At 39.0% G+C, this 45,717-nt stretch carries 33 protein-coding genes, 3 pseudogenes and 1 riboswitch (1 of these 37 only partly in view); of the genes and pseudogenes, 28 read left to right on the top strand and 8 right to left on the bottom strand.

Annotated features, from left to right (window positions below; translation table 11 throughout):
• The 3 genes in view from ACI48O_RS09670 to ACI48O_RS09680 are tightly spaced (at most 42 nt apart) and all read left to right on the top strand, a layout consistent with a single transcriptional unit that may run on beyond the window.
• On the top strand, positions 1-881 hold the 3' portion of the coding sequence (locus tag ACI48O_RS09670; protein ID WP_435561590.1) for a capsular polysaccharide biosynthesis protein CapF. The gene continues 229 nt to the left of window position 1, outside the view; the window shows 881 of its 1,110 coding nt (coding positions 230-1,110); its start codon lies beyond the left edge, outside the window; it ends in the stop codon at positions 879-881.
• A gap of 4 nt (positions 882-885) precedes the next feature.
• Positions 886-2,010, top strand: a complete 1,125-nt coding sequence (gene wecB / locus ACI48O_RS09675) for a non-hydrolyzing UDP-N-acetylglucosamine 2-epimerase (protein WP_435561591.1) — start codon at positions 886-888, stop codon at positions 2,008-2,010.
• Positions 2,011-2,052: 42 nt separating this feature from the next.
• The gene (locus ACI48O_RS09680; protein ID WP_435561592.1) at positions 2,053-3,219 is read left to right on the top strand and encodes a nucleotide sugar dehydrogenase; all 1,167 of its coding nucleotides are present in this window, start codon (positions 2,053-2,055) and stop codon (positions 3,217-3,219) included.
• A 169-nt stretch (positions 3,220-3,388) separates the two neighbouring features.
• Here the strand turns inward: ACI48O_RS09680 and ACI48O_RS09685 are convergent, their stop codons facing one another.
• From ACI48O_RS09685 to ACI48O_RS09695, 3 genes are all read right to left on the bottom strand, one after another.
• The gene (locus tag ACI48O_RS09685; protein ID WP_435561593.1) at positions 3,389-3,643 is read right to left on the bottom strand and encodes an AAA family ATPase; all 255 of its coding nucleotides are present in this window, start codon (positions 3,641-3,643) and stop codon (positions 3,389-3,391) included.
• Between the two features lie 677 nt (positions 3,644-4,320).
• Positions 4,321-4,521: a hypothetical protein gene (locus ACI48O_RS09690; protein WP_435561594.1), complete on the bottom strand. Its 201-nt coding sequence runs from the start codon at positions 4,519-4,521 to the stop codon at positions 4,321-4,323.
• A 358-nt stretch (positions 4,522-4,879) separates the two neighbouring features.
• The gene (locus ACI48O_RS09695; protein WP_435561595.1) at positions 4,880-5,101 is read right to left on the bottom strand and encodes a helix-turn-helix domain-containing protein; all 222 of its coding nucleotides are present in this window, start codon (positions 5,099-5,101) and stop codon (positions 4,880-4,882) included.
• 427 nt (positions 5,102-5,528) lie between these two features.
• Between ACI48O_RS09695 and rfbC the strand changes: the two genes are divergently transcribed.
• From rfbC to ACI48O_RS09735, 8 genes and pseudogenes are all read left to right on the top strand, one after another.
• Positions 5,529-6,089 carry a dTDP-4-dehydrorhamnose 3,5-epimerase gene (gene rfbC / locus ACI48O_RS09700; protein WP_435561596.1) on the top strand — a complete coding sequence of 187 codons (561 nt, stop codon included), beginning with the start codon at positions 5,529-5,531 and terminating at the stop codon, positions 6,087-6,089.
• A 3-nt stretch (positions 6,090-6,092) separates the two neighbouring features.
• Positions 6,093-6,950 (top strand): dTDP-4-dehydrorhamnose reductase, encoded by an 858-nt coding sequence (gene rfbD, locus ACI48O_RS09705; protein WP_435561629.1) that lies wholly within the window; start codon positions 6,093-6,095, stop codon positions 6,948-6,950.
• Between the two features lie 6 nt (positions 6,951-6,956).
• Positions 6,957-8,204: a hypothetical protein gene (locus ACI48O_RS09710; RefSeq protein WP_435561597.1), complete on the top strand. Its 1,248-nt coding sequence runs from the start codon at positions 6,957-6,959 to the stop codon at positions 8,202-8,204.
• Positions 8,205-8,217: 13 nt separating this feature from the next.
• Complete coding sequence (locus ACI48O_RS09715; protein WP_435561598.1) at positions 8,218-8,712, top strand: NUDIX hydrolase; 495 nt, start codon at positions 8,218-8,220, stop codon at positions 8,710-8,712.
• A 161-nt stretch (positions 8,713-8,873) separates the two neighbouring features.
• Positions 8,874-12,053: an Ig-like domain-containing protein gene (locus ACI48O_RS09720; protein WP_435561599.1), complete on the top strand. Its 3,180-nt coding sequence runs from the start codon at positions 8,874-8,876 to the stop codon at positions 12,051-12,053.
• A 282-nt stretch (positions 12,054-12,335) separates the two neighbouring features.
• Positions 12,336-12,644: pseudogene (locus ACI48O_RS09725) on the top strand (hypothetical protein); the annotation flags it as partial.
• A 153-nt stretch (positions 12,645-12,797) separates the two neighbouring features.
• Positions 12,798-13,601, top strand: a pseudogene (locus tag ACI48O_RS09730) (RCC1 domain-containing protein); the annotation flags it as partial.
• 114 nt (positions 13,602-13,715) lie between these two features.
• On the top strand, positions 13,716-16,661 hold the full coding sequence (locus ACI48O_RS09735; protein WP_435561630.1) for a fibronectin type III domain-containing protein: 2,946 nt from the start codon (positions 13,716-13,718) through the stop codon (positions 16,659-16,661).
• Between the two features lie 411 nt (positions 16,662-17,072).
• Here ACI48O_RS09735 and ACI48O_RS09740 read toward each other — a convergent pair whose 3' ends face one another.
• Positions 17,073-18,956, bottom strand: a complete 1,884-nt coding sequence (locus ACI48O_RS09740) for an Ig-like domain-containing protein (protein WP_435561631.1) — start codon at positions 18,954-18,956, stop codon at positions 17,073-17,075.
• Positions 18,957-19,495: 539 nt separating this feature from the next.
• Between ACI48O_RS09740 and ACI48O_RS09745 the strand changes: the two genes are divergently transcribed.
• From ACI48O_RS09745 to ACI48O_RS09765, 5 genes are all read left to right on the top strand, one after another.
• Positions 19,496-20,755, top strand: a complete 1,260-nt coding sequence (locus ACI48O_RS09745) for a class-III pyridoxal-phosphate-dependent aminotransferase (RefSeq protein ID WP_435561600.1) — start codon at positions 19,496-19,498, stop codon at positions 20,753-20,755.
• A gap of 29 nt (positions 20,756-20,784) precedes the next feature.
• Positions 20,785-21,804, top strand: coding sequence for a phosphotransferase enzyme family protein (locus ACI48O_RS09750; protein ID WP_435561601.1), 1,020 nt, complete (start codon positions 20,785-20,787; stop codon positions 21,802-21,804).
• 51 nt (positions 21,805-21,855) lie between these two features.
• The gene (locus tag ACI48O_RS09755) at positions 21,856-23,292 is read left to right on the top strand and encodes an APC family permease (protein WP_435561602.1); all 1,437 of its coding nucleotides are present in this window, start codon (positions 21,856-21,858) and stop codon (positions 23,290-23,292) included.
• 37 nt (positions 23,293-23,329) lie between these two features.
• Positions 23,330-24,103, top strand: coding sequence for a 3-oxoacyl-ACP reductase FabG (gene fabG, locus ACI48O_RS09760; RefSeq protein WP_435561603.1), 774 nt, complete (start codon positions 23,330-23,332; stop codon positions 24,101-24,103).
• Positions 24,104-24,185: 82 nt separating this feature from the next.
• Positions 24,186-24,962: a DeoR/GlpR family DNA-binding transcription regulator gene (locus ACI48O_RS09765; RefSeq protein ID WP_435561604.1), complete on the top strand. Its 777-nt coding sequence runs from the start codon at positions 24,186-24,188 to the stop codon at positions 24,960-24,962.
• A 79-nt stretch (positions 24,963-25,041) separates the two neighbouring features.
• Here the strand turns inward: ACI48O_RS09765 and ACI48O_RS09770 are convergent, their stop codons facing one another.
• Positions 25,042-27,258 carry a glycerophosphodiester phosphodiesterase family protein gene (locus tag ACI48O_RS09770; RefSeq protein WP_435561605.1) on the bottom strand — a complete coding sequence of 739 codons (2,217 nt, stop codon included), beginning with the start codon at positions 27,256-27,258 and terminating at the stop codon, positions 25,042-25,044.
• A gap of 890 nt (positions 27,259-28,148) precedes the next feature.
• Here ACI48O_RS09770 and ACI48O_RS09775 point away from each other — a divergent pair.
• The 10 genes and pseudogenes from ACI48O_RS09775 to ACI48O_RS09820 form a co-directional block, all read left to right on the top strand.
• Positions 28,149-28,952: pseudogene (locus ACI48O_RS09775) on the top strand (RCC1 domain-containing protein); the annotation flags it as partial.
• Between the two features lie 114 nt (positions 28,953-29,066).
• Positions 29,067-32,012, top strand: a complete 2,946-nt coding sequence (locus ACI48O_RS09780; protein ID WP_435561632.1) for a fibronectin type III domain-containing protein — start codon at positions 29,067-29,069, stop codon at positions 32,010-32,012.
• Between the two features lie 259 nt (positions 32,013-32,271).
• Positions 32,272-32,856, top strand: a complete 585-nt coding sequence (locus ACI48O_RS09785) for a YpiB family protein (RefSeq protein WP_435561606.1) — start codon at positions 32,272-32,274, stop codon at positions 32,854-32,856.
• A gap of 220 nt (positions 32,857-33,076) precedes the next feature.
• Positions 33,077-33,547, top strand: coding sequence for an inner membrane protein YiaA (gene yiaA / locus ACI48O_RS09790; protein WP_435561607.1), 471 nt, complete (start codon positions 33,077-33,079; stop codon positions 33,545-33,547).
• A gap of 148 nt (positions 33,548-33,695) precedes the next feature.
• Positions 33,696-33,877: riboswitch (Lysine riboswitch) on the top strand.
• 175 nt (positions 33,878-34,052) lie between these two features.
• Positions 34,053-34,892, top strand: coding sequence for a transporter substrate-binding domain-containing protein (locus ACI48O_RS09795; RefSeq protein WP_435561608.1), 840 nt, complete (start codon positions 34,053-34,055; stop codon positions 34,890-34,892).
• Between the two features lie 60 nt (positions 34,893-34,952).
• Positions 34,953-35,735, top strand: coding sequence for an amino acid ABC transporter permease (locus ACI48O_RS09800; RefSeq protein WP_435561609.1), 783 nt, complete (start codon positions 34,953-34,955; stop codon positions 35,733-35,735).
• Positions 35,736-35,753: 18 nt separating this feature from the next.
• Positions 35,754-36,488, top strand: coding sequence for an amino acid ABC transporter ATP-binding protein (locus tag ACI48O_RS09805; protein ID WP_435561610.1), 735 nt, complete (start codon positions 35,754-35,756; stop codon positions 36,486-36,488).
• 200 nt (positions 36,489-36,688) lie between these two features.
• Complete coding sequence (locus ACI48O_RS09810) at positions 36,689-36,883, top strand: hypothetical protein (protein WP_435561611.1); 195 nt, start codon at positions 36,689-36,691, stop codon at positions 36,881-36,883.
• Between the two features lie 525 nt (positions 36,884-37,408).
• Complete coding sequence (locus ACI48O_RS09815; RefSeq protein ID WP_435561612.1) at positions 37,409-38,380, top strand: hypothetical protein; 972 nt, start codon at positions 37,409-37,411, stop codon at positions 38,378-38,380.
• Positions 38,381-38,602: 222 nt separating this feature from the next.
• Positions 38,603-39,151: a hypothetical protein gene (locus ACI48O_RS09820; RefSeq protein WP_435561613.1), complete on the top strand. Its 549-nt coding sequence runs from the start codon at positions 38,603-38,605 to the stop codon at positions 39,149-39,151.
• Positions 39,152-39,435: 284 nt separating this feature from the next.
• On the opposite strand, the gene ACI48O_RS09825 is transcribed toward ACI48O_RS09820, so the two are convergent.
• The 3 genes from ACI48O_RS09825 to ACI48O_RS09835 all read right to left on the bottom strand — a co-directional run bounded on the left by ACI48O_RS09825 (position 39,436) and on the right by ACI48O_RS09835 (position 42,492).
• Entirely contained in the window at positions 39,436-40,338 is a 903-nt protein-coding gene (locus ACI48O_RS09825) for a DMT family transporter (protein WP_435561614.1), read from the bottom strand.
• A gap of 163 nt (positions 40,339-40,501) precedes the next feature.
• Positions 40,502-41,257, bottom strand: a complete 756-nt coding sequence (locus ACI48O_RS09830; protein WP_435561615.1) for a 2OG-Fe dioxygenase family protein — start codon at positions 41,255-41,257, stop codon at positions 40,502-40,504.
• 44 nt (positions 41,258-41,301) lie between these two features.
• Positions 41,302-42,492, bottom strand: a complete 1,191-nt coding sequence (locus ACI48O_RS09835) for an argininosuccinate synthase-related protein (RefSeq protein WP_435561616.1) — start codon at positions 42,490-42,492, stop codon at positions 41,302-41,304.
• Between the two features lie 595 nt (positions 42,493-43,087).
• On the opposite strand from ACI48O_RS09835, the gene ACI48O_RS09840 reads away from it, so the two are divergent.
• Complete coding sequence (locus ACI48O_RS09840) at positions 43,088-44,398, top strand: S8 family peptidase (RefSeq protein ID WP_435561617.1); 1,311 nt, start codon at positions 43,088-43,090, stop codon at positions 44,396-44,398.
• A 347-nt stretch (positions 44,399-44,745) separates the two neighbouring features.
• A complete protein-coding gene (locus ACI48O_RS09845) occupies positions 44,746-45,564 on the top strand; it encodes an REP-associated tyrosine transposase (RefSeq protein ID WP_435561618.1) in 819 nt (272 codons plus the stop codon).
• Positions 45,565-45,717 lie beyond the last annotated feature (153 nt).

Below are 45,717 nucleotides of genomic sequence, written 5' to 3' on the forward strand. Positions count from 1 at the left end.
TAGAGTTGCTAAAAAAACATGGTAATAGAGCACCTATATTAATTACATCATCTATTCAGGCAGAAAAGGATAACCTTTATGGAAGAAGTAAAAAGGCTGCTGAAGAGTTACTTGTTAATTATTATAAAGAAACAGACACACAATTTTATATATATCGTTTACCTAATGTTTTTGGAAAGTGGAGCAAACCAAATTATAATACAGTGATAGCCACATTTTGCCATAATATAGCTAGAGATTTGGATATTCAAGTAAACGATCCATATGTAGACCTCACTCTTTGTTATATAGATGATGTATTGGAAGAGTTTTTTAGGGCTCTTGAAGGAAAGCCAACAATACAAGGTGGTTTCTGTGTTGTTCCTGTAACACATAATATTAAACTTGGAGAATTGGCTGAAATTATAAAGGCTTTTAAAGAAAGTAGGATAAATTTAAGCATTCCCAATATGAATAATACCCTAATTAAAAAATTATATAGCACTTACTTAAGCTTTTTACCAGAAGATAAGTTCTCTTATGACCTTAAAATGAATATTGATCACCGAGGATCATTTTCTGAATTCATTAGAACATCTGAGAGAGGCCAAGTTTCTGTAAATGTATCAAAACCTGGTATAACAAAAGGAAATCACTGGCACCACACTAAAAATGAAAAATTCTTAGTTGTTAGTGGAGAAGGTTTAGTCCGCTTTAGAAAGATAGATTCAGATGAAATTATTGAGTATAAAGTAAATGGAGAGAAGTTACAGGTTGTTGATATTCCTACTGGATATACACACTCAATTGTAAATATAGGAGAAAGTGACCTAGTAACAGTAATGTGGGCAAATGAATGCTTTGACTCAGAAAAGCCAGACACATACTTCTTGGAGGTATAATTTAATGAAAAAATTAAAAGTTATGACAGTTGTTGGTACCAGACCGGAGATTATAAGACTGTCAGCTGTTATTAATAAACTGGAAGAATCAAATTCTATTGAACATACTCTTGTTCATACAGGCCAAAATTATGATTATGAATTAAATGAAGTGTTTTTTAAAGATTTTAATTTGAAGAAACCTGATTATTTTCTAAATGCAGCTACTGGTACAGCTGTAGAAACGATTGGAAATATACTGGTTAAAATTGATCCTCTTCTGGAAGAAGTAAATCCCGATGCGTTTTTAGTTCTTGGTGATACAAATAGTTGTTTAACTGCAATTGCTGCGAAGAGAAGACATATTCCGATTTTCCATATGGAAGCTGGTAATCGGTGCTTTGATCAAAGAGTACCAGAAGAAACAAATAGAAAAATTGTAGATCATACAGCAGATATTAATTTAACATATAGTGATATTGCTAGAGAATATCTTCTCAGAGAAGGTTTCCCTTCTGATCGTATTATAAAGACTGGAAGTCCGATGTTTGAGGTTTTAAATTCTAGAAAAGATGACATTGAAGCATCCGATATCCTAGAAAGATTAGGATTAGAAGAAGGTAAATACTTTGTTGTATCTGCTCATAGGGAAGAAAATATTAATTCAGAAACTAATTTTATGGAGTTAGTTGCTAGCTTAAATGCTATTGCAGAAAAGTATAAAATGTCCATTGTTGTAAGTACACATCCTAGAACCAGAAAAATGATTGAGGCGAAGGGGATAGAGTTTAATTCTTTGGTGAATACTATGAAACCTTTAGGGTTTAATGATTATGTCAAACTTCAAGTCAATGCAAGAGCTGTTCTTAGTGATAGTGGAACCATTAGTGAGGAATCTTCAATTCTTGGGTTTAGAGCACTTAATATTAGACAAGCACATGAGAGGCCAGAAGCTATGGAAGAAGCATCAGTTATGATGGTTGGGCTTAAGAAGGACCGTATTTTACAAGGGTTAGAAATATTGGAAACACAGGATAAAGGTATGTTAAGGATTGTAGGAGATTATAGTATGCCTAATGTTTCGGAGAAAGTTTTAAGAATATTATTATCGTATACCGATTATGTTAATAGAGTTGTTTGGGGAAAATAATAATATTCTAATCATTAAAAAGAGGAGGTAGAGGATAATTAAATGAAAATTACAATTGCAGGGACAGGCTATGTAGGGTTATCAAATGCAGTACTATTGGCCCAACATAATGATGTTATTGCTCTTGATATTATTCAAGAAAAAGTGGATATGATTAACAATAAAAGGTCTCCTATTATTGATAATGAGATAGAAGAGTTTTTAGTAACAAAAGACTTAAACCTAACTGCTACAACTGATTGTTATAAAGCTTATAAAGATGCAGATTTTGTAATCATTTCTACACCAACAAATTATGATCCGGAGAAAAATTATTTTAATACTAGAACTGTTGAAGCTGTTATTGCTAATGTTTTATCTATTAATCCAGATGCGGTAATGGTAGTTAAATCTACAGTCCCAGTTGGTTATACAGAAAAAATAAAAGAGAAATTTGAAACGGATAATATTATGTTCTCGCCTGAATTTTTACGTGAAGGAAAGGCGTTGTATGACAACTTATATCCTTCACGAATAATCGTTGGTGAACAATCTAATAGGGCTCAAATATTTGCTAACTTGTTAGTTCAAGGCGCTATTAAAAAAGATATTGATGTTTTATTTACAAATTCAACAGAAGCGGAAGCTATTAAACTATTTGCTAACACATACCTTGCGATGAGAGTCGCATTTTTTAATGAGCTCGATTCTTATGCAGAGGTACGAGGATTAGACAGTAAGCAAATAATTGATGGAGTAGGTCTAGATCCGCGAATTGGTAATCATTATAATAACCCATCGTTTGGATATGGTGGTTACTGCCTACCTAAAGACACAAAGCAATTATTAGCCAATTATTCTGATGTTCCTAATAATATAATGACGGCAATTGTAGATGCGAATAGAACAAGAAAAGATCATATTGCAGAAATGATTATTAAGAAAAATCCAAGAGTAGTAGGAATCTATAGGCTTACCATGAAAATGGACTCAGATAATTTTAGACAGTCAGCTATCCAAGGTGTCATGAAGCGTATTAAATCTAAGGGTATTGAAGTTGTTGTATACGAACCAGCACTTCATGAGGAGACTTTCTTTAATTCTAGGGTGATTAATGACTTTGAAGACTTTAAAAGAGTTACAGATGTAATCGTAGCCAATCGATTATCTGATGATTTACAAGAAGTTGAGGATAAAGTTTATACAAGGGATTTGTTTAGTAGAGATTAGTAGAAATATTTAACGATAAATTTCTACCCTTATTAGGAAGTGAGAATAGATATAACAATTATGATAACTGGCTGAGCTGGATACATTGGTTCCCATACAGTTTGATATTTTTTAGGTCACCAGCGAAGATATTATTGTTGTTGATAATTTGTAGAGTGGTCATAGAGTTTCAGTTTAGCTGCCGTTTCGCATCCCCACGGTAAAACTTTGATTCAGACCCCAGTTGTTCCAACAGCCCTTTAAAAAAGTGGCGCGGTGTTAATTTAGAATCGGACAGATAAAGGATGTGAAATTTTCCTTTGTCCAATCCGTCCACAAACTTACGGATTGTCGTCGTCTTTCCTGCACCACTATCTCCACAAAGGACGGCAAAAAGATGTCTTTCGGCTGCATATTTTAGCCTTCCGAGAATTTCTTGCATCATGGAGGAATCATAAAGTTGGTCGGTTGGCAGATCTCTAGTGAAAGTGTGATGTCCATTTCATAGAAAGCTTCAAACACGAGAATCATCCTCCTTCCAGACGGAACGGAAGGATGCGGGAGGTTTCTCTCCAGGTTTTCGTTTGATTCTAAGTGCAGATATTTTTGTATGTGCATATTTTTGGTATTGATAACAAAATTGGGTGAACATATAGGGGTTTTCACTGTTCAGATAACACATTTTGCATTATTTATCCTAAATAGAGTAAGAGTCACACCTTTCTTCGCAAGTTCTTTATGGACATACTCGTAATCAGGCATACTTGTGGTTCTTAACTTTCGATTGTTCAGGAAAGAGGTAACCTTGAAGCTCTCCATCTGTGACATCAAATGATAACCGCCGAGAATATCACGTTTTTTAGCTCGTTCTAAGACAGAGGTAATAGTATTCTGGAACATCAACAACTAGAAGCGATGCGTCTCTAAGTCATACCTTAACCGTGTAGCCTTAACATTTCCCGGTACCTAATCAAAAAAACAACCTCCTATAACGATAGAATCACTGAATATACAGTGTCATCTTCATTTTAGAAGGTTGTTCTTTTTCCGTGAAACTGATTCAATTTTTCCGAGGTAGTGGTTCAAATTCTCCGTGAAGCAGGTTCATTTCTAGTGAAATATTCAGTTATTAAGATCCTTTAATTGGATAATGGCGTTTTTAAGAGTTTTTGGCTTATCAAAACCATGTGCAATAGTTGTTCTAAATGTACCCAGATAACTGGCGGTAACCATACCATAGTCCCCTTTGTTTTCGAAACCAACAAACTTAAATATGATGTTTTCATTTTCGGAGTGGAGAATCAACTGTTTGATTTTTGGCATTTCACCACCACCAAATCATAATTTATATGGATAAAAATATGTATTTGAATATTGCCATCGAAAAGGGACAGCTATGCCATGTTTCAGGGACACTAGTGACAGAATTGGGAGCCATTTATGCCATAATAGAACCACTACTACTGGTGATAGACCAGAGCTACAGCAAAGCTGCTGGCCATTGACTTTAGGATTAGTCGGTGGGGAATACATAAATGATATTTACAAAAATTATTCTTGATGTGGGTATTAACTCTAAACAAAGAACCAGATAAGTCTCGGTTCTTGTTAAAGTTTTGGTCAATGTGGGATATATCTTAATAGGTAAATGTAGTAAATTATTAGTAGGTCATAGAGGATACTAGTCATCCGTTTCTTCTAGATCAATAATTTCACGAATATCGTTAATGTTAAGTGATTCTGCGATACGTTCAATATGTCCCATGTGAATGTTTTGCCTCTTTTGATTGGCTAATTCACTTAATGCTGCATGGCGGATGTCTGTTTTACGAGATAATTCTCTTAGAGACATATTTTTATTTTTAATTAGATGATGAATTTTCACAACGACTTTTTTTCCCATAGTTCTCCCTACATCCAATTAAATAGACTATATAGAGAACCTAACATATTAAAAATCCCGAAGTGGTACGCCTTTGCGTATTGCTTCGGGATTTAAATTTATCCCCAAATTTCAAGTACAGCCTAATTGGGATGTTAAAATGGTTTCACTTTCTTTCTCCAGACACAACTTTTCCTTTAAGTTATCAAATAAATTCTACTGGATATCTGCTTTGCTTTTATCCAAATTAATAGTTAACAAAAGGAACATATCATGCAATTGATTTTCCAATATAGTATTTGGTATCTTTGAGGAATAGGAATGGATTTACGGTTTTGTAAATTAATGATGGATTAGTAGGGTTATTTTTTCATTTACAGCACATTAGTATTCTATAGATTAAAAAAATAATACTTGTTTTCGTAATGAATAGGATTGAGGGGTAAAAATGAAAAAGGTCGAAACTTTATTACCGGGGGTAGTGGTGATTGAACCAAAAGTGTTTGGTGATCATCGGGGCTGGTTTATGGAGACATTTAATGATGTGAAGATGAAGGAATTGGGATTAGATTTTTTCCCTGTTCAAGATAATCATTCTTATACTGCTGCAAAGGGCACGATAAGGGGATTGCATTATCAAATGAATCCTAATGCACAGGCGAAACTTGTCAGATGTACGAAGGGTGCCATTTTTGATGTTGCCGTGGATATTAGAAAGGGTAGTCCGACCTTTGGGAAATACGTTGGGATTATTCTAGATGAGGAGAATAAAAACCAATTGTTTATTCCAAAAGGCTTTGCACATGGTTTTATGACTTTAACCGATCATGTGGAGGTTCAATATAAAGTGGATGAGCTGTATGCACCTGAATCTGACCGTGGGATTATTTGGAATGATCCCGAGATTGGTATTGAGTGGCCAATCGATCTTGTTCCTGTGTTATCCCAGAAAGATGAACATGCTCCACTGCTGGAATATGCAGATAATAATTTTATCTATGGAGAGTAAATGATGAAAATTTTAGTGACGGGTTATACAGGCCAAGTTGGGTATGATGTTGTTCAAAAAGGAATACAGCACGGCTTTGACATGATTGGTGTCGGTTCAAAAGAATTGGACATAACAGACGAACAATCGGTTTATCAATTTGTAAACGAAGTAAATCCTGATGCTATCATTCATTGTGCAGCTTATACAGCAGTTGATCAAGCGGAAAACGAAAAGGAAATCTGCTGGAATGTGAATGTGAACGGTACTAAATATTTGGCAGCTGCTGCAAAGAAAGCGAAAGCAAAGTTCGTCTATATTAGCACAGATTATGTCTTTGACGGGGAAGGCTTAGACCCTTACACGGAAAGGGATTTGCCAAAACCAGTGGGATATTATGGTGTAACGAAATATGAGGGTGAAAAACGGGTTCAGTCTCTGTTAACGGAATGGTTCATTGTTCGAATCTCATGGGTATTTGGTATGAATGGGAAAAACTTTGTGAAGACGATGCTCCGTTTGGCAGAAACTCAGGGTGAGTTAAATGTTGTCGGGGATCAAGTTGGTTCTCCTACATACACGGGTGATTTAGCGGGATTATTATTGGACATGATTCAAACGGAACATTACGGAATTTATCATGCAACAAATGAAGGCTTTTGTAGCTGGGCAGAATTTGCAAAGGAAATTTTCCTCCTATCAGGGAAAGAAGTGAACGTTCATACTATCACGACTAAGGAATACCCTACAAAAGCAATTCGTCCTAAAAACTCTCGACTATCAAAACAAAAATTACTTGAAAATGGTTTTGAGTTATTACCAAGCTGGCAGGACTCATTAAAGACATACATAGCGGAATTAGAAACTATAAAACGTGGGTGAATACGCATGAATCAAGATTGCAATCTAGCAGATTTATATTTTATTTTTGCAGATAATAAATATGAGGGTTATGTCACCTATGATAAATTCAAAGCACTGATTAATTTTTATGCTTTGTTATACGATAAAGTGATGATTCCCGACACTTATTTTATTAATAATCATCACCTTATTCGGCTCATGATAGAGGATGATGGACTCGAATATATTAATAGGAAGATTATCGTTCCAACGGTAAGAGCCAATACGACTAGTTTAGTTGATGTGTATCAATCGTTTTCAGCTTCCGGAACTCTTATAAACAGAGAGTATGATTCTACAGCCTTCTTAAGTAAATTAGAGCAGATCGATTTACAGAAGGCGATTACTTGGAAGATTGATGATATTTCCAATCATTTTACCTGGAACGTATTAGAACATAGCGATTCGCTGCCGTTAGAACCAAAGGAAAGGCAGCCTTTCTTTGATCACTTTCAGGTGCTTGCAAATGAAAGGGCTTTGACTCGTCAGGAAATGTATCATTATATTTTTAACATCATGAAATTGCCACGCGAAAGTCAACAAACCCTGCAGCGTTATGTAGATATTCATTATAACTTTAACATTCCTAAATTCTTAGGTACATCAGCAGCATATCCAGAAAAAATGACGTTGGAGAAAACAGACGTTTCCCCGGAAAGCGTATATTTTAACCAAAATCCAACTGCTTTACATCAGAATCTACTAATGAAAGAGGAATTTGTTGAAACCAGTCTTTTTAATCAGGGCATTCTTTCAGCACTAACGGCAGAACAAATTAGCCATATTCGTACGTTAAAGGAATACCGAGGTTTTCTTAAAGCATTAAGGAAAGCGGCCCTGCCATCTTCACAAGGTAAGTTGGAGGACCGATTATTCGAGTATGTCTATATTTTTGAAAAAGAGTTGCCTACGATTATCTCAAACGATATTCGTGATTCTTTTAAAAAAGAAAAACGAAAATTAACAATCCAAACTCTTGGGAGAGATACAGTTTCTACGGATGGGGTGGGCCAGTTGCTTAGCCTTGCCGTAGAGGGAGTTACTGAATTTGTAGGAGGAAAATTAATAGGGAACTTGGTAAATATTTTACTAAAGCCTTTATCGTCCAAAACAGAGTTAGAAATCAAAAAACTAGAGCTTCAAGGTCAAAGACAAATTGCTAAGTTAAAAACCAATGAGGGGATACTTGATACAATGAAGTCCTTTTCAATCAATACACTTGGATCAAATTGAGGAGACAACCACTATGACATCCATCTATCAGAATCCTTATTTTAATGTAAAAGTCGACCGTGATATCCTGTCGCTAGAAAATAAGCTCGGGGGCTCAGCCATTTTGCCGGTAACTCCTGAGGTGAAAATTATGTTGCTCCATATCTACCGTCCTGCCATTCAATCCTATTCCCTGGAGATCCCTCGTGGTTTCGGCGAGATAGGAGAAGCACCGGAAGAAACAGCCAAAAGAGAAATCATGGAAGAAATCTCTTGCGGCTGTAAACGGATTGAATCGTTAGGAACAATGTATGTTGACTCTGGATTGATGAATACGAAAGTAAATCTGTTTATTGGGCTTGGTACTACTAGAGTCAAAGATGAAGTTCAAAAAGCAGAAGGAATTAAGGAAGTGCAGCTTTTTAGTTATGATGAAGTACGCGCTATGGCATTAAACGGCCAAATCAACGACTCCTTTACCCTGGCCGCCATCCTCCGGTCGTGGAACCACCCGGTTTTTGGTTCATAAGTGGTTCATAGGTTTGGTGCATAGGGATGGTTCTTGTGTTTCATTTTGATTAGGGGGGACGGTTCTCGTGTTTCATTTTTAATAGAATCAGTTAGAGGGATTGGGAACGGAAGAACCGTCCCTAAGTAACAGACCTAAGTAACAGAAAAGGGGAAAGTAATGTGAGAAATAGTAAAAGGCGGACCATTTTATTAATTGTGATAATGTTATTTTTCCAATGTTTTAATTTAAATCTATTATTTGATTCAAATGCTGACATTGTTAGTGCCGAAGAAAGTGGTCAACATCTTGTGGAGGTGCCTGATGGATTTGTTGGTATATATTCCATCTCTGATTTAAATAGGGTTCGAGACAATCTTAGCGGGAAATATATTTTAATGAATGATCTGGATTTATCTGTCGCCACATCAGAAGGTGGAGATTTTTATAACGTCGGGGCCGGGTGGAATCCAATTGGTTCAGAGGCTACCCCGTTTACTGGGGTTTTCGATGGAAATGGCTTTAAAATTATTGGGATGAAAGTGCATTTAATAACGGATCAAAAAGCTTATGCAGGTTTGTTTGGATATGTAAAAGGCGCAGCAATTTCCAATTTAGGAATGGATAGTAGTTTGATAACAGTAGATAATCAATCACTGGATTCAGCAACTTCGATTGCATATGCCGGTGGAATTGTTGGATATGCAAAAGACTTAACTATCACTAATTCTTATAATACTGGAGATATTCAGACTACATCATTATTCAACGAGACCTATGCCGGAGGCTTAATCGGATATCTGGACTCCAGTTACAATAAAACTTCAACAGTAACTAATTCCTATAACACTGGTGATATTAATTCCAAAGCTTACTCCGGTGGGATAGCGGGGAAAATCTACCGTACTAATTTAACAAATATCGATAATTCAGGTGATATTAATCTAGCAAGTAACATTAGTAGATATGTAGGTGGAATTGTTGGATATGGGAGCTATGCGAATATAACCGGAAGCAGTAATAGCGGGAGCATCGAATATGTCGATAACGGTGGGGGAATTGCGGGTTATCTTTCAAACTCAAAAATAGACTCTTCCTATAATAACGGGGATTTAACCGGAGCTGTCAGCTTTTCTACAGCGGGTGGAATTGTCGGGAGCATCTCAACGTCCTCTTCGATTAGCAACTCTTATAATAAAGGAAAGATTAGCAGTAATGCGGATTACTCTGATGGGGGCGGGATCGCAGGGACATTATCGAGTAATTCTTCGATAATGAAGTCATATAATCAGGGAGATATAACAGTAGATTCCTCTGCGGGAGGAATTGTAGGTGAATTGTTTAGTTCCATCATTGTCCAAGCGTATAATTCAGGAAAAATATATGGATTTTGGTCAGGAGGAATTAACGGATATGCCTCTGGGGGGACAGTTAAAAACGCTTTTAATATCGGAGGTATAGGGGCAGACTATTGTTCCGGTGGGATTGCCGGTAAAGCTTCAAACCTAACCATTCAAAATAGTTATAACATTAGTATGGTAAGCCACTCTTACTGGAATGGTTCTAGTGGAGCAATAGCTGGGGAATTTGCTGGAACGCTTATTAATAATTATTATCTTGATAATATGTATAAAGGTGTTGGAGCGGGCATTGAAGAGGGGACAATGAAAAAGTCTTTTCCAGAAATGACCTCTCCGGAGACGTTTACTGGATTTGATTTTGCAACAATCTGGACAACAGGGCAAAACTATCAATTTCATTTCCCAGAGCTTACTGGCATGGAGCTTGGTGGTCAGGAAAAAGCAGTGAAAATTACGATGAAATCGTTACCCGAAAAAACAGTCTATATTCAAGGTGAAGAATTGGATGTAACCGGAGCAAGTATAACTGTTCTGACCAATTACGGTAATGTAATGGATAAAACGGTGACTCGGGAAATGGTAGGTTCCTATTATAAAGATGATGTGGGGACACAATCATTGATCGTAACGTATGAAGGAGTTAAGACGTCTTTTACCGTCACGGTTGAAAAAGATGTAACTCCGCCGGAAAAGCCTATTGTTAATGAAGTGACGGACTTTTCAACAAATGTACAAGGTAAGGCGGAGCCGGGGTCGACGATATGGATTAAAAGAAGTTCAACTGGAACTACGATCGGCAAAGGTACAGCATCCGCAGATGGGACATTCGATATACCGATATCCGTTCAGCCATCAGGAAGATTATTATTGATCCAAGCGGTGGACAAGTATTATAACTGGAGTGAAGCAGCCGAGGTATGGGTAAAGGATACCATTCCTCCGGCAAAACCGATTGTCAATAAAGTGACCGACCAATCGATAACGATTACAGGATCTGCAGAAGGAAGTTCCTTCGTTTATGCCAAAGTGGGAGATCAAGAATGGATTACTGTGTCTGATCAATACGGCAACTTTAAGATTGACATTCCCAAGCTAAAGGGCGGAACTGTTATAGAAGTTTGGGTATGCGATTCCTCGTGGAACGAAAGCGAAAAGGTAAACGTGACGGTCGTGCCTGTTTCGGCGCCAACAAATTTTAAGGCCGTTTCAAGCACTTACAATAGTGCAAAATTAACCTGGACGGCAGTCAGCGGCGCTTCGGGGTATGAAATTTATCGAGCTACATCAAGTACAGGTACCTATACAAAAATAGCAACAACTACAAGTACTTCTTATCTAAATACAGGTTTGGACACAGGTAAAACCTATTACTATAAAGTAAGAGCTTATTCGACGGGAACATCAACCAATTATACGAGTTTTAGTTCTGTCGTCTCTGTAAAGCCGGTGCTGTTAACACCAATTTCAGTAAAGGCGACTTCATTGTCTTACAATAGTATTAAAACGAGCTGGGCAGCTGTAAGTGGAGCGAATGGGTATGAGGTATTTCGAGCAACTTCAAGTACAGGAACGTATTCTCTTATTGGAACAACAACGTCAACTAGTTTTAATAATGGTGGATTGACAACGAATAAGTTATATTTTTATAAAGTTAGGGCTTATCGTACAGTTGGAAGTACGAAGGTTTATAGTAATTATTCTAGTATAGTTTCAGTTAAACCCATCCCTTCGGTGCCAACGAATTTCAAGGCAACGAGAGTAAGTTCAACCAGCCTTAAGCTAACATGGAGTTCAGTTACTTGCGCGAGCGGCTACGAAATTTACAGAGCTACATCAAGTACAGGAACCTACAGCCTCCTAAAAAGCACAACGTCCTTATACTATAATAATAGTAGTTTAACAACTGGAAGGACATATTATTACAAATTAAGAGCTTATAGAACTGTTGGCACAACTAAGGTATATAGCGGTTGGACAACTGTAATTAGTGCGAAACCTTGATAGGTGAATAGAGTTTAGTAATAAGAAAGAGCCTACCATCAAAATGATCAAATAAGATGGTGGGTTTTTTCTTTTAAATTTGTACTCTATTTTTCTTTTTGTTTTTGCAATATAATGAAGTGGAAAATGTTAATCTACCATTTTATAGGAGTTCTAGTAATTGATAGTATATCAAGAGATTGGGAACAGAAGAACCGTCCCTATGTATCACAAGGGGAACGGGAGAACCGTCCCTAAGGAGGAGAAAATCTATTGAAGCTGTTTTATAAGATAGGAACGTATATGATCATTTTTGCTCTACTGTTAAGTTATGTTCCTGCCAACATAATAGTGGGCGAGTTCAACCCGATTAAAGAAACGAAGGCTTCTGTTTTATTATCTAGAGAAGCTGCAAAAAAGTTTGAGGGGAATATTGCTGCAGGTTATCGAAATACTTCTTACATCCGAGCAGATGGGACAGTAGCTTCAACGGGGTATAACGGCTCAGGCCAAATAAACACCGGTGATTGGAATGATATTGTTAAAGTGGCTCCAGGCTTTTATCACACTGTCGGTTTAAAAAGCAACGGAACTGTCGTTGCAACAGGTCATAATCCTGATGGGCGAACGGAATTGACAGGATGGACGAATATCGTGGACATTGCAGCAGGGGATGGTTTTTCAGTGGGATTAACAAGGGATGGATCCATTGTTGCTGCTGGAGAAGAATCATCTTTTCGTGCAAATTTTAGTGATGCTAATGGGATTACTGCCATTGCAGCCGGGATGGAACATACGGTTGGCTTGAAAAACGATGGAACTGTAGTGGCTGCTGGCGATTATTCCTTTGGACAAGCAAATGTCACGGATTGGAAGGATATTGCTTCAGTCGTTGCCGGTGGCTATCATACTGTCGGTTTAAAAAAGGATGGCACAGTGGTTGCCGCAGGAGATAACAGATTTGGTCAGTTAGATGTTAATGAATGGACAGACATTGTCTCTATTTCTACTAGCAGTACGGTAACACTGGGATTGAAAAGTGATGGCACCGTGGTTGCGGCTGGGTTTGATGGGTATTCTCAAAAGGCTGTATCTGATTGGAACAATATTGTTGCCATATCAGCAGGATATGAACATGTAATTGGTTTGAAAAGTGACGGTACCATTTTAACAGCTGGATACAGTGATTTTGGGCAAAGGGCTGTGAATGATTGGAATGATATAAAGTCTATATCTGCCGCCGGTTTTCAAACAGTTGGATTGAAAACGGATGGAACTGTAGTTGGAACAGGGAATAATGATTATGGTCAGCTTAATATAAGCGGCTGGAGTGGGATTAAAGCAGTTGCAGCTGGGTTTCATCACACTGTGGGCTTGAAAGAAGACGGAACTGTAGTAGCAACTGGGATGAATTCTTCCGGTCAGCTAAACGTCGGTGAATGGAAGGACATCGTAGCGGTCGTAGCAGGGATACAGTATACTGCTGGTTTAAAGAGTGATGGAACTGTGGTAGCGACTGGCTATGATTTTCAAGGACTAATCTCAGATGTTGGATACTGGAGTGATATCGTTGCTCTTTACGGCGGTGAATCCCATATTTTTGGAATAAAAAGTGATGGGACTGTTATTGGTTCAGGGACGAACCAAGAGGGCGGACAAAAAAATGTAGGAAATTGGACTAATATAGTCGCTGTTGCAACAGGGAATTCCCATACTGTTGGACTGAAAGACGACGGGACGTTGGTATTTGTCGGCTATGACAGCTATGGACTAATCTCGGATGCAAGAGAATGGACGAATATTATAGCGATTTCTGCCTGTCGGGATCATCAAGTTGGTTTGAAAAACGATGGTACAGTCGTTGCAAATGGTGATTTTACAGATGGGGCAAAAAATATTAGTCAGTGGAAAGATATTGTTGCCATCAGTAGTGGATACAATCATGTTGTCGGGTTAAAAAGAGATGGAACCGTTGTAGCAACCAGGAATATTCCGGACGATCAAATTCTAAGTACTGAGAATATTTCAGTGAATAAGAAGGTTGTAAAACCTAATGATTTAGTAAATATTGATCTGAGAAATAATGGGTTATACACCATTCAGGATAATCAATTCCAACTTATGAATGGGGACACCGTTTTATTTGATGGACAAATGACTATCGATGGTGAAACGGACCGTGCTATTTCATATACAGTAAAACCAAGTGATATTGGAAATATTACGCTAAAGTTTCCTGGTGTTTACGATTTATTCGGAAATCCGGTAACAAAACAAAATGCATTTCAAGTCATTCCCTTACAATCATTAGTCTCCTCAAAAATACAGACAAAATCGGGAGATAAAATTACCTTAACAGCTACTTTTTATCAAAGTGTCAAACCTGATTTTACAGTGGAATTGAGCGGGGGAGCAGATTTACAGGCAACACAAATGAATGAAGTGGTGGGAAGTAATGGCACAAAATTTACTCTCGACTACACAGTGCCAAGTAATTATGTAGAAGGTCAAGTTGATGCTGCTGTACAAAATGTAACAACGGCAGATGGTACTGTATATGGCAGTTATACAGAAAATGCTGTTTTCGCAAAAACGAATAATCCACTCCCTATCCAATCGCTTACCGCATCAAAGACGCTTGGTAAAATAGGGGACAAAATAACGATTACTGCAGATTTCTCAGAAAGTGTTAAACCAGGTGTTCAGATCACGCTTGTTGGGGAAAATTTCACGCTACCGTCAGCGACAATGACGGAAGTAACCGGTAGTAATGGTAAAAAGTATATCTATACCTACCCGGTTGTGGTAAATGTCAACGGCCCAATCTCTGCCCATATTACCAATGCTTATGACCAAAATGGAAGCTTGTATGGAGAATATCAACATTCTAATTTATTTGTATCAGACGGCATGCCTCCATATGTTAAAGGAATGTCGGCCTCGGCAACCACTGGTAAACTTGGTGATAAAGTAGTTATTACTGCAACGTTCTCTGAGCCGATAAAACCGATTGTAAAACTATCATTCTATTATGGTGCTGTTTTATCGCCTACTGTAATGAAAGAAGTTCCCGGTACAAATCAAACCCAATATAGTTACGAATATACAATTGACCAATATGCTACAGGTCCGGTTTATGCAGACATTCGAGATGTTGAGGACTTAGCGGGCAATAAATACCCTGGTATTAATCGGGATGGCAGGTACTTTACCTTTAATTTATTTAATCCAGATGGTGTGAAACCAACTGTTCAAACCTTTTCTTCCGATAAAAACATATACGAAGCAGGGGATGTTGCATCCTTCACGGCCACATTAAGTGAACCGGTAAAATCGGGAGTGAAGATCAAGTTATCCGGGGCCATTAATGAAGAGTATGAAATGACTCAGGTGGATGGCAAAACGTATGAGTTTTATTATGTCATTCCGAATGATCTATTTGGAAATGTGAATGTGGAGTTGCTTAATATTGAGGATTTAGTAGGGAATACCAATCAGTATTCAAAATCTAACGCCTTTTTTATCAGTGATCCAACAAATGCAAAACTATCAGCCATTTCAATAAAATCGGGAACGGTAACCTATCCATTATCACCAAGCTTTTCACCGGAAGTCTATGAATATCGTACGACCGTTCCAAGTATTGTTTCCAGCATTAATGTTGGAGCAATTACCGAAGACCTAAACGCATCTGTAACAGGGCTTGGAACTGTAAATGTCAAACTGGGTGATAATGTCATTTTGTTAACATCAACTTCAAAAGATGGTACGAAAAAGACGTATAAGCTCATCGTAACAGTAAAAGATATTGCACCAACAAACGTTAAGGCAAGCTCTAATTCTTATAATAGCGTTAAACTCACTTGGTCTGCAGTAAGCGGGGCATCGGGATATGAGATTTATAGATCTACATCCAGCACAGGAACTTTTTCTAAAATAGCATCTACTGCGAGTACCGCCTATATCAATACATCAGTGAACACGGGAACTACTTATTACTATAAAGTTCGAGCCTACAAGACTGGAACAACAACGAAATATAGTAAATTTAGTTCAGTCGTTTCTGCTAAACCGATTCCGGCAACGCCGAGTTCAGTTAAAGCAGCTTCATCGTCTTACAATAGTATAAAAACAAGCTGGGCTGCAGTAGCTGGTGCAAGCGGGTATGAGGTTTACCGGGCCACATCCAGCACAGGAACTTACTCACGGATCGGAACGACGACCGCAACTAGCTATAATAATACCGGTCTGACAACAAATAAATCTTATTTTTATAAAGTTCGGGCTTATCGAACCGTTGGGACTACGAAGGTTTATAGTAATTATTCAAGTGTGGTTTCAGCCAAACCGATCCCTTCGGTACCAACGAATTTCAAGGCAACTAGAGTAAGCTCAACCAGCCTTAAGCTAACATGGAGTTCAGTTTCCGGGGCAAGCGGTTATGAAATATACAGAGCTACATCCAGCACGGGAACTTACAGCCTCCTAAAAAGTACGGCATCTTTATACTATACGAACAGTAGCTTAACAACAGGAAAGACTTATTTTTATAAAGCTAGGGCTTATAGAATGGTTGGAACAACAAAGGTATATAGTGGGTGGACAACAGTGATTAGTGCAAGACCTTGATACAGGGGGACGGTTCTCTTGTTGCTTTTTTTAATTTATTAGGTAATGCCTTTATGTGTACGTAATAGACTGCTATATTCAAAAAATGGTTTATTAAAAATAAAAAAAGAAGTAAGTGGCTGACACAAAAAGACGTTAATTTACGGCACTTTTGTGTCAGTTTTTTGTGTCAGGATTTTCGGTGAGCAACTTGGTATACTAAGATCCGGTCTGGTACGCCCGAGTTTCTTGTTTCACAGCTTTGTATAAAATGGTGCAAAACACGCTTCGAAGATAAAGCTTCCCCCTGTCTTTCAAAATATTTTCCTTGCCTATAATAAGGTTAATATTAAAAGACTTAGCCTAATAAATAACTCGGCTAAGTCTTTATGTAAGAAAATTAATCTTGTTAGAGATGTAATAGCTGAAACCTTAATGCCTATACGCTATGACAGTAGAATAATTACCATAAACATACTTTCCATCAACTACTCGATAAGCCACCACTTTATAGTAATATGTTCCTGCTTTCATGCTTTTATTAGTAAAACTAGTAGTACTACCGCTCGTTACAGTGCCTACTAAACTATATGTTCCAGTTTTTGAGGTTGAACGGTAAACCTTATAGCCAGTAGCACCATCAATTTTTGACCAAGATAAGGTCATACTATAAGTGTTGATTTTTTTTGCGGATATAATAACTGGTGTTCCGGGTATTGCTTTACCGCTTATATACTTAGTGTACGGGCTATATACCTTGGTTCCATTAATGGTACGATAAGCTCTTACTTTATAGTAATACGTTTTTCCTGTTATGACTCCACTATTTGTAAAGCTTAGAGTACCCCCACTAGTCACAGTTCCTACTTTACTATAGGTTGTGGAGCTAGATGTACTTCGATAAATTTCATACCCAGAGGCTTCAGGAACACTGAACCAACTTACTTTAATTTTATTGTAACCGGATGACGCTGCTTTAATAGCTGAATTAACCACGGTTGTATATTTAGTAGAACTGGTATTGCCTGCATTATCTATAGTATAAACACCGATTTTTGTGCCGGCTATTTGTGATTTTATGGTGATACTATATTTCCCGTCTTTTGCTGTTGTTTCACCCAGCTTGGTTGATCCTGCCACAGCATAGACCTTTGTATTAGATGGGGCTTTTCCTGTAAGGACAACGCCTGTATCATAAATTGGGTCAACGCTTGGTGTTTTATCAATAAAGCTTGCCTTTATGCGATAGGTTGCGCTTGATATTCCACTCCAATAATCTGGATCAACATAAACGTAGTATGTTCCTTTTGCTAACTGTGCTTGTACTATTGTACCATCCCCCGAAACCGAATGAGCATGATCTTTAGAATTACCATAGCTATCAACAAGGTTAATATAGTAATCAGCAGTATTGTTATCAAGTGTGATAGTAGCAGTTCCATCAGCATTCGTTGTGAATTGATATACATCTCGATCAATCTCTGTATCACTACTTGACGAATACAGTTTGTTTGAGGTCATCTTCATGCTGGTTTCGGCCGTGTCATTTGTTTCATATGTTGTTGTATTTCTTGTAAATGAAGAAGAGTAGGTTGCCTTTAATCGATAGGTAGCGCTTGTGACTCCACTCCAATAATTAGATTCGACAGACAGATAATACGTTCCTTTTACGACATTGGCATATAAATAAGAGCTATCCCCAGATTTTACAAAATCGTAAGCAACAGAATGGCCATTGCTATCTGTAAGATTTATATAAAATTCAGCTGTGTTACTATCAAATGTAATGTATACTTCGCCATCTGTATTAGTGGTGAAATTATAGACATCTCGATCAATATCCGTTTCAGCTTTTGAACTATAATACTGTCCATTAGCGATAGTCATACTGGTATACGCCGTGTCATTCGGTTCAAAAGTGGTCACATTTCTTGTAAATGTTGATGCGTAGGTAGCTTTTATTCGATAGGAGGCACTTGTAATTCCATCCCAATAATATGGACTTAGTTCAAGATAATATGTTCCTTTCTCGAGGTTGTCAGATAAAACAGTATTATCTCCTGGAGACACGTAATCGTAGTCTAAAGTATTGCCATAAATATCTACTAATTTAAAATAAAAGTCACCTGTTATTTGATCAAGTGTTATGTAAGCTGGCCCATCTTCTTCTGTTGTGAATTGATATGTATGATTCTCAGATTTGGTTATTTGCCCTGTAATCGGAGTACCATTTGAAATAGTGGTTTCTTCAGCAAAAGCAAAACTACCAAACAACATGGTCAAGAAGAAAGCTAAGAAACTAGCACGGATAATCATTTTCACATTTATAATCTCCTTTACAATAATTTCAAATATTTTATTATTTTACCATAATGGTAGGACATTTTGCTCATACCTTATTTATGTTCAAAAACATGACTAATTTGTTTTTTAATTTAATCAATTTCACACCCCTGAAAATTCTTCTAAAAAAAGACAAGCCACTTAAACCCAACCAATTCACTCTTCGAAAAATCCTGGCTTATACTTCGCAACCCACCGTTCTAAGTGAAGCTGAAACTCATCCATAGACTCAAACCTAGAAAAAAATCAAAATCTGGCGCCTGACCCCCAGCGCGTTAACGCATTAACGTGCCGGGGGTCAGGCGCTATTTTATTTAAACCAAAAAACTATGTAAGATTATATTACACAAGCTTTGACCACTTCTATTCTCCAGACTAAACTGATTAATAAATCCACAAAAAACAACAAGAAAGCAACATAACATGCAAGGAATTCCGGAAAAACCAAATGAATTTTACTATCCTCTAAATTCAATGGGATAAAATGTTACAAATGATCAGGAGGGCAAAAGATGATATCTAAAAACGTATTAGAAAAGCAATCCGTACTTGATAAGTCCATCAAATGGTGGAATCCCGGAAAAACAACGCAGTGGCAAAGAGATGGCGTCGATTTAGTGATCGGGAAACGGGAGGGATACTACTTTTACGATTTAAACGGGAAACAACTGATGGATGTCCATCTAAATGGGGGGACCTATAACCTCGGTCACCGCAATCCCGAAATTATTGCAGCTTTACAGGATGGAATGAAGGAATTTGATATCGGGAATCATCATTTCCCGTCCGTTGTTAGAGCCCAACTGGCAGAACAGCTTTACAACGTTACTCCCGAAAACCTTAAGTATTCCATTTTTTCAAGTGGTGGCAGTGAAGCCATCGATGTGGCTTTGAAATGTGCACGATATACCACGAAACGAAAGAAAATTATCTCTATCCAAAATGGCTATCACGGACACAGCGGATTAGCCGTTTCAATCGGCAATGAACGATATTCCCGTCCGTTTTTAAGTGAAGGAAGTCCTGAAGAATTCGTAAAAGTACCATTTAATGACATAGAAGCAATGGAACAAGCCCTCGCTAAAGAGGATGCGGCCTGTGTCATTATCGAAACGATCCCGGCTACTTATGGCTTCCCACTCCCCGAAGACGGCTATTTAGCCAAAGTGAAAAGCTTATGCGAAAAATACGGTTCCCTTTATATTGCGGACGAAGTGCAAACAGGGCTTATGCGTACTGGTGAAATGTGGGGCATTGAACATTATCGTGTCAAGCCGGACATTTTGGTTACCTCGAAGGGTTTTAGCGGCGGAATATATCCAATCGCAGCAACCGTTGTCAATGAGAAAGCCGGTCAGTGGATGAATGAAGACGGATTTGCTCATATTTCCACATTTGGCGGTTCCGAGTTAGGCTGCATCGTCGCGATGAAGGTGCTTGAAATTACCCAAAGAAACGAAGTAAAGCAAAATGTCCAGTTTGTTTCCCGTTACCTCCGTGAAGGACTTGAAACCATCAAAGCCACTTACCCCGAGTTTTTTGTAGACATCCGCCAACTAGGAACGGTAATGGGACTTGAGTTTAACCATCCTGAAGGAGCGAAACATGTAATGCGCTCGCTTTATGAAAATGGTGTTTGGGCTATTTACTCCATGCTTGACCCAAGAATTCTTCAGTTTAAGCCGGGCCTATTAATCGACAAAGACTATTGTGATGAGCTGCTGGCACGGGTTGAGAAGAGTATCAAGCAGGCTTCGATTCATATAAAATAACAAATTTAAAAAGAAAGGAGATTGTCCCGATGACTGCAATGGAAAATCCTGCTCCCTACGATCCATTACAATTCTTTCATAAGCTTGCAGAACAGGCGCTGACAAAATATCAATATACAAAAAACGCAACAGTAAGACTATTAAATTATTCCGAGAACATTACTTATCTTGTAGAAAGCAACGAAGCACCGTACAGATCGGTATTAAGGGTCAATCGCCCGGGATACCATTCTAAAGAAGAGCTTGAGGCCGAGCTTATCTGGATCGAAGCGATTCTGAGTAACTCCAGCATTGTCGTTCCGGAACCTATTGCCGGGACAAATGGCGAATATGTCCAAGTCATCACCAGAGACCAGCAAGGTAATCCGTACCACTGCGTCATGTTCACCTTTTTAGATGGAAGAGCACCTGATGAGGAAAATGAACAAGGGTTGGTAGCAGAATTCGAAAAATTGGGAGAAATAACAGCACGATTACATAATCAATCACAGACCTGGACAACCATAAATCCAATTAACCGACCAACTTGGGACTTCGAAACGATGCTTGGCTCCACACCAAAATGGGGCAGATGGCAGGATGGAATCGAAGTCACTCCAGAGCGGAGGCTGCTGTTCCAAAGGGTTGCAGAAACCATCAAACAAAGACTCTCGAAATTCGGAAAAACCTCAGAACGATACGGGCTCATTCATGCCGATCTTCGCTTGGCAAACCTATTAGTTGAAGACGGTACGATTAAAGTCATCGATTTTGATGACTGTGGCTATAGCTGGTATTTATACGATTTAGCAACTGCACTGAGCTTCATTGAGCATAAGGAAAATGTTCCCGAGTTAATTCAGGCTTGGCTCACCGGCTATAAAAAGCTCCGTTCTATTTCAGAAGAGGAAGAACTGGAAATTCCAACGTTTATCATGCTTCGCAGATTACTCCTCGTTGCCTGGATCGGTTCCCATATTGATAATGATACCGCCAAAAGCATGGGAGCAGCATTTACCGATCAAACGGTAAACTTGGCAGAGAAATATTTATACCAGTTTGGATACTGATTCAATCTTTATTTTTTATAAAAATAAATCAGTTTAGAGGAGGAAAAAGTGATGGCGACAGAAGAAAGAGAACTAGCTGCAGCAGGTCTTACGACAGATATCTCAAAATACGGATATAAGCAAGAGCTTGATCGGACAATGAATGTTTGGCAATTGACAGCGTTTGGACTGAATTATATGGTTCCGATCGCTCCGGCCATTATTTTTGGTATGCTTCTCCAAACATCAGGAGGAACAGTCTCCCTTCCTTACCTACTGGCGGGTTTCGCGATGCTGCTTACAGCCTTCAGCTATTCCGTAATGGTTCGAAACTTTCCGCTTGCTGGTTCCGTTTATAGCTATGTCGGCCGGGGCTGGAATACTCATTTAGGCTTCATTGCCGGCTGGGTCCTCACCTTAGATTACATCCTAATCCCAACGGTAACCGCATCAAGTTCCGCCTACTTTGCACAACAATATTTCCCTGATATTCCTTACTGGGTTCTACTGGCGATTTTTTCTGTTGGAACCGGATTGTTGAACTTATTTGGTGTTGAGTTAATTTCAAAAATGGGCTTGGGGCTTCTGATTCTTGGTGAATTTGTTGTTTGGGTTTCGATTTTAGTTTGGGCCAACGCTGTTCACTCAGACGGTGTCGGTACAGGAACTTTACTAAGTACCCAGCCGTTCGAATTTGCCAGTATTTCGAGCTTAGCGGCCGCAACTTCACTAGCCATCTTCAGCTTCCTAGGTTTTGATGCGATTACCACCTTAGCAGAAGAAACGAAGCGGCCAAAACGCGATATTCCAAGAGCCATCTATTGGTGCATTGGAATTGGTACGATAACAATGGTTGCCTGCGGCTACTTTGGGATGTTGGTTGTTCCGGATTGGCAATCGCACATCAATGATGAAACTTGGGTCAACACGGTCTTGTTCCAGGTCTCCAAAATGACGGGTGGAGAAGGCTTTGGCATCTTTTTTACAGCTGGTTATTTAACCGAATTGGCGGTATTTAATCTAGTTGCCACCGCAGCAGGGGCACGCCTTCTATATGGAATGGGCCGTGACACACTACTGCCAAAGGCTATCTTTGCAAAAGTAAACAAGAAATGGAAAACCCCACACTGGAGCATTCTTATCATCGTTTCAATTGAATTTATTTTAGGTCTTAGCTCAAATATGACAACATTATCAAATCTAGTAAACTATGGTGCATTGTTTGGATTTGCCACACTGAATCTAGCTGTTATTTGGCTCTACTATGTGAAGAAAAAAGGGGAGGCGCCACTAAGTCTTGGTAGCACATCCAATTGGAAGCCAACTGGACTCAGCCATTTCCGATATTTTGCATTGCCTTTGCTAGCGTTTGCCGTGATCGTCTATGTAGCGATTAACATGGATAAATTAGCGTTATTAATTGGATCAGTTTGGTTGGGAGCCGGAATTGTATATTTGTTTGTAAAAACAAAAGGGTTCCGTAAGCTTCCGCCTCACTTAGATGTATAACCGTAACGACTAGAACACAATGAAAGGGGAGAGGTATATGCTAACACCTTTGAATGGAAAAACAGTCATCGTAACTGGATCAAGTAAAGGAATCGGGAAAGGGATTGCAAAGGTTTTTGCTAAACATGGAGCGAATGTCGCCGTCGTTTCTCGTAAGTTAAAAGATACACTTAGCTGCGTGGGGGAAATCCAGGACAATGATGGCATCGCGAAGGGCTTTGAAGCAGATGTTGCCAGTTATGAATCAATGAAAATTTTGGCTGAAGCCGTTACAGAGACTTTCGGAGGCATTGATATTCTTTGTTCCAACGCTGGAATTTTTCCAAACTCATCGATAGAAAATATGACCGCAGCTGAATGGGATACTGTGATGAATACAAATGCAAGGGGTGCTTTGTTTGGGATTCAAGCCTGCCTTCCTTTTTTGAAAAAAGCAGAAACTGGGCGGATCATTCTTACTTCATCGATTACCGGTCCGGTTACCGGCTATAAGGGCTGGTCACATTACGGAGCCAGCAAAGCGGCCCAGCTTGGTTTTATGCGCAGCGCAGCTTTAGAACTAGCACCCTATAATATTACGATAAATGCTGTAATGCCCGGAAATATCATGACTGAGGGTCTTGAGGAAATGGGTGAGGAATATCTGAAAAGCATGGCAGCGACGATCCCGATTAAGCGAATTGGAACGGTGGAGGATATCGCCTATGCTGCATTGTTCCTCGCCTCAAAGGAAGCGAGTTATATTACGGCGCAAACAATTGTTATTGATGGCGGTCAGGTGGTTCCTGAGAGTTTAGAGGCAATGGCTTAAGTATGATTATTTACAACATTTTAATATTAATGTAGAAACCCTCATTTCATGGAGGGTTTTCTTCACCAGAGAGGAGAAAACGATGTCTTTAGCCTATGAAGATCGAAAACGAACAATCTTAAAGAAATTGGTAATAGAAGAAAAAATCTATGTTCCCGACTTAGCTGAGTCCCTCAATGTTTCTTCAGAGACCATTCGCCGTGATTTGGAGCGCCTTGAAAAAGAAGGAAAGCTTCGGAAGGTATATGGGGGAGCAGTTTTAGCTAATGTTGAAACGACAGAACCACCCTTTGAGCAAAAAGCAACCATTAATCAGGCAGAAAAACGTGCCATCGCGAAAGCAGCAGCTGCTTTTATTGAAGATGGCGACATAATCATGATTGGAAATGGCACGACACTATTAGAAATGGTTCGTTTTTTACAGGATAAAAAAAATATAACGTTAGTCACTCATTCAGCTCCGGTATTGAAATCAGCTATTGAGATTTTTAAAGGGAAATTGATCTTTATTGGCGGAGAAGTCGATATTCATCAGCAATCGACACATGGTCCGCTTGCTGAAATGACCTTTAAGCAGCTAAAGGCAAATAAAGCCTTCATTTCTGCAGGTGGTGTTTCAATTGAAGACGGAATCACTGATTATGACTTAAATGAAGCGCATATGTCTCGGCTATTATTGGAAAGATCAGATGAATTATTTGTTCTTGCTGACCATACCAAAATGGGAGAGACAACCTTCGCCCATATTTGCGAACTAAACAAAGTCTCGGCCATCGTTTCAGATTGGAATTGTCCAAATGAATGGAAAGAGCGACTAAAAGAACAAAACATCCCCCTACTACAAGGAAAAAAGGAATAATTGGTGCCTGACCCCCGACGCGTTAAAACGTTAACGCACTGGGGGTCAGGCACCCGGAAAGAACTCTTTAGCTGTTTGGTTAATCCTCCAACTGGAAAGTATGGCTGAAATGAACTTTGCCGTTTTCATCCTTGATTTCTACGGTAGCTTGTTGCGTTGCAGGGTCGACACGGAACACGCCAAAGTTGAAGAAATTCCCTTCAGCATATAATTTTTCAGGGCCGAAGGTTGGGTCCAATGTCCCCGGATTAATCTTTATCGCTCCAATCGGACCGCTCACCAGCTCGTTATAATCTGTTTTTCCATCTTGATTGGCATCGTATTTGATTATCTCGGCAAAATGAACATCTGTTGTCACAAAGAAAACGTTTTTGATTTCATTTTCAATGATAAAATCAGAGATTTTTTTGAACTCGTTCTCAAATCCAGTTGGATCATTAGGATTTACTTGGTTGCCATTCGCCCATCCGTCTCTGGCCATTGCTTTTCCGGTTGGGATCGAAATTGGCACAGAAGAAGCGATTAATTTTACCTTGGCATCTGACTGAAGGAGCTCTTGCTTCAGCCATTGTAGCTGTTCCTCACCAATCATCGTTTTATCCGGTCCATCAGCCTGGGTGTTAGGCGCGCGGTAGCCCCGGTTGTTAAGGATGATCATATCCATTGTATCGCCCCAGGAATATTTCTGATAGAGCTTGTCCGCTTCACTGCGATCATTGGAAATTGGCCAGTAGTCTTTAAATGCGCGTAATCCGGTTGGAGTAAGTGGCTGGGAAGGACCTGAAAAGTCATTAATTACTTCATGGTCATCCCAATAGGAAAATGTTGGTGTTTTTTGCAATAGGCTACGGAACCCTGCATCAGTGCGAATTTCTTTGTATTTTGCCCAGAAATCCTGAACGGTCTTGGAAGGCGGGTTCGGCACAGCCGGTGTAGGGCTATCGGCATAAATGGTGTCTCCGGCGTATAAGAAGAAGTCCGGATTTAATGCAGCCATTGCATTAAAAGACTTATATGGTGGAATCTCCCCGTGGCCGCCCGTATCTCCACCCCAAACCATCGTTACCGGATTCAAGCTGTCTTCTGCAGGTGCTGTTTTGAATGTACCATTTACGGTATAGTTGCTGGAAGCTGCATGTGCCCGGTAATAATAAGTGGTATTCGGGGTTAATCCGTTAACCTCTACATTTACTGTAAAATCATTCACTTCATCCGCAGGGCTTGTTTTAACGATTGTATCGTGTTTAAAGCTGCTGTCAGTTGAAATTTCAAATTGGACTTTTGCGTTTTTATTAGTTCGTGCCCATAAAATCGCTGAAGAATCTGTTACATCGCCGCTCGCTACTCCATGTGAAATGAAAGGCTTGTCCAGTAATTCCTCAAATCGATCAGGGTAGTTTGTGAACTGGCCGTCAACCCCGAGGGAGAGCAGTGATACCATGTCATCCTGAGAATTGACCGTCCAAGGGTGAACCAATAGCTTGTTCTGATGAGCAGCTTGCATTAGCTTCGGAACAACAAGGTCTTTGCTTGGACCAACCCCTGCTGCATATTCAGTGATTCGCTTCATTTCCTGGTAAACATCCTTGCCTGCTAGCATACTTCCTGTATAAAGCTGAATCAGCTTTACATTCGGCACAAGATTATGCAACTTTCGAAGGCTTTCCTCACTGAATGATTCAAGGAAAAGCATTTCATCATCCAAGGCATTGGTCTTTTTCAAGACTTCGATTAATTTTTCTTCCATCCCCGGATAAACATTTGGTGCTTTCGTTTCCATGTAAAGACCGACTTTTTCGTTTCCGTGCTGTTTCACAAATTCAATTGCTTCCTCAAGTGTAGGGACTTGCTCCCCAACGTATTCTGTTTTTGCCTGATTCGGATAGGATTTATTAAACCATGAGCCAGCATCAAGACGCTTGATTTCTTCGAGAGTAAAATCTTTTACCCGCCATGGTGCCCGGTCCGGATAAAGTTCCTTTGCGTTGGTTGTCCGAGCGAGAGTTTCATCATGCAGGGCGATTAAATGACCATCCTTCGTCATTTGTAAATCGAATTCCACATAATCTGCTCCCATGGTCATGGCCTGCTTATAGGCGGCAAGTGTGTGTTCCGGACCGTATGCAGAAGCACCGCGGTGGGCAATAACCGCTACATCAGAGGTAAGTGGCTTTAATGTCGATTGCCCATTATCAGTAGCACTCATTTCAATCGGTTTAGCTAAAACCGCATAAGGAGTTGCTATGGCGGTAGTTAAGGACAAACAAGCAAGCCCAGCTATTAAACTCTTTTTCATATTTTTTTCATCTCCTATAAATTTAATGATTTGATTTTAAAATTATAGGAGGATTATTTAGGGGCTATTAATAGGGTGTGAATATTCTGTAAACTAAGAGGAAACAGTTCTTTCCTCACATCATAATGGATGGGGGTAGGGATAAATGACCTAGTTGAGGGGAGTTCCTGGGGACGGTTCTACTGTATCTCTTTTAATTCGGGGAACATAGTATTTCTACCTCTTGTCCTTTTTACGGTTTGATTATATGTGAACCTCTCTTTCTTCTATTCTTCTTTTTGTTTTTGCAATATAATAAAGTGGTAAATATTAATCTACCATTTTATAGGAGTTCTAGAATTGATAGTATATCAAGAGATTGGGAACAGAAGAACCGTCCCTAAGGAGGAGAAATTCTATTGAAGTTGTTTTATAAGGTAGGAACGTACATGATCATTTTTGCTCTACTGTTAAGTTATGTTCCCGCAAACACAATAATGGGTCATTTCAACACGATTAAAGAAACGAAGGCTTCTGTTTTGTTAACTAGAGAAGCTGCAAAAAAGTTCGAGGGGAAAATTGCTGCGGGTTATCGAAATACCTCTTACATCCGAGCAGATGGGACTGTAGGTTCAACAGGGTATAACGGCTCCGGCCAAATAAACACGGGTGAGTGGAATGATATTGTTAAAGTGGCTCCAGGCTTTTATCACACTGTGGGTTTAAAAAGCAACGGGACTGTCGTTGCAACAGGTCATGATCCTGATGGACGATCGGAAGTGGCTGGATGGACGAATATCGTGGACATTGCAGCAGGGGATGGCTTTTCAGTCGGATTAACAAGGGATGGAGCCATTATTGCAGTTGGAGAAAATGCATCTTTTCGTTCGAATTTCAGTAATGCTAACGGGATTATTGCCATTGCAGCTGGAGTGGAACATACCGTTGGTTTGAAAAACGATGGAACGGTTGTTGCTGCTGGGGTTAATTCTTTTGGACAAGCAAATGTCACGGATTGGAAGGATATTGCTTCAGTCGTTGCCGGTGGCTATCATACAGTCGGTTTAAAAACGGATGGCACAGTAGTTGCGGTAGGAGATAACCAATTTGGTCAGTTAGATGTTAATGAATGGGAAGATATAGTTTCCATTTCCACTAGCTTTACGGTAACACTGGGATTGAAAAGTGATGGAACCGTGGTTGCGGCTGGGTTTGATGGATATTCTCAAAAGGCTGTATCTGATTGGAACAATATTGTTGCCATATCAGCAGGATATGAACATGTAATTGGTTTGAAAAGTGACGGTACCATTTTAACAGCTGGATACAGTGATTTTGGGCAAAGGGCTGTGAATGATTGGAGTGATATAAAGTCTATATCTGCCGGCGGTTTTCAAACAGTTGGCTTGAAAACGGATGGAACAGTAGTTGGAGCAGGAAATAATGATTATGGTCAGCTCAATGTAAGTGGATGGAGCGGGATTAAAGCAGTTGCAGCTGGATTTCATCACACTGTAGGCTTGAAAGAAGACGGAACCGTGGTGGCAACCGGATATAATTCCTCTGGTCAGCTAAACGTCGGTGATTGGAAGGACATCGTAGCGATCGTGGCTGGGATGCAATATACTGCTGGTTTAAAAAGTGATGGGACCGTGGTAGCGACTGGCTATGATTTTCAAGGACTAATCTCAGATGTTGGAAGTTGGAGTGATATTGTCGCACTTTACGGTGGTGAATCCCATATTTTTGGCATAAAAAGTGATGGAACCGTTATTGGTTCCGGGACGAACCAAGAGGGCGGACAAAAAAATGTAGGAAATTGGACGGATATTGTCGCTGTTGCCACAGGGAATTCCCATACTGTTGGGCTGAAGGCTGATGGGACGTTGGTATTTGTCGGCTATAACAGCTATGGGTTAATCTCAGATGCAAGAGAATGGACGAATATTATATCGATTTCTGCCTGTCGGGATCATCAAGTTGGTTTGAAAAACGATGGTACAGTCGTTGCAAATGGTGATTTTACAGATGGGGCAAAAAATATTAGTCAGTGGAAAGATATTATCGCCATCAGTAGTGGTTACAATCATGTTGTGGGGTTAAAAAGAGATGGAACCGTTGTAGCAACCAGGAATATTCCGGACGATCAAATTCTAAGTACTGAGAATATTTCAGTGAATAAGAAGGTTGTAAAACCGACTGATGTAGTAAATATTAAACTCCGAAATAATGGGTTGTATACCATTCAGGATAATCAATTGCAACTTATGAAAGGGGACACTGTTTTATTTGATGGACAAATGAATGTCGAGGATGAAACGGACCGTGCTATTTCATATACAGTAAAACCAAGCGATATTGGAAATATTACGTTAAAGTTTCCTGGTGTTTACGATTTATTCGGAAATCCGGTAACAAGACAAAATGCCTTTCAAGTCATTCCGTTACAATCATTAGTTTCCTCCAAAACACAGACAAAATCGGGAGATAAAATTACTTTAACAGCTACTTTTTATCAAAGTGTAAAGCCTGATTTTACATTGGAGTTGAGGGGGGGAGCAGATTTACAGGCAACACAAATGAATGAAGTGGTCGGAAGCAATGGCACAAAATTTACTCTGGACTACACAGTGCCAAGTAATTATGTGGAAGGTCAAGTTGATGCTGCTGTACAAAATGTAACAACGGTAGATGGTACTGTATATGGCAGTTATACAGAAAATGCTGTTTTCGCAAAAACGAATAATCCACTCCCTATCCAATCACTTACCGCATCAAAGACGCTTGGGAAAATAGGGGACAAAATAACGATTACTGCAGATTTCTCAGAAAGTGTTAAACCAGGTGTTCAGATCACGCTTGTTGGGGAAAATTTCACGCTACCGTCAGCGACAATGACGGAAGTAACCGGCAGTAACGGGAAAAAGTATATCTATACTTATCCGGTTGAGGTGAATGTCAACGGTGCAATCGCTGCTCAAATTAGCAACGCTTATGATCAAAACGGCAGTTTGTATGGAGAATATCAACATTCTAATTTATTTGTATCGGACGGCATGCCTCCATATGTTAAAGGAATGTCGGCCTCGGCAACCACTGGTAAACTGGGTGATAAAGTTGTTATTACTGCAACGTTCTCTGAACCGATAAAACCGATTGTCAAACTTTCATTCTATCATGGTGCTGTTTTATCGCCTACAGTCATGAAAGAAGTTCCCGGTACAAATAAAACTCAATATAGTTACGAATATACAATTGATCAATATGCTACAGGTCCGGTTTATGCAGACATTCGAGATGTTGAGGACTTAGCGGGAAATAAATACCCGGGTATTAACCGGGATGGAAGATATTTTACCTTCAATTTATTTAATCCGGATGGTGTGAAACCAACTGTTCAAACCTTTTCTTCCGATAAAAACATATACGAAGCAGGAGATGTCGCCTCCTTCACCGCCACTTTAAGTGAACCGGTAAAATCGGGTGTGAAGATCAAGTTATCTGGGGCCATTAATGAAGAGTATGAAATGACTCAGGTCGATGGCAAAACTTATGAGTTTTATTATGTCATTCCGAATGATCTATTTGGAAATGTTAATGTGGAGTTGCTTAATATTGAGGATTTAGTAGGGAATACCAATCAGTATTCAAAATCTAACGCCTTTTTTATCAGTGATCCAACAAATGCAAAACTATCTGCCATTTCGATAAAATCGGGAACGGTAACCTATCCGTTATCACCAAGCTTTTCACCGGGGGTGTATGAATACCGTACGACTGTTCCGAGTATACTTTCTAGCATTAATGTTGGAGCCATTACCGAAGATCTAAACACATCAGTAACTGGGCTTGGAACTGTAAATGTCAAACTGGGCGATAATGTCATTTTGTTAACATCAACTTCAAAGGATGGTACGAAAAAGACGTATAAGATCATCGTAACAGTAAAAGATATCGCACCAACAAACGTAAAGGCAAGCTCCAATTCCTATAATAGCGTAAAAATAACTTGGTCTGCAGTAAGTGGGGCTTCAGGATATGAGATTTATAGATCTACATCCAGCACCGGGACTTTTTCTAAAATAGCATCTACTGCCAGTACCTCATATATCAATACATCACTGAACACGGGAACCACTTATTACTATAAAGTTCGAGCCTACAAGACTGGAACAACAACAAAATATAGTAAATTTAGTTCAGTGGTTTCTTCTAAAGCTATTCCGGCAACGCCAAGTTCAGTTAAGGCAGCTTCATCATCTTACAATAGTATTAAAACAAGTTGGGCTGCAGTAACTGGTGCAAGTGGATATGAGGTGTATCGAGCCACATCCAGCACAGGAACTTACTCACGGATCGGAACGACGACCGCGACAAGTTTTAACAATACAGGCCTGACAACAAATAAGTCCTATTATTATAAAGTTAGGGCTTATCGATTAGTTGGAAGTACTAAGGTTTATAGTGGTTATTCTAGTGTGGTTTCGGCCAAACCGATCCCTTCGGTACCAACAAATTTCAAGGCAACAAGAGTAAGCTCAACCAGCCTAAAGCTAACATGGAGTTCAGTTACTGGCGCAAGCGGCTACGAAATTTACAGAGCCACATCCAGCACAAGCACCTACAGCCTCCTAAAAAGCACAACATCTTTGTATTACACAAACAGCAGCCTAACAACTGGAAAAACTTATTATTATAAAGCAAGAGCTTATAGAATGGTTGGAACAACAAAAGTATACAGCGGCTGGACAACAGTGATTAGTGCCAAACCTTGATACAGGGGAAGCAAGGGGACGGTTCTCTTGCTTCTTTTTTATAGGGGGAGGGACGGTTCATGCGAACCTTTCGGTGACGCAAGAACCGTCCCTTTGCGTTTCTTTGGCGGCTTATCATTTTCTGCGGCACTCGTTCTTTACCCCTAATCGGATTAAAAAAACAGCATTTCACACATTTTTCCTAAATATCTTCTATATTAAGCGAGGTATAGCCCTTCATATGATAAAATAGCTGAAAATGGGAATGGTGGTGTGTTGAATGGGTAAATGGGTGTCAGCAACTGAAAAGCGCAGTTTTCTTAAATGGTTTTTGGACAATCAGCAGCTGAAACGGAAGGAAGCACGTAAAGTTATAGAATTTATCATTCATCATTTCCATATACTTGAAAATGCTCAGTTCACGGAGAAAATTATGCTTGATCGAAAAACGATTGTGATTTCAAGCGTAGGTTCGGATGAACCTGGTTTTGTGTATTACTTTCAACAACGTAAATCAGAGGAAGTACCGACTGCGATTGGAGATTTGATGATGAATCCCTCAGAAAAAGTGAATCTCATTTTTCATTTTAGAGGAAAGATGGAAAATTACCGTTATTTACAACTGATTGAACAACCCGCTATAGAAAATATTAAACAGTATGCTCAATTTCAGAAGTATGAAAAAGAAGTAAACGACCTTATTGAGAAAATTTCGCTAGATTACGAGATAGCCCTTGTTAAAAAACAGATTGATGAAGCCCTGGATCAGAAAGATGAGGAATTATTTAAAAGCTTAACAGGCAGGCTGAAGGAGCTTGATGTAAAAAGCGAAAGAATCATAGGTGTGGCCCCTTCGTTACCTTGATTTCCTCAACCGGAAGAAATCACAGGGACGGTTCTCATGTGTTCAAGTTGTTGACGAAACAACAAGGACGACTCTTTTTGAAGATACTTTTAATGGAAAATATGAATAAAAATCCCTGTTATTTGTTGGTAATTTTTATATAATAGGTTTAGAGAGGAGTGCTCAGTCTTTCTGTAGTGCTCCATTTTTATTTTTAATAAGAGATGGGAGAGAAATTTCAGTGTCAAATGAAAATGAGGGGTTCTTTGATAAAGACAAACAAACAGAGCCAAGACGGAAGGTTGAACGGAAAGAAGGAGAACCGACTGCTGCCTTTAAAGGGGCATCATGGGCAGCGCTGATTGTTGGGGTAGCGGCATATCTTATCGGTTTATTTAATGCCGCGATGCAGCTGAACGAAAAAGGCTACTATTTTGCAGTTTTAGTGTTCGGGCTTTATTCAGCGGTGTCATTGCAGAAAGCGGTTCGGGATAAGGAAGAAGGTATTCAGGTTACGAGCATTTATTATGGAATCAGCTGGTTTGCATTGATTGTTTCGATTTCCTTGATGGCAATCGGGTTATATAATGCCGGAAGTATTGTATTAAGCGAAAAAGGGTTTTATGGAATGGCCTTTGTGCTTAGTGTATTTGCTGCCATAACGGTACAAAAAAATATTCGCGATACCCAGCGTGCTAGAGAACGAGATTAAGTGAAACAAGGGGACGGTTCTTGTGGCACCAAAAGGTGCACAAGAACCGTCCCCTTGCACCCACAAGCCCCCCCTGTTCACCTTGACAGTTATTATGATCTATTTTAGAATATATTAGAATAATAATTGAATAGACCTCACTTTTTGCTTGTGGGGTAGAGGCGCGATATTTAACAGTCTTTAGTGGAGCCGGAGAGGCAATGATACTAAGGAGAAGGAAATGTCGCCGAAGCTTGTAATATCTCCAATATTACTGGCTGGGTCTGCAGTTAAGAACTGCAGGACTGTCTCAATAAACTTCCCGGTTTATTGAGTTGTGCTATCTCATTTGGGAAAAACGAGGATTTAGGGCTACTTATAAATATAAGACCTGAGTTCATCGCTCAGGTCTTTTTTGTATATAAAAAGCACCTGTAGAAATGAACTAGCACACTCGCTTCGAGGCAGTCGAAACATATTTTAAGGCTTGGAAACTATATTTATTTTAAAAAAGGAGAGTATCATTATGGTGAAAAAATTATCATTATTACTAGCTATGTCTCTGGCAGCTATCATTCTATTAGCAGGCTGTGGTTCTTCTGAAAAATCAGGTGAATCTTCAAAAAAAGAAGCGGATACGTTTAAAGTGGGTCTTGAAGCCGGATATGCCCCTTTCAACTGGACTCAAATGGATGATTCCAATGGTGGAGTGAAAATTGACGGCAATGCGGAATATGCTGGCGGATATGATGTTGAAATCGCTAAAAAAATTGCTGAAGGTTTAGGAAAAGAGTTAGTTATTGTGAAAACGGAATGGGATGGACTTGTACCATCATTAACTTCTGGAAAAATCGATGCGATTATCGCAGGTATGTCACCAACAGCAGAGCGTAAAGAGACGATTGATTTCTCAGACAACTACTATAAATCAGATTTAATTATGGTTGTGAAAAAAGGCGGAAAGTACGAAGGCGCTAAATCGATTCAAGATTTTAGTGGCGCAAAAATCACGGCCCAATTAAACACATTTCACTACTCCGTTATCGATCAAATTAAAGGTGTGAAAAAAGAGCCGGCAATGGATAACTTCCCGGCAATGCGCGTTGCTCTTGAATCAGGTGTTATTGATGGCTATGTTTCTGAACGTCCAGAAGGCGTGAGTGCTTCATCGGCAAACGATAACTTTGCGATGGTAGAATTTACCGAAGGCTTTAAAACATCTGATGATGATACAGCAATCGCAGTTGGTGTGGCAAAAGGTAGTGCTTTTACGAAAAAAATTAACGAAATTTTAGCTGGAATATCTGAAGAAGAGCGTCAAGAAATTATGGACAATGCCATTAAGAATCAACCGGCAGCGAAATAAGGAAGATATGAAACCGAGTGTATGTGATGCATTCGGTTTCATAAATGTAGGAGGATAAAAATGAGCTTAGAGTGGATCATCAAAATTGTCTCAGAAAATGGGCCAATGTTTCTTCGTGGAGCCGGTATAACACTCGTCATCGCCATCGTTGGGACCATCATTGGCTCAATCATTGGTTTATTGATTGGGGTAATCCGAACGATTCCAATACCTGAACGAGGAATAAAGAAAATATTTTTAAAAATCATAAATGCGATTCTGTTTGCCTATATTGAGTTTTTCCGCGGCACGCCGATGATTGTGCAAGCGATGGTTATATATTATGGTTCGGCATTGGCCTTTGGCTATGATATGGACCGCTTTTACGCAGCCATCTTTATCGTATCGATTAACACAGGGGCATACATGTCCGAAATTGTCCGCGGCGGGATTGTTTCCATTGATAAGGGGCAGTTTGAAGCGGCGCAAGCGATCGGGATGAACCATTTTCAAACGATGTTTACAATCATCATTCCACAGGTTATCCGTAATATTTTACCAGCAACAGGGAATGAGTTTGTTATCAATATTAAGGATACGTCGGTTCTGAACGTTATCTCGGTTTCAGAGCTATACTTCCAAACGAAATCGATTGCCGGCAACAACTTTAGATATTTTGAATCGTTCTTTGTTGCTTGTATTATTTATTTTGTGATGACCTTTACGGTAACGAGAATTTTGCGATTAATTGAAAGAAAGCTGGATGGTCCGGACAATTACATTTTGATGGGCAATCAAATGCAAGTGGAAACAGCTGAAGATAAGCTTGTTCGTGAAAAAAATAGTGATGGAAATCGAGTATAGGACGAAGGAGGAGATAACATGGAAACTGTCATTGAAATTCAGCATTTGAGCAAATCCTTTGGTTCTCATGAAGTATTAAAAGACATCGATTTTTCAGTGAAAAAAGGAGAAGTAGTCTGCATCATCGGCTCCTCTGGGTCTGGTAAATCCACTCTTCTTCGTTGCGTCAATCTGTTAGAAAAACCAAGCGGCGGTCAAATTATTTATCATGGTGAAAATATATTAGATGAAAAGCATGATATTTACGAATATCGTAAAAATCTAGGAATGGTATTCCAGCAATTTAACTTGTTTAATAATCTCAATGTGATGATGAATTGTGTTGTTGGACAAATGAAGGTGTTGAAACGTTCCCGGGAAGAGGCTGAAAAGGTCGCGCTGAAATATTTGCAGGTGGTGGGCATGGATAAGTATGTAAACGCCAAGCCAAAGCACCTGTCAGGCGGGCAAAAGCAGCGTGTCGCCATCGCGCGGGCGCTATCGATGGAACCGGATGTGATGCTGTTTGACGAACCAACATCAGCGCTTGACCCGGAAATGGTCGGAGACGTTCTTAAGATCATGAAAGAACTGGCACATTCTGGCCTGACGATGCTGATCGTAACCCACGAAATGGAATTCGCGCGCGAGGTTTCAGATCGCGTCGTGTTTATGGACAAAGGTGTTATCGCCGAAGAAGGAACACCCGAACAAATCTTCAACAACCCAACCGAAGCCCGAACCAGAGAATTCCTGAAGCGAACTTTGAGTTAGTGACAGGTGACAGGGGGACGGTTCTTGCGCACCTTTTTGGTGCACAAGAACCGTCCCCCTGTTTTGTTGACCACTTGAATTTTGTTCAACAAATTGACAAAATTCAAGCTCATTTTTTACCCGTTTTCTTCTTATATATATAACGAGAAGAGGAAAAGAAGTAAATCCTCTCCCTCAAATAATGAAAGAAGGTGGCGGTTATGTCATTCGCTCACTATGATGAAATTGTTGAGATCTGTTTGGGAATGGCAGAAAGGGAAGAAAGATTAAACAAGGTTGAGCACTTCTATGAAGAGATGGATTTCGATAAGAATTATTTTGACGAGCTTGAACTGGGCAGGGATGAGTTAGTTGAGGAAAATAAGCACGAAGAAAAAGTGTTGTTGCACGCTTGAATCAGGGGGACGGTTCTTGTGCTTCCATTTTATGAAGTAATACTTTTTGAAATATGCTCACCACATTCGTGGTGGGCTTTTTCGTTTAAATCAATAATGAACAGGAAAATTGAACCTGCCCAAGAGATAAAACGAATCTTCCCTTTAAAAAATATGTTAGAATGAATATGAAAATGAATAATTTTTCCAGTTGATCAGATGTAATTTATTCTGTTTTTTGTAACCTTTATCCTTTTTACGTCGTCCTACTTGTGGATTTTTTGGAAAGAGGGGGGTGATTTAAATTCCTTCGAATAAGGGAAATCATCTTGAAAGGAAACAATCAGAATTACAGTCACTGGAATCTATATTTCTATTAAAAGATTAGGAAAGAGAAATGGTTCAACTTATCCTTTCCCTGCCGAGAATTTGATAAAAGAAATCAGCAAGTTGCTTCATTATAAATGAATCTGCGGTAAAACAGATTGCACCGAGGAAGGGAAAAGCTTCGCTTAACCTGCTCTCAATCTGAAGGGGGTACTTTCCATGAAAAAGGAAGATCCTAAAAGAAGTTTTACACCGAATAAAGTTATTAATGAAGAGGACGAAAAAAATATTCTGGCTAAAATGGATGGCCGGCACTTAAAACGAAGAAAGTTAAAGCCCCTTTTTCCCCGGATTGTTTCTGTAATTAGTATGGGACCTGCTTTAGTATTGATCCTCATCGTATTAGTGGGCTGCGAAACAGGTTTTTTGAACCGGGGGGAAAATGCAGAGCGGACTGAAGGAAAACCAAAAGTAACTGATCAAGAAAAAACTGCTGAAGAGGTAGTTCCAAAGGAAAAGGAAGATGTTCCTACTGAAGAGGTTTTGTCGAGGGAGCAAATTAGGGAGGTTATGGAGAATTATAATAAGATTGAAGGAATTATTAAGGGGATTGAATTCAGTTATTTTGATGGAGATGCTCTTAAATCTACCGACTCCATTACGGAAGAGGTTTTGAGTTTGTTACCAGAAGATTTATCTGATATTGCATCAAAAAATATGATTGAAAATGAACTTCCTAAAAATATAAAACCATGGATAATTAGCAATGGTGAAAATGGGCTTTTCCCAGAGGTTTACTTTGATGCAAGGATGAAAGTGTTGGAAAATACGCCGACGAAAGTAAAGGTAAAGACCTTCCAGTTAGCAGTTGAATCTTCTTACTATTATGGTTTGAATGTATTTGTAACGGCTATTAAGGAAGATGGTAAATGGGTCATAGATAGTTATGAAACCACATCAAGCCTTGAAAACGAACCAATAAATATGACAAAAGATGAATATCACACATATATGGAGCATAGAGAAGGAGCAGGGGGAATAGAATTTATTGCCGAAGAAACCGCGTTAGACCCTCTGACCAATAAGGAATCTAAAGTAAATGTCATTAAGTCTATGAATAGTGGCTATAAAATGGCTCATTTTGCAGACACTGGCTATATTTCAGGTGAGGTTTTAGCGAAGTATGAATAAATAGAGGGACGGTTTTGAATTCAAGGGGACGGTTCTTGTGTCACCAAATGGTGCACAAGAACCGTCCCCTTGCTACTTTTATTAGGGAATTTTTGGTAATATATAGATTGATGGAGAAGTGATAAAAATTTAAATAATGTTAATAGTCCTCGGCTTATCCATTTATATTAAATTTTTATGGAGATTGAATCTAAAAAGTAAAAGGTAGAAGAGGGGATGGCTATGGAACTAAGTAAAAGTCCAAGTAAAAAAATGTACGGGGTTTCGGCTGTGCTTTTAGTAATTGGTATTGCTATGAGTCTTACCCTCGTATTCCAATTGCTGGGTGGTAGTGAAAAAGATTTACGGTTTGTAGCACCGGGAAGTAAAGAATTTACGGTTGATAAGGAAGGAACTTATACCATTTTTTATGAGCATAAGAGTGTGGTAGACGGGAAGGTTTATCTCACCGATGAGAATATTCCTGGGTTGTTGGTATTGGTTCAAGAGAAAGAATCGGAAGATCCTGTAAAATTGGTTAAATCGACCAACTCTTCATACAATCTTAATGGCCGTGAGGGAGTTTCCTTGTTCAAATTTAAGATTGAAAAACCAGGCACCTACGAGCTGTTGGCTGCCTACGAAGATGTCGACGGACCCAAAATCGTCCTCTCCGTAAAAAGAGACTTCGTTCAGTCCCTATTGCTGGGTATAGGAGGCACATTAATCGGTGTAGGCTTCACCCTTGCCTCCATCATTCTGTTCATCGTAACCTATTTGAAGAGAAAGTAGACAGGGGGACGGTTCTAATTGGGGCCAATCCGGAAGTTTTGCGAGCAAAAAGGCACAACTAGTTAATACTGACTAGTTGTGCCTTAGCTTTTTTCTATGACACAAAACAAATCGCAAAAGTTTGATTGCCGGAGAAGAATGAAGTGTAAGCTTCTTCAAATTAATTAATTAATTAATCAAACGTTTGATTAAACTTACATGAAATGCCAATCGCCTTTGTTAAAATATCTGAATTTTTGTGGACGGCTGTGTGGCTTTTGTCGCACGAGAGCCGCCCCTTTGCATCAATGTTTTGCATCTACGTACCGACCATAATAAGTGGCAATAATAATAATTAGTCCTCCAATCCATCCAATTGCTGAAAGGTATTCGTTACCTATGAAAATAGCAAATATTGCAGCAAATAATGGCTCAGTACCCATTAATAAACCTACTCTGGTTGGAGATGTCTTTCGGATCATTGTTAACTGAATATAAAATGCAAAAAGAGTGCTAAATATAGCTAAATAACAAGTTAAAGACCAAAATAAAATGGAGTTAGGTACAGTAATTGAATGGATGCCATTTAATGATACTGCCATAATTCCCAAGCAAATAGTAGCAACACCTAACTGGATTGTAGTTAAAGCACCTGAATCCATCTCTTTTTTACCTTGTGTTAATTTACTAGTAAATGTCATTTGAACTGCTCTTAATATTGCTGCAAGAAAAATAAACAAATCCCCAATATTAAAATGATATCCTTGTTTTAAGGTGAGCATACCTGTTCCTATAATAGATAAAAAAACAGCTACAAGGATGCCGCTCTTTAATCTATTTCTTGAAACAACAGAATCTATCAAAGGGGTGAAGACAACAGTTAGACTGATAATAAACCCGGCATTAGCAGCCGTTGTATAGTGAACACCATATGTTTCGGAAACAAAAATACCAACTAAAAATAATCCAATAATAATTCCTGTAATCCAGGTATTTTTAGATGCATTATACAAATTTTTCCATGTAAAAAGCAGCATGACAACAACGGTTAAAAAGAATCTTATGAATAAAAAGGAAAAAACATCATAGTCCTCTAAGACAATTTTTGTAACGGCATAACTTGATCCCCAAACTATTGCAACCATCAGCAGAGAAAGATCGGCTATTAATTCACTTTTCTTTATGTTTCTTTCCATTAATTGAGGCAAAATTTTGTGCACCATCTCTCTTCATGATTTCTCTCTATGGTTGAGCAAAAAAGTTATTCCCCAAAACCATAAATAGGAAGTTTGATATATTCCTTTTATAAAAAGTAAAGAAAAGCCTATACATTATCCAGTATATGGCTTTCTTTACCTTTAAATTTTTTTGTTATTCTTTAGTGAAGGCTGCTACCAATACATCTCTATAAGCTTCTTTTCCGGATACATCCACTTGTATTGCTGTTGTACCGTGCATTGTTATCTCATCATCAGCCATTATTACGTCTAAAGGTTGATTGAGAGTAACCGTACCGATTTCATTTTTCTCATTATCATAAATAGTAGATTCACCACCTACTATATTATTGCGTTGAACCATCATGATGGTAATGTAAGAAACACCATCCCGGTGAATTCCTTCGGGTGTTGGTAACCCTGCAACACCTTCTTGAGCAAAAATCCGATATGGATGTATTTTGATGTTCCAATTATGTTGCCTTTTTTCAGTTTGATTAAAGACCTCGGCGCACCATTTCAAGTATCCAGTAAAAAATTCATTCTTTACAACATAATCCTCAAGTGGATCAAAATGTCTTTCAATTCCCCCGTTAAGCGAGTTAATATAACTTGGCTGACTATAAGGTTTGTGTGGAAGAAGGGAAAGGTCACCATTTTCCGAGGAATAACAAAATTCACTAAAACGTCTAAATCTATATTTTCCATTATCGCCCATGTATTTATCGATTGTCAAAGCGTTCCAGCTGCTAGAAAACTCGTTCCAACTACCCTTAGAAAAGAATTCTTGTTCCCTAAGTTTCTCTCCTTCAATAAAAACCGCACCATTTGTTTTTATCTGAATAGAAGCCTCATTCTTTAGAAGATTTTTATCATTGGTGATTACAAGATTATTTAATGATCCATTCATTTTTATTCCACCTCTTCTATTAATTCTAATTTTTTATTAAAATATTAAGCTAATGATGGAATTTTGATTCGTTGTCGATTAGCTTCTTCTTTTTCCCAATTGTCTCGATCACGAATATAAATTGGTTTATTTGCACGGTATGATTTAACCTCTAATGTACGCCAGTCTAAACGATAAGTTATAGTGCCACTAACCTTCTTAGAAACATTTAATATAAACATTTCAGCCGCTTCTTTTAAGGTTTCAAACCATCTTCCTTCAATAGCTTCTCTTACCCAAATTTGCTCAACACTTAATTTCTCACGAATCGTTTCCGCGCCTATACATGCAGTTTCTAAATGGCGATATGCATCAAGAAGAATATGTGCTGCAGGCATTTCTCGAACTTCAAGGACTTTTTCTCCACCTGCAAGATGCTCAAGTCCTGTAAAACGCCCCAATCCGTAAGCGCCTACGTTACTATTTAGGAATTCAATCATTTGTAATAAAGGCATCTTAGTCCCGTTTACATAAGTAGGTATTCCACCTTCGAAAGTTATAGATATTTGACTTGATTCCTTAGTGGATTGTGATGAGCTCCATCTATATAGTGTTTCAGGTGTTCTAAAATCCTCTGGATCATCCAACATACCTGACTCAAATTCCCGGCACCATAGATTTGAATCACCACTGTAGTTTCTTTTATTGAATGATTCAATACCGAATTTATAAAGATTTTGTGCTTTTTCCTTTCTTGTAAGAGCACTAAATTCATAAGGAGTACCATAATATCCATTAAAGTCTAGTTGTTCAATTGCGCCATTTAAACGTCTTAAACTATTCTGTGATTGATTTGCTGTGTGTAGAATTACATCGCAATTTAACTGCCCGGCTAAATCCACTGCCTCCTTAGCGATAAGTGGGCGGCTAAGTGAAGAACTAATAGGGTGTACACCAAAATAAATAGACTTTGAGGCGATAGCTGGTACAATAAAATTTTGAACAAATTCTTTTTTTCTATCTATTATTATTGAATTTGCGCCTAACTTAGCAGCAAGATTTTTAATTTCTTCATAATCAAGATCGTCTCCTAAATCCACTGATAGAGCAGTAACGTTAGTGCATTTTTGTTGGGAGAGAAGATATAAAAGATAAGCACTGTCTAATCCACCACTAAAAAGAGTTAGTACTCGAGATTCTGGAGTAACCACTTCTCGCAAATCTTCGATACTACGTATTCTTTTATTTTTATTCAATTACCTCACCTGGTCCTTCGTTTAAATTTTTAATCAGTCTTCTGGATGAAAGAGTAAGCCAAAACATTTTGACAAATATTGATCTCCTTTGAAAAAAACTGGCTAATGGAATAAAGGCCCTAGGAAATGCTGCAATGTGAAGAAATCAAAACAGCGCAGAAAAAAATAATTTCCGCTAAAATATTCTTATGGTAGCACCGCCTTTTAGAATTAGTTGCATTAACATCTAAAAAATAATGTTAATTTATTAATCGAATATAATATACACAAAAAGGGTGTTCAACCATATTTGTGTATTTTTACAAATTTTTACCATCAATTTACAAGGGCTTATTAGGACGTTGAAAGTCTTTACAAATCATAAAAGGAGGATTATTGAGGAATTAGTCAGATTTTGAGAATGGTCATAATGCTCAAAAACTGGTATTCAAGTTGAATTTGGTGTTAGGTTTTCTTCATGCTATTGTAGTTGAGAGGTAACGTGCCAAAAGAACAGTCTCTCTGTACGCCCTTTTTATTCAAACAGGACAAGCGCTCAAGCAATATCCTCTTATTCTCATAAACTGTACGAAAAGTATAGTTGGAGGGATATTGATTGTTCGGTTATTCGATGGTTCAGATGGTCCGTGCTCATGCAGATAAATTGGATCACCCATTACGGGAAAAAATCTTAAATCTCTATAAACCCTTTAAATGGACTCCTTGCTTTTTGCATAATTTATTTGAAGGGGCTTTAAAGAAAAGTCGAAAGTTTTCGGTCATAATTGAGTTCGAAGATGGATGCTATGATACTGGGTGTCAAGAAGTAGAGGGAGTTATGAAACAGCACATGAGAAATAGAATTAGACACCACTTCTCCAGGGTTTCCTGCTGTAGTGCAGATATGACCCCTAATGGTTTAGAAGGAGTGCTCTCTAGCTGTAACCATATTAAAAGAGTGTATTTAAATACAGAGGTTCGGGCCCTTCTTAATGTAGGTGTACCCTCAGCCAATGCAAAAAAAATCGTAAGAAACGGTAAGGAATTAACAGGCAGCGGCGTTAAAATTGCAGTAATAGATACAGGTATTCATCAACATCCAGATTTGGGAGATAGAATTAAAGGTTTTGTAGATTTTATTAATAATAGAGCCGAGGCTTATGATGATAACGGACATGGAACTCACTGTGCAGGATGTGCCGCTTCTGCTTCTGCACAATATGCGGGGCCTGCTCCCGGCGCGGATTTGATAGGGGTGAAGGTGCTAGATAAATTAGGCTCAGGCTCTCTTGAAACCGTTATGAGAGGGGTTGAATGGTGTATCCAGTACAATGAAGACGAAAATAACCCTGATAAAATCGATATTATCAGCATGTCGTTAGGGAGCGCAGCACAAAATTATCGATCAGAAAATGATGATCCAATGGTCAAAATAGTAGAAGATGCTTGGGCCCGCGGAATTGTGGTCTGTGTTGCAGCCGGGAATAGTGGACCAAGACCTAATACTATTAGCAGTCCGGGGATAAGTAATGAAGTGATAACAGTTGGGGCACTCGATGACCGGAATACCGTTGACAAAGAAGATGACGATGTTGCGAGTTTTTCCAGCAGGGGACAAACGCTATATCGTGTTGATAAACCGGATATTCTAGCTCCAGGTGTGAATATCATTTCTTTGCGCTCACCTAATTCCTATTTGGATAAATTACAAAAGAGCAACCGGGTGGGCAATGATTATTTCACTTTATCAGGTACATCAATGGCCACACCACTTTGTGCAGGAATTGTTGCCTTAATTAAAGAGGCAAACCCAAATCTGCCACCTGTCGAAATAAAAAAACGGTTGCTAAACGGCACCGACAAATGGAAAGGCCAAGATTACAACACCTACGGAGCGGGCTACATCAACGGGGACAATTCAATTTAGGGGCTATTGGGGCTCAGGGGGCTCAAGGGGACGGTTCTCGTGTTCTTTTTTGAACACGAGAACCGTCCCCTTGCTTCAAAAAGGTGAAAATTTGGGCAAATCATTATATGATAGATTAGAAGAGGAGGATGCCATGAAATGATTAAAAGTATAAAGTGTTAGCCTTACATTACTGCCTGCCCCAATTATTAGTTAGACCACCTTCTTATTATTAAACCTCAAACCTGTAAACACTTAACTCCATCTCGTAAACCCAATCAAATTGAAGCACGGGGACGGTTCTTGTGCTTTATTCCGTGTGAAAAAACAAGATAACTGACCCTTTGCTTCGGAAAGTGGTGATTTTATTGCCTCGTGAAGCAAGGCGAAAAAGTAGAACTGGGATATACCATGTCATCATAAGGGGTGCTAATCGACAAGAAATATTTCATGATGATGAAGACTGCTTTAAATTTCTTGATATTATCGGAAAATATAAGACTAAATCTGAAATGAACGTTTATGCCTGGTGTTTAATGAACAATCATGTCCATCTCTTGTTGAAGGAAGGCAGTGAAGACCTTTCTATTACAATGAAACGTATTGGTGTTAGTTTTGTCTATTACTATAACTTGAAGTACCGAACAACTGGACATTTGTTTCAGGATCGATACAAAAGTGAAAATGTTGAAACGAATCAATATTTATTCAGAGTGATCAGGTATATCCACCAAAATCCTTTGAAAGCAGGGATGGTTGGCCGGGTTCATGAATGGAGGTGGAGTAGCTATCATGAATATTATGGTCGGCATGATTATCCTATTAAGTTGCTTGATGCTGATTTTATTTTTAGCAAGATTTCACCGGATCTAACAATTGCCAAAGATAGATTCAAAGAATTTAACGAAAGACACAATGAAGATAAGTGCCTTGAAGATGAGTTGAATAAAAGAAGATTAACGGATGAAGAGGCGCGGATTGAAATCAAAAAGCTGCTAGGTGAGGTGGAAATCGCACACGTAAAGAGCCTGCCAAAGGTCGAGAGGAATGGGATATTCAAAAAACTAAAAGGAATCGAGGGGCTTTCACAACGACAATCAGCAAGAATATTAGGAGTTTCGGTTAATTTAATTAGGAAGGCGCAAAAGGCGCAGAGGGACGGTTCTCGTGATTCTATTCGCGGGTAGCGAGAGAGCTTGCCCTTTGTGCTTCAGAAGCAAAGAAAGAGGGACGCAAGAGTGTACTGCACCCCAAAAGTTAGAGTAAAATCTGACTTTTGGGGTGTTTATTTTGAGTAAATATAGTGAAGAATTTAAACTTATGGTGGTAAGGGAGTTTCA

Origin of the sequence: Neobacillus terrisolis (assembly GCF_051233475.1) — a bacterium.
GTDB lineage: Bacteria > Bacillota > Bacilli > Bacillales > Cytobacillaceae > Bacillus_BU.

Excerpts from the sequence above, each read along its gene's own strand:
- ACI48O_RS09810 (WP_435561611.1), top strand. The coding sequence starts at position 36,689 with ATGTCATTCGCTCACTATGATGAAATTGTTGAGATCTGTTTGGGAATG.
- ACI48O_RS09800 (WP_435561609.1), top strand. The coding sequence starts at position 34,953 with ATGAGCTTAGAGTGGATCATCAAAATTGTCTCAGAAAATGGGCCAATG.
- ACI48O_RS09815 (WP_435561612.1), top strand. The coding sequence starts at position 37,409 with ATGAAAAAGGAAGATCCTAAAAGAAGTTTTACACCGAATAAAGTTATT.
- ACI48O_RS09745 (WP_435561600.1), top strand. The coding sequence starts at position 19,496 with ATGATATCTAAAAACGTATTAGAAAAGCAATCCGTACTTGATAAGTCC.
- ACI48O_RS09695 (WP_435561595.1), bottom strand. The coding sequence starts at position 5,101 with ATGGGAAAAAAAGTCGTTGTGAAAATTCATCATCTAATTAAAAATAAA.
- ACI48O_RS09750 (WP_435561601.1), top strand. The coding sequence starts at position 20,785 with ATGACTGCAATGGAAAATCCTGCTCCCTACGATCCATTACAATTCTTT.
- ACI48O_RS09715 (WP_435561598.1), top strand. The coding sequence starts at position 8,218 with ATGACATCCATCTATCAGAATCCTTATTTTAATGTAAAAGTCGACCGT.
- ACI48O_RS09685 (WP_435561593.1), bottom strand. The coding sequence starts at position 3,643 with ATGATGCAAGAAATTCTCGGAAGGCTAAAATATGCAGCCGAAAGACAT.
- ACI48O_RS09740 (WP_435561631.1), bottom strand. The coding sequence starts at position 18,956 with ATGATTATCCGTGCTAGTTTCTTAGCTTTCTTCTTGACCATGTTGTTT.
- fabG (WP_435561603.1), top strand. The coding sequence starts at position 23,330 with ATGCTAACACCTTTGAATGGAAAAACAGTCATCGTAACTGGATCAAGT.
- rfbC (WP_435561596.1), top strand. The coding sequence starts at position 5,529 with ATGAAAAAGGTCGAAACTTTATTACCGGGGGTAGTGGTGATTGAACCA.
- rfbD (WP_435561629.1), top strand. The coding sequence starts at position 6,093 with ATGAAAATTTTAGTGACGGGTTATACAGGCCAAGTTGGGTATGATGTT.
- wecB (WP_435561591.1), top strand. The coding sequence starts at position 886 with ATGAAAAAATTAAAAGTTATGACAGTTGTTGGTACCAGACCGGAGATT.
- ACI48O_RS09785 (WP_435561606.1), top strand. The coding sequence starts at position 32,272 with ATGGGTAAATGGGTGTCAGCAACTGAAAAGCGCAGTTTTCTTAAATGG.
- ACI48O_RS09765 (WP_435561604.1), top strand. The coding sequence starts at position 24,186 with ATGTCTTTAGCCTATGAAGATCGAAAACGAACAATCTTAAAGAAATTG.
- ACI48O_RS09795 (WP_435561608.1), top strand. The coding sequence starts at position 34,053 with ATGGTGAAAAAATTATCATTATTACTAGCTATGTCTCTGGCAGCTATC.
- ACI48O_RS09755 (WP_435561602.1), top strand. The coding sequence starts at position 21,856 with ATGGCGACAGAAGAAAGAGAACTAGCTGCAGCAGGTCTTACGACAGAT.
- ACI48O_RS09820 (WP_435561613.1), top strand. The coding sequence starts at position 38,603 with ATGGAACTAAGTAAAAGTCCAAGTAAAAAAATGTACGGGGTTTCGGCT.
- ACI48O_RS09830 (WP_435561615.1), bottom strand. The coding sequence starts at position 41,257 with ATGAATGGATCATTAAATAATCTTGTAATCACCAATGATAAAAATCTT.
- ACI48O_RS09805 (WP_435561610.1), top strand. The coding sequence starts at position 35,754 with ATGGAAACTGTCATTGAAATTCAGCATTTGAGCAAATCCTTTGGTTCT.
- ACI48O_RS09770 (WP_435561605.1), bottom strand. The coding sequence starts at position 27,258 with ATGAAAAAGAGTTTAATAGCTGGGCTTGCTTGTTTGTCCTTAACTACC.
- ACI48O_RS09710 (WP_435561597.1), top strand. The coding sequence starts at position 6,957 with ATGAATCAAGATTGCAATCTAGCAGATTTATATTTTATTTTTGCAGAT.
- ACI48O_RS09690 (WP_435561594.1), bottom strand. The coding sequence starts at position 4,521 with ATGCCAAAAATCAAACAGTTGATTCTCCACTCCGAAAATGAAAACATC.
- ACI48O_RS09680 (WP_435561592.1), top strand. The coding sequence starts at position 2,053 with ATGAAAATTACAATTGCAGGGACAGGCTATGTAGGGTTATCAAATGCA.